Source organism: Cellulomonas pakistanensis (genome assembly GCF_016862755.1).
Classification (GTDB): domain Bacteria; phylum Actinomycetota; class Actinomycetes; order Actinomycetales; family Cellulomonadaceae; genus Cellulomonas; species Cellulomonas pakistanensis.
Genome location: NZ_BONO01000025.1, coordinates 1 through 57,503, shown reverse-complemented (window position 1 = coordinate 57,503; position 57,503 = coordinate 1). Strand labels below are relative to the sequence as shown.

44 protein-coding genes and 1 tRNA gene are annotated in these 57,503 nt (G+C 77.3%); 22 read left to right on the top strand and 23 right to left on the bottom strand.

Features of this window, described 5'->3' with window-relative positions; all coding sequences use genetic code 11:
* Window positions 1-66 precede the first annotated feature (66 nt).
* Window positions 67-1,041 carry a cation diffusion facilitator family transporter gene (locus Cpa01nite_RS15155; RefSeq protein ID WP_203669589.1) on the bottom strand — a complete coding sequence of 325 codons (975 nt, stop codon included), beginning with the start codon at window positions 1,039-1,041 and terminating at the stop codon, window positions 67-69.
* Between the two features lie 120 nt (window positions 1,042-1,161).
* On the opposite strand from Cpa01nite_RS15155, the gene Cpa01nite_RS15150 reads away from it, so the two are divergent.
* The 3 genes from Cpa01nite_RS15150 to Cpa01nite_RS15140 all read left to right on the top strand — a co-directional run bounded on the left by Cpa01nite_RS15150 (window position 1,162) and on the right by Cpa01nite_RS15140 (window position 4,756).
* The gene (locus Cpa01nite_RS15150) at window positions 1,162-2,922 is read left to right on the top strand and encodes a metallophosphoesterase family protein (protein ID WP_203669588.1); all 1,761 of its coding nucleotides are present in this window, start codon (window positions 1,162-1,164) and stop codon (window positions 2,920-2,922) included.
* 206 nt (window positions 2,923-3,128) lie between these two features.
* Window positions 3,129-3,575 (top strand): winged helix-turn-helix domain-containing protein, encoded by a 447-nt coding sequence (locus Cpa01nite_RS15145; protein WP_203669587.1) that lies wholly within the window; start codon window positions 3,129-3,131, stop codon window positions 3,573-3,575.
* A 104-nt stretch (window positions 3,576-3,679) separates the two neighbouring features.
* Window positions 3,680-4,756 carry a YihY/virulence factor BrkB family protein gene (locus Cpa01nite_RS15140; protein ID WP_203669586.1) on the top strand — a complete coding sequence of 359 codons (1,077 nt, stop codon included), beginning with the start codon at window positions 3,680-3,682 and terminating at the stop codon, window positions 4,754-4,756.
* Between the two features lie 66 nt (window positions 4,757-4,822).
* On the opposite strand, the gene Cpa01nite_RS15135 is transcribed toward Cpa01nite_RS15140, so the two are convergent.
* From Cpa01nite_RS15135 to Cpa01nite_RS15125, 3 genes are all read right to left on the bottom strand, one after another.
* The gene (locus Cpa01nite_RS15135) at window positions 4,823-6,457 is read right to left on the bottom strand and encodes a peroxidase family protein (RefSeq protein WP_203669585.1); all 1,635 of its coding nucleotides are present in this window, start codon (window positions 6,455-6,457) and stop codon (window positions 4,823-4,825) included.
* Between the two features lie 252 nt (window positions 6,458-6,709).
* Complete coding sequence (locus Cpa01nite_RS15130) at window positions 6,710-7,879, bottom strand: M15 family metallopeptidase (RefSeq protein WP_203669584.1); 1,170 nt, start codon at window positions 7,877-7,879, stop codon at window positions 6,710-6,712.
* Window positions 7,880-8,317: 438 nt separating this feature from the next.
* Window positions 8,318-9,715 (bottom strand): hypothetical protein, encoded by a 1,398-nt coding sequence (locus Cpa01nite_RS15125; protein WP_203669583.1) that lies wholly within the window; start codon window positions 9,713-9,715, stop codon window positions 8,318-8,320.
* 296 nt (window positions 9,716-10,011) lie between these two features.
* On the opposite strand from Cpa01nite_RS15125, the gene Cpa01nite_RS15120 reads away from it, so the two are divergent.
* Complete coding sequence (locus tag Cpa01nite_RS15120; RefSeq protein WP_203669582.1) at window positions 10,012-10,470, top strand: universal stress protein; 459 nt, start codon at window positions 10,012-10,014, stop codon at window positions 10,468-10,470.
* A 7-nt stretch (window positions 10,471-10,477) separates the two neighbouring features.
* On the opposite strand, the gene Cpa01nite_RS15115 is transcribed toward Cpa01nite_RS15120, so the two are convergent.
* From Cpa01nite_RS15115 to Cpa01nite_RS15105, 3 genes are read right to left on the bottom strand one after another with little or no spacing between them, the layout of a single operon-like run.
* The gene (locus Cpa01nite_RS15115) at window positions 10,478-12,163 is read right to left on the bottom strand and encodes a RecQ family ATP-dependent DNA helicase (RefSeq protein ID WP_203669581.1); all 1,686 of its coding nucleotides are present in this window, start codon (window positions 12,161-12,163) and stop codon (window positions 10,478-10,480) included.
* Window positions 12,160-12,402 carry a hypothetical protein gene (locus Cpa01nite_RS15110; RefSeq protein ID WP_203669604.1) on the bottom strand — a complete coding sequence of 81 codons (243 nt, stop codon included), beginning with the start codon at window positions 12,400-12,402 and terminating at the stop codon, window positions 12,160-12,162. Before Cpa01nite_RS15110 ends, Cpa01nite_RS15115 begins: the two co-directional genes overlap by 4 nt.
* A gap of 25 nt (window positions 12,403-12,427) precedes the next feature.
* A complete protein-coding gene (locus Cpa01nite_RS15105; RefSeq protein ID WP_203669580.1) occupies window positions 12,428-12,778 on the bottom strand; it encodes a DUF8129 domain-containing protein in 351 nt (116 codons plus the stop codon).
* A gap of 146 nt (window positions 12,779-12,924) precedes the next feature.
* On the opposite strand from Cpa01nite_RS15105, the gene Cpa01nite_RS15100 reads away from it, so the two are divergent.
* Entirely contained in the window at window positions 12,925-13,731 is an 807-nt protein-coding gene (locus Cpa01nite_RS15100) for a glycoside hydrolase family 16 protein (RefSeq protein ID WP_203669579.1), read from the top strand.
* Between the two features lie 54 nt (window positions 13,732-13,785).
* Here the strand turns inward: Cpa01nite_RS15100 and Cpa01nite_RS15095 are convergent, their stop codons facing one another.
* Window positions 13,786-14,607 (bottom strand): SDR family NAD(P)-dependent oxidoreductase, encoded by an 822-nt coding sequence (locus Cpa01nite_RS15095; RefSeq protein WP_203669578.1) that lies wholly within the window; start codon window positions 14,605-14,607, stop codon window positions 13,786-13,788.
* A gap of 93 nt (window positions 14,608-14,700) precedes the next feature.
* Window positions 14,701-16,929, bottom strand: coding sequence for a DNA/RNA non-specific endonuclease (locus Cpa01nite_RS15090; RefSeq protein ID WP_203669577.1), 2,229 nt, complete (start codon window positions 16,927-16,929; stop codon window positions 14,701-14,703).
* Between the two features lie 271 nt (window positions 16,930-17,200).
* Here Cpa01nite_RS15090 and Cpa01nite_RS15085 point away from each other — a divergent pair, with 271 nt between their 5' ends.
* From Cpa01nite_RS15085 to Cpa01nite_RS15075, 3 genes are read left to right on the top strand one after another with little or no spacing between them, the layout of a single operon-like run.
* Window positions 17,201-19,300 (top strand): caspase family protein, encoded by a 2,100-nt coding sequence (locus Cpa01nite_RS15085; protein ID WP_203669576.1) that lies wholly within the window; start codon window positions 17,201-17,203, stop codon window positions 19,298-19,300.
* Window positions 19,297-20,175, top strand: coding sequence for a hypothetical protein (locus Cpa01nite_RS15080; RefSeq protein WP_203669575.1), 879 nt, complete (start codon window positions 19,297-19,299; stop codon window positions 20,173-20,175). The genes Cpa01nite_RS15085 and Cpa01nite_RS15080 overlap by 4 nt, the downstream gene beginning before the upstream one ends.
* Before the next feature lie 40 nt (window positions 20,176-20,215).
* Window positions 20,216-21,544, top strand: coding sequence for an MFS transporter (locus Cpa01nite_RS15075; protein ID WP_203669574.1), 1,329 nt, complete (start codon window positions 20,216-20,218; stop codon window positions 21,542-21,544).
* A gap of 544 nt (window positions 21,545-22,088) precedes the next feature.
* Here the strand turns inward: Cpa01nite_RS15075 and Cpa01nite_RS15070 are convergent.
* The 7 genes from Cpa01nite_RS15070 to Cpa01nite_RS15040 all read right to left on the bottom strand — a co-directional run bounded on the left by Cpa01nite_RS15070 (window position 22,089) and on the right by Cpa01nite_RS15040 (window position 30,620).
* Entirely contained in the window at window positions 22,089-22,613 is a 525-nt protein-coding gene (locus Cpa01nite_RS15070; RefSeq protein ID WP_203669573.1) for an adenylyl-sulfate kinase, read from the bottom strand.
* A 26-nt stretch (window positions 22,614-22,639) separates the two neighbouring features.
* Window positions 22,640-26,020 carry an ATP-binding protein gene (locus Cpa01nite_RS15065; protein WP_203669572.1) on the bottom strand — a complete coding sequence of 1,127 codons (3,381 nt, stop codon included), beginning with the start codon at window positions 26,018-26,020 and terminating at the stop codon, window positions 22,640-22,642.
* Entirely contained in the window at window positions 26,017-26,937 is a 921-nt protein-coding gene (locus Cpa01nite_RS18985; protein WP_373307444.1) for a DUF4194 domain-containing protein, read from the bottom strand. Before Cpa01nite_RS18985 ends, Cpa01nite_RS15065 begins: the two co-directional genes overlap by 4 nt.
* A complete protein-coding gene (locus Cpa01nite_RS15055) occupies window positions 26,930-28,405 on the bottom strand; it encodes a DUF3375 domain-containing protein (protein WP_203669571.1) in 1,476 nt (491 codons plus the stop codon). Before Cpa01nite_RS15055 ends, Cpa01nite_RS18985 begins: the two co-directional genes overlap by 8 nt.
* A 52-nt stretch (window positions 28,406-28,457) precedes the next feature.
* On the bottom strand, window positions 28,458-29,678 hold the full coding sequence (locus tag Cpa01nite_RS15050) for a GNAT family N-acetyltransferase (RefSeq protein WP_203669570.1): 1,221 nt from the start codon (window positions 29,676-29,678) through the stop codon (window positions 28,458-28,460).
* 283 nt (window positions 29,679-29,961) lie between these two features.
* Window positions 29,962-30,348 (bottom strand): VOC family protein, encoded by a 387-nt coding sequence (locus Cpa01nite_RS15045; protein ID WP_203669569.1) that lies wholly within the window; start codon window positions 30,346-30,348, stop codon window positions 29,962-29,964.
* Between the two features lie 188 nt (window positions 30,349-30,536).
* Window positions 30,537-30,620 (bottom strand) — tRNA-Leu (locus Cpa01nite_RS15040).
* Between the two features lie 281 nt (window positions 30,621-30,901).
* Between Cpa01nite_RS15040 and Cpa01nite_RS15035 the strand changes: the two genes are divergently transcribed.
* Window positions 30,902-32,035, top strand: a complete 1,134-nt coding sequence (locus Cpa01nite_RS15035) for an AI-2E family transporter (protein ID WP_239068825.1) — start codon at window positions 30,902-30,904, stop codon at window positions 32,033-32,035.
* A 46-nt stretch (window positions 32,036-32,081) separates the two neighbouring features.
* On the opposite strand, the gene Cpa01nite_RS15030 is transcribed toward Cpa01nite_RS15035, so the two are convergent.
* The 4 genes from Cpa01nite_RS15030 to imuA' form a co-directional block, all read right to left on the bottom strand.
* Window positions 32,082-32,990: a dihydrodipicolinate synthase family protein gene (locus tag Cpa01nite_RS15030; protein ID WP_203669567.1), complete on the bottom strand. Its 909-nt coding sequence runs from the start codon at window positions 32,988-32,990 to the stop codon at window positions 32,082-32,084.
* A 170-nt stretch (window positions 32,991-33,160) separates the two neighbouring features.
* Window positions 33,161-37,108, bottom strand: a complete 3,948-nt coding sequence (locus Cpa01nite_RS18725; RefSeq protein WP_239068824.1) for a PHP domain-containing protein — start codon at window positions 37,106-37,108, stop codon at window positions 33,161-33,163.
* Window positions 37,101-38,741, bottom strand: coding sequence for a DNA polymerase Y family protein (locus tag Cpa01nite_RS15015; protein WP_203669566.1), 1,641 nt, complete (start codon window positions 38,739-38,741; stop codon window positions 37,101-37,103). Before Cpa01nite_RS15015 ends, Cpa01nite_RS18725 begins: the two co-directional genes overlap by 8 nt.
* Window positions 38,738-39,604, bottom strand: a complete 867-nt coding sequence (gene imuA' / locus Cpa01nite_RS18720) for a DnaE2-dependent mutagenesis accessory factor ImuA' (protein WP_239068823.1) — start codon at window positions 39,602-39,604, stop codon at window positions 38,738-38,740. The genes Cpa01nite_RS15015 and imuA' overlap by 4 nt, the downstream gene beginning before the upstream one ends.
* A 570-nt stretch (window positions 39,605-40,174) precedes the next feature.
* Here imuA' and Cpa01nite_RS15005 point away from each other — a divergent pair.
* On the top strand, window positions 40,175-40,711 hold the full coding sequence (locus Cpa01nite_RS15005; RefSeq protein WP_203669565.1) for a YbhB/YbcL family Raf kinase inhibitor-like protein: 537 nt from the start codon (window positions 40,175-40,177) through the stop codon (window positions 40,709-40,711).
* Between the two features lie 415 nt (window positions 40,712-41,126).
* Here Cpa01nite_RS15005 and Cpa01nite_RS15000 read toward each other — a convergent pair whose 3' ends face one another.
* Entirely contained in the window at window positions 41,127-41,594 is a 468-nt protein-coding gene (locus Cpa01nite_RS15000; protein ID WP_203669603.1) for a GNAT family N-acetyltransferase, read from the bottom strand.
* A 58-nt stretch (window positions 41,595-41,652) separates the two neighbouring features.
* Here Cpa01nite_RS15000 and Cpa01nite_RS14995 point away from each other — a divergent pair, with 58 nt between their 5' ends.
* The 7 genes from Cpa01nite_RS14995 to Cpa01nite_RS14965 all read left to right on the top strand — a co-directional run bounded on the left by Cpa01nite_RS14995 (window position 41,653) and on the right by Cpa01nite_RS14965 (window position 48,018).
* Complete coding sequence (locus tag Cpa01nite_RS14995) at window positions 41,653-42,153, top strand: DinB family protein (protein WP_203669564.1); 501 nt, start codon at window positions 41,653-41,655, stop codon at window positions 42,151-42,153.
* Between the two features lie 60 nt (window positions 42,154-42,213).
* Window positions 42,214-42,786, top strand: a complete 573-nt coding sequence (locus Cpa01nite_RS14990) for a YbaK/EbsC family protein (RefSeq protein ID WP_203669563.1) — start codon at window positions 42,214-42,216, stop codon at window positions 42,784-42,786.
* Between the two features lie 328 nt (window positions 42,787-43,114).
* Window positions 43,115-44,170 (top strand): iron-containing redox enzyme family protein, encoded by a 1,056-nt coding sequence (locus Cpa01nite_RS14985; RefSeq protein ID WP_203669562.1) that lies wholly within the window; start codon window positions 43,115-43,117, stop codon window positions 44,168-44,170.
* Complete coding sequence (locus Cpa01nite_RS14980; protein ID WP_203669561.1) at window positions 44,167-45,276, top strand: glycosyltransferase; 1,110 nt, start codon at window positions 44,167-44,169, stop codon at window positions 45,274-45,276. Before Cpa01nite_RS14985 ends, Cpa01nite_RS14980 begins: the two co-directional genes overlap by 4 nt.
* Entirely contained in the window at window positions 45,273-45,542 is a 270-nt protein-coding gene (locus tag Cpa01nite_RS14975) for a CDGSH iron-sulfur domain-containing protein (RefSeq protein ID WP_203669560.1), read from the top strand. The genes Cpa01nite_RS14980 and Cpa01nite_RS14975 overlap by 4 nt, the downstream gene beginning before the upstream one ends.
* Window positions 45,539-46,282 carry an MBL fold metallo-hydrolase gene (locus Cpa01nite_RS14970; RefSeq protein WP_203669559.1) on the top strand — a complete coding sequence of 248 codons (744 nt, stop codon included), beginning with the start codon at window positions 45,539-45,541 and terminating at the stop codon, window positions 46,280-46,282. Before Cpa01nite_RS14975 ends, Cpa01nite_RS14970 begins: the two co-directional genes overlap by 4 nt.
* Window positions 46,283-46,419: 137 nt before the next feature.
* Window positions 46,420-48,018: a phytoene desaturase family protein gene (locus tag Cpa01nite_RS14965; protein ID WP_203669558.1), complete on the top strand. Its 1,599-nt coding sequence runs from the start codon at window positions 46,420-46,422 to the stop codon at window positions 48,016-48,018.
* A gap of 82 nt (window positions 48,019-48,100) precedes the next feature.
* On the opposite strand, the gene Cpa01nite_RS14960 is transcribed toward Cpa01nite_RS14965, so the two are convergent.
* Both Cpa01nite_RS14960 and Cpa01nite_RS14955 read right to left on the bottom strand, forming a co-directional pair.
* Window positions 48,101-49,141 carry an App1 family protein phosphatidate phosphatase gene (locus Cpa01nite_RS14960; protein WP_203669557.1) on the bottom strand — a complete coding sequence of 347 codons (1,041 nt, stop codon included), beginning with the start codon at window positions 49,139-49,141 and terminating at the stop codon, window positions 48,101-48,103.
* A 223-nt stretch (window positions 49,142-49,364) separates the two neighbouring features.
* Entirely contained in the window at window positions 49,365-49,790 is a 426-nt protein-coding gene (locus Cpa01nite_RS14955; protein ID WP_203669556.1) for an LbetaH domain-containing protein, read from the bottom strand.
* A 293-nt stretch (window positions 49,791-50,083) separates the two neighbouring features.
* On the opposite strand from Cpa01nite_RS14955, the gene Cpa01nite_RS14950 reads away from it, so the two are divergent.
* The 5 genes from Cpa01nite_RS14950 to Cpa01nite_RS14930 form a co-directional block, all read left to right on the top strand.
* Window positions 50,084-50,845, top strand: coding sequence for a DeoR/GlpR family DNA-binding transcription regulator (locus Cpa01nite_RS14950; RefSeq protein ID WP_203669555.1), 762 nt, complete (start codon window positions 50,084-50,086; stop codon window positions 50,843-50,845).
* 13 nt (window positions 50,846-50,858) lie between these two features.
* Complete coding sequence (locus Cpa01nite_RS14945; RefSeq protein ID WP_203669554.1) at window positions 50,859-51,899, top strand: zinc-dependent dehydrogenase; 1,041 nt, start codon at window positions 50,859-50,861, stop codon at window positions 51,897-51,899.
* Window positions 51,900-52,097: 198 nt separating this feature from the next.
* Window positions 52,098-53,624, top strand: a complete 1,527-nt coding sequence (locus Cpa01nite_RS14940; protein ID WP_203669602.1) for a PTS mannitol transporter subunit IIBC — start codon at window positions 52,098-52,100, stop codon at window positions 53,622-53,624.
* A complete protein-coding gene (locus Cpa01nite_RS14935; RefSeq protein WP_203669553.1) occupies window positions 53,621-54,058 on the top strand; it encodes a PTS mannitol transporter subunit IIA in 438 nt (145 codons plus the stop codon). The genes Cpa01nite_RS14940 and Cpa01nite_RS14935 overlap by 4 nt, the downstream gene beginning before the upstream one ends.
* A gap of 318 nt (window positions 54,059-54,376) precedes the next feature.
* The coding region (locus Cpa01nite_RS14930) for a DEAD/DEAH box helicase (RefSeq protein WP_203669552.1) at window positions 54,377-57,503 on the top strand (3,127 nt) is incomplete at its 3' end.

Here is a 57,503-nt window from a genome sequence, read left to right as displayed (position 1 = left end):
CGGGGCGGGTCGGCCGGCGGGGCGGGTCGGCCGGCGGGGCGGGTCGACCGGCGGGGCGCTGCGCCGTCAGGCGGTGAGCGCGGGCTCCTCGGGCTCGGACAGGGACAGCACCGCGCCGACGATCCCCGGCCGCGCGGCGACCTGGCGCTCCACCGCGGCGAGCACGTGGGACGCCTGGTCCTCCGCGGGGTTGCCGGCCAGGTCGACAGCGGCGATGAGGAACAGCTGCCGCGCGCCCACCACCTCGAGCCGGATCTGGGTCACGCGGGCGACCTCCGGCATCGCGAGCAGCGCGCGGACCGCGGCGCCCTCCAGGGCGGGGTCCGCGGTCTCCCCCACGAGGAACCGGCGGTTCCGGTCGATGAGCAGCACGGCGACCACGGCGAGCAGCACGCCGACCAGGATCGAGCCGATGGCGTCGGGCACCGGCGACCCGGTGACCTGGTGCAGGGCGATGCCCGTGCCCGCGATGACGATGCCGATCAGTGCGGCCGCGTCCTCGAAGAACACGGCGCGCACCGTGGGGTCGGAGGTCGCGAGCACGTGGTCCCACAGGTCCATGTCCCGCCGTGCCGCGGCGGTCCGCGCCTGGCGCCACGCCTGCAGGAACGACGTCCCCTCCAGCAGGAAGGACACGCCGAGGACGACGTAGGCCACGACGTAGGAGCTCGCCGGCTCCGGGTGGACCAGCTCCTGGATCCCGTGCGTGATCGAGACGCCCGCGCCCACGGCGAACAGCCCGATCGCGGCGAACAGCGACCACACGTAGACCTCGCGGCCGTAGCCGAGGGGGTGCGTGCGGTCGGGGGCCCGGGCGGAGCGCCGCTGCGCGACGAGCAGGAACACCTCGTTGCCGGTGTCCGCGCAGGAGTGCGCGGCCTCCGCCAGCATCGACGCCGCGCCGGTGAGCACCGCCGCGACCGTCTTGGCGACGGCGATCAGCGCGTTCGCGGCGAACGCCACCACGACGGTGAGCGTGCTCTCGGCGTGGCCGTCCGCGGCGGCCGGCCGGCCGACCGGGGTCGTGACGGGGCTGGTCATGCTCCCGGAGTAGCACAGCGCCCGGGCGCCCGCACGGCCGGGGCGGCGCCGCACGCGTCGGCCGGGGCTCCGCGCCACCCGGCGCGACGTGCCCCCACCCGCGCCCCTACGCTCGTCGGGATGTCCGCTCCCGACGCCGCCCCCGAGCCCGCCCCCGCCGAGCCCGCCGCGCCGCGCGAGGACCGGCCCCGCCGCCGCGGCCGCTGGCTCCCCCGCGCGGTGCTGGCGCTGATCGCGCTGCTCGCCGCCCTCGTCTTCGGGGTCACCACCGCCACCGCGGAGCTCAGCCTGGGACCGCACGAGGCCCGGTACGACGTGACCACCGACGCGACGGTGACGATCGACCTGGGGCCGTTCGGCACGCTGCAGATCGACTCCCCGCTGCCGGTCGGCCTGGGCGCGCGCGTCACGGTCGAGGAGATCCCGGCGGACGTCGACGCCCTGCACGACGTCGACACCCTCCAGGCGCTGACCGGCGACCTGAACTCGTACCTGCAGTTCTTCACGGGCCCCCAGGCGACGATCGAGGACGCCGCGCGCGCCTTGGCGGCGAACGCGCTGTGGCGGACGCTCGCCGCGCTCGTCGTGCTCGCCGCGCTCTGGTCCGCCGGGCGCTGGCTGCTCGGGCCCGCGCGGCGCCGGGAGCTGGGCGGCCGGCTCGCGCCGCACGCGGCGCAGCTCACCGCGGGCGGCCTGGCCGTCGTCCTGGTCGGCACCCTGGTGACGGCGAGCGAACGCGGCGAGGCGACCGAGCGGACGCCGTCCCAGGCGGCGTCCGCCGTGTTCGACGGCACGCCGCTCGAGGGGGCCCGGATCACCGGCCGGCTCGGCGGCATCGTCGACACCTACGGCGGGCTGGTGGTCACCGCGTTCCGCGAGAACGAGGAGTTCTACGAGCAGGCCGACGACGCGCTGGTCGCGGCGTGGGCCGGCTGGGAGGAGCGACGGGACGCGCGGGCGGACGACGAGGTGGACGACGGCGCGGACGACGACGCGACCGGGGCGACCGCAGGCCCGACCTCGACGCCGAGCCCCACCCCGTCGGAGACGGCGGACGAGGAGGAGCGGCCCGAGCCGGTCACCCTCCTGCTCATCTCCGACCTGCACTGCAACGTCGGCATGGCCCCGCTCATCACGTCGCTGGCCGAGATGTCGGGCGCGCAGGTCGTGCTCGACGCCGGCGACACCACGATGAACGGCACCTCCGTCGAGCAGTACTGCGTGACCACGTTCGCCCGGGCGATCCCCGACGGCGTGGACCTGGTCACGGCGCCCGGCAACCACGACTCCGCCGAGACGACCGCGCAGTACGCGCGCGCGGGCGCGACCGTCCTGGACGGGGGCGTGATCGACGTGCGCGGACTGCGGATCCTCGGCGACCACGACCCGAAGGCCACCCGGCTGATCCAGACGCAGACCCAGGACGAGTCGTACGCCGACGTCGGCGCCCGGTTGTCCGAGGTGGCGTGCGCGGACGACGACGGCGTCGACCTCGTGATGTTCCACAACCCGCGCGCCGCCCCGACGATGCTCGCGGACGGCTGCGTCCCCGCGCTGCTGTCGGGCCACATGCACACCCGCACCGACCCCGAGCAGGTCGGCGAGGGCATCCGGTACATCTCCTCCTCCACCGCGGGCGCGCAGGAGAACGAGCCGCGGATCGGCCCGCTCAAGGGCACCGCCGAGATGACCGTGCTGCGCTGGGACCCCACGACGCGGCGGATCCTCGACTGGCAGCTCGTCGAGATCGGCACCGACGCCGGCGCGACCGTGCACGACCCGGAGCGCTGGCCGGTCGTCGTGCCCGACCCCGACCCGGAGGCGGACGAGGACGCCGCGGCGGCGCCCACGGCGACCCCGTCACCTGCGTCCGGCCCCTGAGACGCCTCCGCCGGGTGCGTGCCGCGCCCGCGTGCCGCGTGCCACACTCGGCGCCATGACCTCCGCGCTCCTCCCGTGCCGCAGCCTGCGGCGCGCCTGCGCGTGTCCGCTCTGTCGGGCCTGACGGCCACCCCAGCGTCAGATCCGCGCGGGACGTCGACGTCCCGCCCCGCCGCCCGCGCGCGGCGGACCCCCGAGGAGCACCCATGAGCGTCCTGAGCCCCGCCCCGCACCCCGTCCTCCCCCGGCACGCCTCCCGCCCGGCGCCGCGCCCCGCGACCGCCCCCGGCGACCTCCCGTCGCAGGCCGACCTGCGGCGGTTCGAGGAGCTGCTGGCGGCCCTGCCGCTGACCCCCGCCGTCGTCGTCGACCTGCCCGGCCGCCGGCTGGTCGTCGACGGCGCGGACGTCGACCTGACCCGCCAGGAGTTCGACCTGGTCGCCTACCTGGCCCGCTCCGCCGGGCGCGTCGTGACCCGCGACGAGCTGTACGCGGGCGCCTGGCGCAGCCAGGACCTGTCCGAGGGCACCCGGACCGTCGACGTGCACGTGCGCCGGGTGCGGGCGAAGTCCGGGCTCGACGGCCTCATCACCACGGTGCGCGGCGTCGGGTACCGGCTGAACGCGCTCGACGGGCTGCGCCTGGACGGCTGACCGGCCGCGCGGCGGCGCGGCCCCGGGCGTTCCTGTGGCGGACCCGGCGCACCCGGGTGACGCTGGCGGACGGAACCACCCCCGCACCGCCCCAGGAGGTCCCCGTGGCCCACGCCGACGACGACCAGACGAGCACCGAGCGCGCCGACGCGCCCGCGCCGGACGACCCGCGCAAGCCGGACTCCCCCGACGACCTCACCAAGCGGTCGTGGACGTACGTGCTGCGGACGACGGTCCGCGAGTTCAACCACGACCAGTGCACGGACCTCGCGGCCGCCCTCACCTACTACGCGGTGCTGGCGATCGCGCCCGGCCTGCTGGCCGTGGTGTCGATCCTCGGCCTGGTCGGCGACGGGCAGCAGCTCGTCGAGGACCTGGTGTCCACCGCGTCGGGGATGATCGGCCAGGCCAGCGCCGACGAGACCCTCCAGCCGATCCTGGAGAACCTCACCAACTCGCCCGGCGCCGGTCTGACGTTCGTCATCTCCCTGGTGGTCGCCCTGTGGTCCGCGTCCGGGTACGTGACCGCGTTCAGCCGCGGGATCAACCGGGTCTACGAGATCGACGAGGGCCGGCCGATCTGGAAGCTGCGCCCGGTGCTGCTGCTGGTGACCCTGGTGCTGGTCCTGTTCGCCGTGGTCGTCGTCGTCGCCGTCGTCCTGTCGGGCGGCATCGCGCAGTCCGTGGGCGACGCGATCGGGCTGGGCCCCGCCGCGGTGACGGCCTGGAACATCGCCAAGTGGCCGGTGGTGCTGCTGCTCGTCATCGTCGCGATCGCGATCCTGTACTACTTCACGCCGAACGTCCGGCAGCCGAAGTTCCGCTGGATGAGCGTGGGCGCCCTGGTCGCCGTCGTGGTCTGGATCCTCGCCTCGCTCGGGTTCGGCTTCTACGTCGCGAACTTCAGCTCGTACGGCAGCACCTACGGCCAGCTCGCCGGCGTGATCATCCTGCTGCTGTGGCTCTGGATCACGAACCTGGCCCTCCTGTTCGGCGCCGAGCTGGACGCCGAGATCGAGCGCGGGCGAGAGCTGCAGGGCGGCATCGAGGCGGAGCGCACGATCCAGCTGCCGCCGCGGGACACCCGCGCGAGCGACAAGAAGCGCGCGAAGGCCGAGGAGGACGTGCGCCGCGGCCGCCAGATCCGCGAGTCGCACCGCCGGACCCGTCCGCCGCGCTGACCGCCGGTCCCCGCGACGAGGCCCTGCCCGGCACGCCGCGCGCGCGCCGGGCAGGGCCTCGTCGCGTCAGGCGGGCATGACGCCCGCGACGTCCAGCAGGTCCGCGAGGCTCGCGACCGTCCGCGCGCCGTTCCCGCCGGGCAGGACCGGCACCGGGCCGGTGCCCCACGCGGGCACGGTCGTGAGGAACGACTCCGGGTCGTGCCGCATCAGGCCGATGACGGTCTCGGCGACCAGGCGGCTGCCGACCGGCCCCAGGGAGTTGCCCGAGGTGAGCACCTCGGCCTCCTTGAGCACGTAGTACCAGAGCGGCGTCCGCCCGGTGAGCTCCGGGCTGGTGAGCGCGCTGCGCACGCCCGCCGGGGCGCCCCGCAGCAGCTCCCCGCGGGTCAAGGGCCGGATCTTCAGCGCGCGGGCCACCGCCTCCCCCGTCGGCACGCCGAGCAGGTAGCCGCGCAGCAGGTTCCGCTTGGCCAGGTGCTCCTGGATGCCGGCCAGGTCGCGCGGCTCGTTGCGCATCACCGACAGGTCGTCCGCGAGCTGGGTGTCGATCGCCCGGGCGAAGTGCCGCGGGTCGGGGTCGGCCTTGTCGACGAACCGGTCCCACTCGATCGCCCAGTTCTCCGGCAGCGACTGCGCGCCCCCGATGAACCCGCCGCGCCCGGTGAACTGGAACAGCTGGTCGAGCGTGGCGCGCGGCGACACGAACCCGGGGTCGCCGAAGTTCCGGTTGTAGTCGTAGGTGTTGCGGATCTGGGAGTGCCCGAACCGGAACGCGGCCACCGAGAACTCGAGCGGCATGACCGGCGGGCGCTTCGCGGGGAACCGCTGCAGGTACAGGCCCTTCAGCTCCTGCAGCACCCAGTCGACCGTGCCGGGCACCGTCACGGTGCGCAGGTAGTCGTGCACGATCAGCCACTGGTGCGTGTGCCGCACGAGCTGCTGGGCCCGGGCCAGCAGCTCGTCGTCCGCGAGGCCGGGCTCCGCCGCGCGGAACGCCGTGACCACCGCGTTGTGGAACCGCAGGTACGCGAGGTGCAGCTGCGCCACGACCAGGTTCTCGTCGTTGCGGGAGTCGCCGATCGCGGCCGGGAACTGGGTGCGGCCGGTCGCGGGGTCGGTCACCGCGGTGCGGCCCGGCAGGTCGCGGGCGTCCGGGTCCGCGGCGGCGGGCACGGGCTGCCCGGGCGCGGGCGACGCCAGCCGGCCCACGCCCAGGAACGGCCCGTCGTAGAACGCCGCCGAGTGCGCCCCGGCGGGCCCGTCCCCGTACAGCGAGTCGAGGTTGAGGTACGGCTGCCGGGCGTTGCCGAGGTTCGTCCGGACGGTCCGCGCGTCGAGGGGGCGCAGCCCCGGGTCCGCGACCGCGGGGCCCTGCAGCCGGGGGTCGGCCGAGTCCTCGAGCGTGAGGTCGTGGTCGATGAACTGGCCCCAGTAGGTGTAGACCGCGGGGATCGTCGACGGCGGCGCCGGGCTGACGGCCGGCTCCGCCATCGCCCCGCCGAGCCGCCGCAGCAGCGCGATCACCTGGGGCGGGTCGGCGGCCGGCAGGTGCGCCGACTCGTCGCCCACCAGGCCGGCGAGCAGGTAGTCGAAGTCCGAGGTGCGGACCCGGCGGTGCAGGACCTCGCCGTGGCCGACGTTCTCGATCACCCGTCCCACGGCGGCGGGCGCGGCGGTGTCGGTCTGGGTGGCGTTCATGGGTGCTTCCCCCTGGGCGTGCTGGGCGGTGGCGCGACGGCGGGCCCGGGCCGCTCCGCGCGGCCGGGCGGGCGGACCGCACCGCCGCCGGGGGGGAGCCGACGGCGCGGGCCGCGAGTCCGGCGCCGGGCCCGGCGACGCCGCCGGGGACCGCGCACGCCGGGTGCACGAGGGGCCATCACACCACCGCCGCCTCGCAGCGCCGGTCTCCCGTAGGCGGCGGTCGGCGCGTGCCCGGTGGTGCTGCCGCCGTCACGGCCCCGGCGGCGCCCCCGGGGCGGACGGGCCGACCGCGGACGGGCCGACGGCGGCCGGCGCGGGCGCGCCCGTGTACTCCCAGTGCCAGGGCTCAGCCGGCCCGGAGCCGCCCGGCCCCGCCCAGGCGGGGTGCTCCCAGCCGTGCCGAGGTCCGTGCTGCACCATCCAGGCGTACAGCGGCGAGTCGTACCGGCCGACGCCCCCGAACCCCGCGAAGTCGACCGCGACGCCCCAGCCGTGGTGCGACAGCCCCGCCGGTGCGGCGAGCCCGCCCTTCGTGCGCTTGAGCGCCGCCTGCTCGGCGTAGCCGCGGTAGGTGCTGCCGACCGGCAGGTCCGTGCCGTGGTCCGCGCGGAAGTCCGCGTTCAGCGCGACCAGCGCGTCGACCGCGTCGCAGCGCAGCCGCGCCCCGGGCGCGAACGGCACCGGGCACAGCAGCGCCGGGTCGATCGTCCCGTCCGGCCGCAGCCCCGCGGGCCGGCCCTCGCCGCCGCCCGTCCGCACCGGGGCGCCGACCACCCGGCCGTCCAGCACCGGCAGGTCCGCCGCCGCCAGGGTCGCCGCGGCCACGGCCTGCTCGACCTGCTGCATCCCCGCCGCGTCGCCCGCCGCGCGGTCCGCGGCGACCGGCACGCTCCGCTCGACCGCCAGCGCGAGCTCGAACACCGCGCCCGCGGCCGCCCGCACCCGCGCGGCCGACGCGACCCGGTCGGGGGCCGTCGCGGCGGGCTCGGCCCACGCCTCGGTCAGGCGCACCACCGCGGCGTCGAGGCCGGGCAGGTCCGCCAGCGGCTGCGGCGACACCCGCAGCGGCTCGACGCCCGAGGCGGCGTCCAGCGCCGCCCGGGCGAGCAGCGCGGACTCCGCCGACACCGCGGCCTCCTCGGCGACCGTCCGGGACGCCCACCGCGCGCCGTCGGCGGCGGCGGTCCGCGCCGGCGAGAAGGCGCGCGACGCGTCACCGGCGCGCGCGGTCTCCGCCGCACCGTCGGGCCCGCCGGACGCCGTGCCGACCGCCGCGGTGCCGGTCAGCGTCGTCCCGAGCGCCACGACCAGCCCGGCCGCCAGCAGGGACCGACCGCCCGCCCGGGCGATCGCCGCGCCGCGACCGAGCCGCGCGCGCCCGGCCGAACGGTGGCGGGGGCGGCGCGGCGCTGACGGCATCGCGGGGGCTCCTGGACGACGGCGGGTCGCTGGTCCGCACGGGCGCGACCGTCGGGAGGGTCCCGACCCCGCGACGTCGTGCCCACGCCCGGGCCGCGTCGCCACCGACGCCCCTCCCGGGGCACCGGTGCCGCGCCACCCGGGAGGTGCGCGCCGGTCGCACCGGGCACGGGGCCCGGCACCGCCACGGGCGCCCCGTTCCTCCGAGGCGTGCCGTCCCGCCAGACTAGGAAGCCCCTCGGGGGGTGTCAACGCGAACGAGTGACGCGGGTCACACCCGCGGCGTGTCGGGGCCGGACGCGCGGGACGCGACCCGTGGGCCTTCCCGCGCGTGGCGGCACGGCCGCGCACGAGGGACCCGCGGTCCGTCCCACGCGGGGCGGCACGGACGCGCGGGGCTCGACCCGCGGTCCGTCCCACGCGAGGCGGCGCCGCGCGTCAGAGCGCGTCCAGCGCCGCCTCGGCCGCGCGCAGCCGCTGCGCCGCCCGCTCCGCCTGCTTCGCCGCCGCGGTCCGCGCCGCCCGCGCGTGCCGCACCTCGAGGCCCACCTCGCGGGACTCCTGCTCCGCGGAGGCCAGGGCGGCACGCAGCCGCTCGATCTCCTCGCGGGCGCGCTCGACGACCTCCGAGAGCTCCCCGGCGCGGGTCTCGGCGGCGCGCAGCCGCTCGTCCGCGGCGTCGCGGGCGCCGGTGCGCTCGTCCGCCTCCGCCCGAGCCAGCGCGACGTCCTGCTCGGCGCTGCGGACCGCGGCTTCGCGGCGGCGCTCCCGGGCCGCGCGCTCCGCCTCGGCCCGGCGCTCCCGCTCCGCACGCGCCGACTCCTCGCGCCGCTCCCGCTCGGCGCGCGCCGCCGCCGCGCGGTCCGCCCGCTCCGCCTCGGCCCGCGTCCTGCCGGCTGCACCGGCGGGGTCACCGCGCGCCTCTGCGCCGTCGCTCCGCGCACTCCCCGCGCGGGCGGGGCGACCGGCGCCGGCGTCGTTGGTGCGCACCCGGCCGCGTCGGCGTGCGGCGGGGGCCGCGTCGTCCGCCGCCCCGCCCGCCCGGTCCGGCGCCTCCGCCGCGCCCGCCGCACCTGCCGCGTCCGCCGCGCCGGCCGCCCCGGAGCCCGCCGCGGCCCCGGCGTCGTCGTCCGCGACCCGCACCCGGCCGCGCCGCCGCCCGGGGACCGCGCGGAGCGGCTGCTCGGGCTCCTCGGCGGTGAGCAGGCGGCCGCGCCGACGCCGGTGGGGCCGCTCCTCGTCCGCGTCCCCCTCGCCGGCCTCGTCGGCGTCGGCCACCCCGGCCGGCACCGCTCGCAGCGGCGTGCGCCGCCCCGGCGCGCCCGCGAGCGGCGGGGCGTCCGGCACGGCGACCGCGCCGTCGACGTCGACCGGCTCGAACCCCGACGAGAACAGGTCCCGGACGAGCAGCCCCGTGGCGACGGCCGCGGCGGCGTCCGGGTCGCCCATCGCCGCCCGCAGGGTCGCCTCCACCTGCCCCCGCACCGCGGCGCTCCCGCCGCCCCCGAGCAGGCCCAGCGCCGCGTCGGCGGCGGCGCCGACCGCGCGCTGCTGCTCGCCGTGCAGCGCCCGGAGGTCCGGCCCGGCGAGCGCCGCCTGCGCCTCCCGGAGCCGCACGCCGAGGTCGAGCAGCGAGCCGAGCTCGTCCGGGCGCTCGCGCACGAGGAGGTTCACGGCGGCCGCGGCCGACGACGGCTTGCGCAGCGCCCCGACGGCCGTGGCCAGCTCTCGGTCGCCCGCCTGCCGGGCCGCGCGCACGGCGGCGGTGCGCGCGGCCGTGAAATCTCCGGGCCGCACGCCGTACAGCCCCGCCGCGACCTCCGCCAGGTCCGCCACCGCCGCACCTCCTCCCGGTGTCGTCGCACGTCGCCGCGCGTGGCGGCGGGTCCAGGGAACCACGACGCCCCCGCGCCCGCGCCCCCGTCGCCGACGGGCCCGTCGCACGCACGCCCGAGCCGCACCCGGGCCCCGCGCCCGCGCCCCGCCTCACCCGGGCGGCGCGACGCGCGCCACGACCCCGGCCGCCGGCACCCCCGGCCCGCGCCGCGGGTGCCGGGAGATCCCGGCCGGCCCCGCCCGGCGGTCGGTACCCTCGGTGCGACCACCGACGAGCGCGAGGAGGACGGTGCCGCGTGACCGGGCACGGGTTCGAGATCGGCCGTGACGGCCCCTCCGCCGTCGTGGTGGGCGTCGACGGGTCCGACCCGTCCCTGCGCGCCGCCGCGTACGCCGTCGGGGTCTGCCGCCGGCAGGGCGGCCGGCTGGTCGTCGTCTACGTGCGCGAGCCCGGCGGCGGCGTCGCCTCGATGCTCGACACGACCGGCGCGTCGAGCGCCGCCGCGGTCCGGCACCAGGACGACGTCGAGCGCGCGCTGCGCGACCCGCGGTCGCTCGCCGACGCGCGCGGCGTCCCGGTGGAGGTCGTGGTGCGCACGGGCGACCCGTACCAGGTGCTGTCGGACGTCGCGCACGAGGTGCGGGCGGACGGCGTCGTGGTCGGGTCCTCGGAGGGGATCGGGCACCGGATCGCCGGTTCGCTCGCGGTCCGGCTGGTCCGCAACGCGCGCTGGCCGGTGACCGTCGTGCCCTGACCGGGCGTCAGGCCGCCGGCGTCGCCGGCTCCCCCGGGGCGCCGCCCGCCGGGCGCAGCAGGCCCGCCTCCAGCGCGACCTCGGTGTCCAGCGTGACGTAGCCCCGCTCGGCGAAGAACACCGTGACGCGGTCCTCCTCGACGACCGACACCTGGCCCGGGCCCCACTCGGCGTGCTCGACGGCCTGCCCCGGGCGCAGCGGCGCGTCCGCGACCTCGACCGACGTGCCGGCTTCGCACGAGTCGCACGCGCCGCACGGCCGCGGGTGCTTCTCGCCCAGCAGCTCGAGCAGCAGCCGGCGCCGGCAGTCCGTGGTGTCGGCGTAGGTGCGCACCACCTCGACGCGCGACCGCTCGACGGTGCGCCGCTCCTCCTGCCGCTCGGAGGCCGTGCGCGCCGCCGCCTGGGCCGACACCCCGGTGGCCACCAGACCCCCGCCGTCCTCGCGGCGGACCGCGCCGGTGTCCAGCAGCACGCCGAGCGCCCCGGACACCGTCCGCGCGGCGAGCCCGCTCCCCTGCGCGAGCGCGCGCTGGTCCCGGGCGCCGTCCTCGGCCCCCGCGACCGCGTCGAGCACGGCCGACAGCGTCGCGCGCTTCGGCACGCCGCCGGACCGCAGGTACTGGTTGAGGCCGAAGTCGTCGGGCCGGCTGACCAGAACCGCCCGCGCGGGCTCCCCGTCGCGGCCCGCGCGCCCGACCTCCTGGTAGTACGCGTCGAGAGACGTGGGCGGTCCCGCGTGCACGACGAACCGGACGTCCGCGCGGTCGACGCCCATCCCGAAGGCGCTGGTCGCGACGACGAGGTCGAGCGCGCCGGACAGGAACGCCCGCTCGACGTCGGCGCGCTCCCGCGCGGGCAGCCCGGCGTGGTAGGCGGTCGCGGGCAGGCCGGCGCGCCCCAGCGCCTCGACGAGCTCCTCGACGTGGGTCCGCGTGCGCGCGTAGACGAGGCCCGCGCCGCCGGGGTCAACCACGAGCTCATGCACGAGCGCGACGACCCGGTCGTCGCGCTCGCGCGGCGTCGAGGCGTGGTGCGCGCCGAGCCAGATGTTGGGCCGGTCGGCGTCGTGCACCAGCACCCGCGCGTCGACCATGCCGAGCCGCTCGACGACCTCGTCGCGCACCTGCGGCGACGCCGTGGCGGTCAGCGCGAGCACGCGGGGGCGGCCGAGCCGCTCGACGGTGCCCGCGACGTGCACGTAGTCGGGCCGGAAGTCGTGACCCCACTCGCTCACGCAGTGCGCCTCGTCCACCACGACCAGCCCGACCGGCGCGCGGTCCAGCGCCTCGGCCACCGGCCGGCGCACCAGCTGCTCCGGGCCGAGCACGAGCACGTCCAGGTCGCCCGAGGCGGCCCGGTCCAGCGCGGCCTGCTGCGCCCGGGCGCCGCGGGCCGAGCTCACCGACTCGGCGCGCAGCCCGGCCTCCCGCAGCCCCGCGACCTGGTCCCGCTGCAGGGCGAGCAGCGGCGAGACCACGACGGTCAACCGCCCGCTCAGCAGCGTGGCGATCGCGTACACAGCGGTCTTGCCCGCGCCCGACCGGGCGACGAGCAGGGTGTCCCGGTCCCGCAGCCCGTCGAGCGCGTCCCGCTGGGCCTCCCGCAGCTCGGCGTCCGGCCCCAGGACCCGGCGCACCGCCGCGGCGAGGTCCGGGCCGTCCGCGCCCGACCACGCGGTCGCGGGCGTCACAGGTGGCGCGCGGTGGTGAGGCCGACGAAGAACGCGCCCCCGCTGGCCAGGATCCCCACCGTGAACAGCCAGATCTCGGCGGTGTCGACGGCGAGCCCCATCAGGTAGAAGCCGGCGAGGAACAGCGCGAAGCAGAGCACGAACATCAGCACGCGCGCGGGCGCGGGCGGCGGGGGCTGCTCCTCGGACGCGCGGACGCGCTCGAGGTAGTCGTCGTCGACGGTGCCGCGGTTGCTCAACGGGGTCTCCTGGGGGGTCGCGCGCTCAGCGGCGCGGCTGGGACGGGTTGGTGGGCACGCCGTGCGACGGCGGGTTCTGGGGCGGGCCGGCCGTGTCCGGGGAGGCGCTGCTGCCGCCGGCCGGCGCGGGGGCGGTCTCGGCCGCGGGCGCCGCGGCGTCGCCGCCGGACGGGCGCTGGCCCTCCGCCAGGTCGAGCAGGCGGTGGTCGAGGATCTGGATCACCGCCACGCGGTTCGCGTGCGCCTCCTCGTACCGGCGCAGCACGTCGATCTCGTCCGCCTCGAGGCTGCGGATGCGATGGCCCAGCGAGCCGATCGGCAGGTGGTCGTAGTCCGGCACGGGCAGGTCCTCGCGACGCACGTCGTCGTCAGTCATCCGTCCTCCCGGGGTCCTCGGCGGTGCGGGGTGCGGCCGCCGCGCTCGACGCTAGGCCGGGCGGCGGGGGCCTGCCACCGGAGGGGTCGGCGGTCCTACGATCGGCGGGCCGGCGCACCTCGGCGCCCCGCCCCGAAGGAGCACCCGTGGCCGCACCCGACCCGGCACCCGTCCCGCCGCCCGGCCCCACCGCGGTCGACGAGCACTTCGCCACCCCGCCCGAGCCGCGCGGCTGGACCCTCGCGTACCTGCCCGCCTGGAGCTCGCGCGCCGCCGCCGCGGCGACCGCCCGCACCGCGGCGGACGGCCTGCACCTGACGATCCCGCCGGACCACCCGGTGTGGTGCCCCGACGACCACCACCCGCCCCTGCGGGTGTCGGCGGCGCAGAGCGGGTCGTGGTCCGGGCCGGTGGGCAGCACCCGGGGGCAGCAGCCGTTCCGCCCGGGGCAGACGGTGCGCGAGGAGCAGCCGGCCCGGTGGGCGTGCACGCCGCACGGCGGGCGGGTCGAGGTGACCTGCCGCGCGACGGTCGGGCCCGGGTCGATGTTCTCCGCGTGGCTGGTCGGGGTCGAGGACGTGCCCGAGCGCAGCGGCGAGCTGTGCCTGGTCGAGGTCTTCGGGGAGACCGTCGGCGCCGACGAGGACGGGACGCCCACCGCGGCGCTCGGCTCCGGGGTGCACCCGTTCCGCGACTCGGCGCTGCGGGAGGATTTCGCCGCGCCGAGGACGGCCCTCGACGTCGGTGCGTGGCACACCTACGCCGTCGCGTGGCGGCCCGGCCGCGCGACGTTCGAGGTGGACGGCGTCGTGACCCGGGTCGTCGCGCAGGCACCCGGCTACCCGATGCAGCTGATGCTGGGCGTGTTCGACTTCCCCGCCTCGCCGCACGGTCCCGGCGCGCCCGCGGTGCCCGAGCTGGTCGTCGGGCGGGTGCGGGTCACGCCGGGCTGACCCGGGCGGGCGGCGACGGTGGCACGGCACCGCGTGCGCGGCGCCGCGGGGGCGTCACCCCTCCGGGGCGTCCGGGCGGCCGCCGTCCAGCGGCTTCGTGAACGCCGCGTGCATCGCGGCCTTCGCCTTGTCGGGCAGCACCGCCGCCGCGGCCGTCTGCAGCCGCGACTTGAGCGACTTCACCTCGACCTTGTCCGTGCCGGCCATCATGCCGTCGAACGCCTGGTCCGCCACGTCGGCCGGGTCGTCCTTCGGGCCGCGGCCGACCGGGGTCTGCTCCATGCCCGCACGCGCGAAGAACTGGGTGTCCGTCGGCCCGGGCAGCAGGGTCGTGACCGTGACCCCGGTCTCCGCGAGCTCGTGCCGGAGCGCCTCGCCGAACGACTGCACGAACGACTTCGACGCGGCGTACGTCGCGTACCAGGGGCCGGGCATCAGCGCGGCGGTCGACGCGGTGAGCAGCACCCGGCCCGCGCCGCGCTGCACCATCGCCGGCACGAGCGCCTTCGCGAGCCGCACGGTCCCCGTGACGTTGAGCGCGATCGTCGCGAGGTCGCCCTCGAGCGGGGTCTCGACGAACGGTCCGCCGGCCGCCGTGCCGGCGTTCAGCGCGAGCGCGTCCACCGGCCGGCCCGTCGCGCGCACGGCGTCGACGAGCTCCGCGACGCCCTCCGCCGTGGCCAGGTCGGCGTGCACCGGGCGCACCGCGACGCCCGCGGCCGTGAGCGCGTCCGCGGCGAGCGCGATCTGCGGTTCGTCCGCCGCCACCACGAGGTCGAAGCCCTCGGCGGCGAACCGCCGGGCGAGCTCCAGCCCGATCCCGCTCGACGCGCCGGTGACGACCGCCAGGGGGCGGGTCGCGGTCTGCTCGGTCATGGGGGGTCCTCTCGTCCGCAGCGCGCGGGCGTGGCACCGCACCCGCCCGTCGGACGCTAGGTCGGGCGGGTGCGGGCCGCCACCGGGCGGCGGTCAGCCGAGGACGATCTCGGCGTACGTGCGCAGCTCGCGCGCGGCACCCGCCGCCTCGACCCCGCCGAGCGGGTCGGCGGGCGCGTACGCCGACAGGTCCAGACCGGTGAGGTCGGCGACCGTCGTCACCGGCACCTGGAACGTCCGGTACGCGCCCAGCGCCTCGGCCGCGAGCACGCCCGGCAGCAGGGCGTCCTGCCCGAGCACGTACCCCGTGACCACGAGCCGCCCGTCCGGCTCGACCACCGCCGCCAGCTTCCAGAACCGCCGGGGCAGCAGCACGCCGCGGTACGGCGGGTCGTCCGGCGCGAGCACCGGCCCCGTCACCACGGAGATCCGCAGCCGGTCCCGCCGCGCCGGGCCCAGCAGGAACTCCTCGAGGCCGAGCCAGAGCGTCGAGCCGGCGTTGAACGCGTGGTGCTGCGGCGCGGAGTTCGTGTAGTGGAACGTGTCGTCGTTCGCCGCGCGCGCCGGCGGACCCCACGCGGGGTCGAGCCGCCGGACGAGGTGGCCCCGGTCGAGGGCGTTGTCCGCGTACACGTCTGCGCCGGTCTGCTCCTCGCGGGGCAGCCGGGGGTCGAGGATCCACCGGTCGTCGGCGCGCGGCGGGGCGTCCGTGCGCGCGCCGTCGATGTTCACGGCCGTGTACAGCGCGAGCCGGCGCACGCGGTGCACGACCACGCTGAAGTGGTGGTACCGCAGCTCCGCCGAGGCGGCGGCGGTGTTCGTCCCCGGTCCGGGCAGCGGGAGCGGGACGCCGAGGAACGCCGGGTCGTAGCCCGCGCGCGCCGAGTAGTCGGGGTCGATCGCGAGCCGCTCGACGGCCGGAGCGGCGGGGGCGGCGAGCGGCGCCGGGACCGGCGGTCCGGCGCCGGGAACCCGGCCGTCGAGGGCCACCGAGACGGTCAGCCGCAGCGGGACCTCCACCGAGGCGACGCCGGCGCCGGTCGGCGCGGTCCCGGCGGGCGGGGTGCCCGCGGCCTGGCTGCCCGCGGGCTGGGCGCCCGCCGGCTGGGTGCCCGCCGGCCAGCTGCCCGCGGGCGCGGCGACCGTCGGCGCGTGAGCGGCCCGGACCGTGCCTGCGGGCGTCGCCCCGGCCGGCGCCCCGCCGAGCGCGGTGCCGGTGTCCCCCGAGCCGGCGGCCGCGAGGCCGGGGCGCGCCGGGGTCGCGGCACGCTCGCGTCCGCCGTGCGGCGTCGCCGGGTCGTCGAGGGCGTCGACGAGCGCGCGCCGGGCCGGGTCGAGCCCGAGGGCGGCGAGGTGACGGAGGATCCGGCTGATCCGGATGCCCTCGTTGAGCGACCCCGTGCCGCCGGGCGACGGGTCCGGGACGCTGGCGTGGTGCAGGGCGACGACCTCCCACTGGTCGTTGAACACCGGCGACCCCGAGGACCCGGGCTCGGTGTCCGTGACGTAGTGCAGGACCTGCTCGGGGATGTCGACGAGCCGGTTCTCCCGCAGCGCGACCTCCTTCCGGCGCCCGGCCGGGTGCTGCACGATCGTCACGGACTCGCCGACGACGACCGTGCCCTGGGCGGCGGTCAGCCGGCACCAGCCGAAGGCCGCGGTCGCCTCAGGGGCGCCCGCGACGGCGACGAGCGCGAAGTCGAGCTCGGCGTCGGCGACGAAGAACGCGTCCGGGTCGAGCGCCAGCTCGACCACCGGCAGCGGGTCGCCGTCGAGCGCGCGCTGGAAGTCCAGCTGCACCACGCTGCCCGCCGCGACGTCCGGCGACGGCAGGACGTGGTGGTTGGTCAGGAGCAGGCGAGCCGACACCAGGAAGCCGGTGCCGTACCCCGCGGCGCGCCCGTCGGCCCCCCGGACCACGATCCGGCCGACGGTGCGCTGGGCGACGAAGCCGCCCTCCAGGTAGCGGGCCTCCAGGAAGTCCGGCTGGTTGACCACCTTCTCCAGCAGCACCTGCGGCCGCTCCGGCAGGTCGAGCCGCTGGGCGGCGTCGGCGACGAGGGCGGGGGCCGGCGCGTCGGCGGGCACCGAGTCCGGGTCCTCGCCGGTGCGGAACCGGCTGACCCGGTCCACGCGGCGCGCGACGCGCAGCGGGTCGTTCGCCGCCGCGATCTCCCCGCGGTCCACGCGCTCGACGGCGGGGTCGCGCACGTCGGTCCGCTCGCGCGCCCGGCGGGCGGCGAGGTCCCGCTGGTGGGCCTCCTGCGCGCGCAGGCGCTCGGCCAGGCCCGTCGGCCCCCCGGGCGTGCTGTCGACGTCCATGGCTCCGGCCCCCTGGTGCGACGCGGCGGTGCCCGGCGGGCCGGGCGGGTGGTGGCCGGACGGGGCGGGCGTCGTTGCCCGGTCCCCGCCCGACGGTCGGGACGCATCGGGGACTCCGACGCTAGCAGTGTGATCCGGGCCACACCAGGCCCGCCGGGCGCCTTGACGCACCCGCGCGCCGGTGCTGCACTCGAAGGGTCCCCCTGGACGACGGAGTCGAGATGGCCGCCCGCCCGTACCCGTCCGCCACCCGACAGGTCGGGTGAGCGCCGTGGCGCGCGCGCTGGTCCTGGTGGGCGTCGCCCGAACCGGGGGCCGGTTCCCCGAGCTCCCCGCCGTGCCCGGAGCGGTCGCCGACGTGCGGTCATGGGCGGCCGAGCAGGGCGTGCCCGACGACCTCGTGCTCACGTTCACCGACGACGACGGCGCGCCGGTCACGTCCGGCGCCGTGCTCGCCGGCGTCCGGGCGCTCGTGGACCGGGGCGACGTCGACCAGCTCGTCGTGTACTTCAGCGGCCACGGCATCAACACCGGCAACGCCGAGTTCTGGCTCCTGACCGGCGCCCCCGAGGACGGCAGCCAGGCCGTGAACGTGTCGCTGACCTCGTGGTTCGCCGAGCGGCTGCCCGTCCGGCACGTCGTGCTGGTGTCCGATGCGTGCCGCACCGCCGCGAGCACCGTGCAGGAGCTGAGCGTGCAGGGCGTGGCGGTCGTGCCGAACCTGCCGCCACGGGGGCCGGCGGCCGCGGTCGACGTGTTCTACGCCTGCGCGCTCGGCGACCCCGCCTACGAGGTGAAGGACCCCGCCGCGTCGGGCGCGGCCTACCGGGCGCTGTTCACCTCGGCGCTCGTCGGGGCGCTGCGGGGCGACCACCCGGCGCTCGTCACGCCGGGGACCGGCGCGGGCTTCGGGCTCGTGCAGCCGTGGCCGCTGAAGCGCGCGCTGCCGCGCCTGGTCGCGGAGCGCCTCACGGCGGCGCACGCGCCGCTCGACCTGGTCCAGACCCCGGACGCCCGGCTGTCGTCCGACCCCGTGGACGCGTGGCTGTCGCGGCTCGAGCCGTGGCCCGCGGGCGTGGCGGGCCCGGCGGCGGGGGTGGCGGACGGGACGGCGGGCGTGGCGGAGGGGGCGGTGGGCGTGGCGGACGGGACGGCGGCCGACGGCGCCGCCGACGGGGACGACTCGGCCGCGACCGCGGCGGCGTCCTCCCCGCCGGAGCCGTCCTCGTCGCCGATCCCTGCCCCGCCGTCCCCCGCGGCACCGCCGCCTGCGCCCCCGTCGCCCGCCCAGCCGTCCCCCGCGGCCGCGTGGCCCAGGCCCCCGTCCCCCGCGGCCGCGTCGTCCGGGCCCTCGTCCCCCGCGGCACCGTCGCCCGGGCCGCCGTCCCCCGCTGCCCCGCCGCCCGTACAGCCGTCGGCCACCCCGACCACGTCCCCCGCACCCGGCTCCGCGACCCCCGTCACCCCGGCCCGCGCCGCCGCCGTCGAGGCCGCCGACCGCCTGGTGCTCGGGCTGGCCGTGGGGCTCGCCGGCGCGGGTGCGGCCGCCGCGGCGCCCCCGTCCGGCGCCTCCGTCGCCGTGCCCCCGCCCGGCGGGCCCCGCGGCGAGCCGCCCACCCCCGGTGGCGGCGTGCCTCTGCCCCTGCCCGCGCCCGAGCCGGAGATCGCGGCCGTCGGTCCCGCCGGGAAGGGCCCGCTCGTGGTGGTCCAGGGCGACCGCGCGCTCGCCGTCGAGCCCGTCACCCCGACCGCGGTGGTGGTGACCTTCGCGTCCGGCGGGTGCGCGGTGCTGCCCACCCTGCCCGGGCGCGTCACCCTCGCGACCGTCGAGGACGGGCGGCTGGTCGACTGCGCCCTCCCCCGGGCCCCCGGCGCTGACGTCCCGCCTCCGCCCGGCATCGACGGCGCCGTGGCGCGCCGCGCGCTGGCAGCCGCGTGGTCGCGGTTCGGCCTGCGCCCGGATGACGACGAGGACGGCGAGGCCGCCTCGGACGCCGACCCGCTCGCCGTCCTCTACCGCGCGTGGGAGCTGCACGACCGGGGTCGCCGGTCCGCCGTGGCCGAGCTCGCGCGGCCCGGGTCCCCGGGGGCGCGGCTGTTCGACGTCGCCCTGCTGGCCTCCGGCCCCGACCCCGCGCGCGACGACCGCCCGGTGGACTGGGCCGGCCTGCTGACCCCCGTGCCGATGCTGTCGCGGGGCTGGCCGCTGCTCGCGGCCGCGCCCCCGGCCGTGCAGGACCGGGCGCTGTCGTTCCCGGCGCGACTGCCGTCGCACTGGACCCTGTTCGCCGCCGAGAACGCGGACCGGGTGGCCGAGGTCGCCGCCGCCGGTCCCGCCGCACCGCCCGCCCGACCCGAGGAGGAGCCATGAGGACGCTCGTGCTGGTGCACGGCCGGGCCCAGGAGCACAAGGACCCGCTGGCCGTGAAGCGGGAGTGGCTCGGCGCGCTGGACGAGGGCGCGCACCACGCCGGTCGCCCGCTGGACCTGCCGGACGACCGGGTGCGGCTGCCGTACTACGGCCAGACGCTGTTCGACCTCGTCTCCGGCGACGCCGACCGGGCGGCCGACGTCGTGGTGCGCGGGGACGACGACGGACCCGACGCGGAGACGCTGTTCGTCCGCGAGGCGCTGCTGGAGGTCGCCGAGCGGGCGGGCGTGACCGAGGACGCCGCGCGGGAGGCCGGCACGGAGGACGTCGTCGAGCGCGGGCCGATGAACTGGGCCTGGGTCCGGGCGACGCTGGCCGCGCTGGACCGGCTGCCGAACGTCAGCGCGTGGTCGATCGCGCTCGCCACCCGGGACGTCTACCAGTACCTGCACAACGTCCGGGTGCGGGACACGATCGAGGACGGGGTGCGGAAAGCCCTGGACGGCACGCAGGGCGCGGTCGTGGTGTCGCACTCGCTCGGCACCGTCGTCGCGTACAACCTGCTGCGCCGCGAGGCCGGGCCGCGGGGCTGGGACGTGCCCCTGCTCGTCACCCTCGGGTCGCCGCTGGGCGTGACGAACATCAGCCGGACGCTGCGCCCGGTGTCCTGGCCGGACCGGGTCGGGACCTGGTTCAACGCCTACGACCCCGACGACCTCGTCGCCCTGCGCCCGCTGACGGCGCCCTGGTTCCCGGTCGACCGGATCGACGACTACGGCAAGGTCGACAACCCGACGTCGAACCAGCACGGGATCTCCGGCTACCTCTCCGACGCGCGGGTCGCCGCCACGATCCTCGAAGCGCTGGAGGAATGAGGTCGGTCGCCGTCCGGGCGCGGGCTAGCATCTCGCCCTTGTGAGCCGCCTCGTCCAGACCGTCCTGCCCGCCCGGCTCGGGGTCCCGTTCCGGTGGCTCATCGCCTCGTCGTGGACCAGCAACCTCGCGGACGGCATCGCGATCGCCGCGGGGCCGCTGCTGGTCGCGTCGCTCACCGACGACGCGCGGCTGGTGGCGCTCGCCGCGACGCTCCAGTGGCTGCCGCCCCTGCTGTTCGGGCTGCTCGCCGGCGCGCTCGCCGACCGGTGGGACCGGCGCCGGATCGTGCTGGTGGTCGACGTGGTCCGGGCGGTCGTCCTGGCAGCGCTGGCGGTCACGCTGGCGTCCGGGCACGTCACGATCGGCCTGGTGCTCGGCGCGCTGTTCCTGCTGGGCACGGCCGAGGTGTTCGCCGACAACGCCGCGCAGACGTTCCTGCCGATGCTGGTCGCGCGCGACGACCTCGCCCTGGCGAACTCGCGGCTCCAGGTCGGCTTCATCACCGTCAACCAGCTCGCGGGGCCGCCGGTCGGTGCCGCTCTGTTCGCCGCCGGCTGGCTGTGGCCGTTCGCGACCCAGGCGGTCGTCGTCGCCGCGGCCGCGCTGCTGGTGGCGAAGATCGCCCTGCCGGCGCACCCGCGCGAGCCCGGGACCCCCGGCCACCTGGGCCGGGACATCGCCGAGGGCTTCCGCTGGACCGTGCGGCACGCCGCCGTCCGCACGCTGGTGCTCACCATCTTCATCTTCAACATCACGTTCGGCGCCGCGTGGTCGGTGCTCGTGCTGTACGCGACCCGGCGGCTCGGGCTCGGCGAGATCGGCTACGGCCTGCTCACGACGGTCAGCGCGTGCGGCGGGCTGGTCGGCGGCCTCGCCTACGGCTGGATCACGCGGCGGGTGTCGCTCGGCAACCTCATGCGCATCGGCCTGGTCCTGGAGACGCTCACCCACCTCGGGCTCGCGCTGACCCGGCAGGCGTGGGTCGCGGTCGTCATCCTCTTCCTGTTCGGCGCGCACGCGTTCGTCTGGGGGACGACGTCGGTCAGCGTGCGGCAGCGGGCCGTCCCGCCGGCGCTGCAGGGGCGGGTCGGCAGCGTGAACACCGTCGGCGTGTTCGGCGGGCTGGTGCTCGGGTCCGCGGCCGGCGGCCTGCTCGCCGAGCGGTGGGGGGTCACCGCGCCGTTCTGGTTCGCGTTCGCGGGCTCGGCGCTGTTCGTCGTCCTGATCTGGGGCCAGCTGCGGCACGTCGCGCACACCGACGAGGCGTCCGAGCCGCTCGCGGCGGACGAGGCCGCGGAGTCCGCGGCGGCCGACCCGGGCGCGGCGCGGGACGTCGCGGGACCGGGCGGCGGGACGCACGCGCACTGACGCGACCGCGCCGCCGGGGCGCGCACGGGCGTCCGCCCGCGCGCCTGCCGCCGCTTCGGTCCGTCCCGCCGAGTTCGGTGCCCGCATCCACCGACGTCGGCACGAGGCACCGAACCCAGAGCGGGGCCGATTCGCGAGCCCCCGGGGGTGACGCGCGCGCCACGACCGCGCCCTCCGGCGGGACCACCCCGTGGGCGACGACCACCGTGCCGGTGACGGGCGCGAGCACCGGCCGCCCGAACCCGACGAACCGCTCCGCCGGCTCGACGCCCAGCGCTGTCCGTCAGTCGGCGACCCGCGCCGACCGGCCGTCCGGGTCGCCGCCCACGAGGTCGATCGCGTACCGCAGCCCGAGCACGCCCGCCCTCGACGCCGAGGTAGGACCGCTCCGCCGAGGTCGGACCGTCCACGGCCCTACCTCGGGCCGATGGTCCTCGCTCGGCGCCATGCTCGGCCGGAGACCGCGCACGAGCCGGAGACGGGCGGGACCGGCCGGCACGGTCGGCGGGACCGGCCACGGCGGCCGACCACTCGTCGGCCCGGCTCAGGCCTCCCAGCCGGAGGCCGCCGCGACCGCGGCCGCGAGGTCCTCGACCGTCCGGCCGTCCGTGCCCACGCGCGTCACCCACGGCCCCGCCGCGCGGTCGAGCAGCTCGGCCGCCGCGGCGGACCGGTCCAGGTGCTCGCGCAGCGCCGACCCGATCTCCCGCGCCCCGAGCCGCTCGCGGATCGTCCGCGCCGACGCGGTGAGCAGCACGCCCGACACCCGCGCCCGGCCGCCGAGCGCGCGGGTCACGAGCTCGCGCTCCAGCACGCTGACCGTGTTGACGTAGACGAGCCGCCGGTAGCCGGCCGCGGCGTACGTGCCCCAGACCGCCCGCAGGTTGGCCTCGGTCAGCGCGGTGCCGTGCGGGTCGGACGCCGGCCTCGGGTACGCGGCCGAGAGGTTGTCACCGTCGACCAGGCAGTGCGCCAGGCCGAACCGCTGCCAGCGCGCCGACAGCTCGAACGCCACCGACGACTTGCCCGAGCCCGACCGTCCGGCCACCAGCAGCACCTCCGGCTCCACCGCCGCGCCTCCCCGACCTGCCCGCGTCAGCCGGCCGCGACGTCAGCTGCGACGCCCGCGACCGGCTTGGTGCGCGACCGGCCCGCGGTGTCCTTGAGCACGACGTACTTGAGATCCACGTGCGGCTCCAGCGCGCTGAACTTGTCGTTAGGCGCACCGATCACCAGCTGGAACCCGAGCCCGCGCCACGCCCCGATCGCCCGGCCGGTGAACCGGGCGTCCGCCTTGATCAGCGCCTCGTCCAGGAACACCGGCGCGTACCGCGGGCGCGGGGCCCCGGCATCGCCGAGCTGGTACCGCAGGGCCGCCCCGACGATGAACGCGACGAGCTCCTGCGACTCGCCGCCGGACTTCTCGCCGATGTGGTCGTACAGCGCCACGTGGTTGCCGTCGAGATCGACCTTCTCGGCGCTCAGCCGGACGTGCCGCCGGACGTCGACCAGGTCGGCGAAGTCCGGGGACGTGCGCCGGATCCGCTCGATGACCTTGGCCATCCGGTGGTAGCGGCGCTCGCGCTCGGCGTCGGACGCCTCGGTGGCCAGCAGCTCCTGGAGGTCCTTGAGCTCCTTGCGGAACCGCGCCACGACCGTCGACTGCGTGTCCCGGGCCTCGATGCGGAGCCGGTGTTCGTCGTCGGCGAACGGGAGGTCGCCGAGGATGTCGTTGACCGGCTGGATGCGCTCCTTGATCTCCCGGACCGACCTGCTGAGACCGTGGTGCAGGTCCGTGAGGTCGTTGCCGGACAGCCGCAGCAGGCTCTTGCGCCACTCGGCCTCGAGCTCGTGCAGCCCCGACGTCTCCAGGGCCCCGAGGATGCGCGCGAAGTCGGCGTACGAGCCGTCGGGGTCGGTGCCGAGGTTCGGGTCGGGCCACCGCTCGACGAACGTCTCGAACGTCCGGCGCAGCGCCTCGCGCGCCGCGCCGATCGTCTGCTGCGCGGCGAGCAGGTCGGTGCGCAGGATCTCGTTCGCCCGCACGACGGTGCTGTCGAACGCGGCGAGCGCGGCGGCGGGCGCCGGGCGCGCCCCGCCCGGCGTCCCGGCCCCCGCCGACCCGCCCAGCAGCGCGTCCAGGTACGCCCGCTGGTCGTCACCGACCGTCACGCCGGCGTCCTGCGCCTCGTCGAGCGCGAGCTGCGCCGCGTCCACCTCGTCGGTGATCGTCGACCAGCGCCCGCCCAGGTCCTCGGCAGAGCCCTTGGTCCGGCCGACCTCCTCGGTCAGGTCGCGGATGGTCTTCTCGAGCTCGACGACCCGCTGCTGCAGCCGGGTCACCTCGGGGTTGCCGGACGTGACGTCCTCGATGACCGTCGCCCAGCGGGCGCGCTCGGCCTCGACGGCGGCGACGTCCACCTGGTCCCAGCTCACCGCGTCCAGCTGCTCGTACGCGCGCAGCTCGACGTCGTGGGCGTCCAGCCGGTCCTCGGCGGCACGCACCTGGCGCTCCGCGTCGTCCAGCCGGGCCTGCGCGGCGGCGATCTGCTCGTCCAGGTGCGCCAGGCGGCGGGTGTTGGTGAAGCCCAGCACGTTGGCGCGGCCCTGGCCGCCGTGCGCGCCCCGGCGCCCCTCGGAGACCTGGCCCGACCGGGTCAGCGCCTTCGGGTGCTGCGACAGCTCGCCGGGGGTGTCGACGCAGACGAACGCGAACCGGCTCGCGAGCTCGCTGCGCAGCCAGCCGGTGAACGGGCCGTTCCGGAAGTCGAGCCGCCCCGGCAGCGTGCGCGGGTCCAGCGCCACGTCGGACCGCAGGTCGGTCGGCACGCCCTCGAACCGGATGCGGCGCGCCGTGGGCACGGCGTCGATCGCGCGCCGGAACGCCGTCACGTGCGCGGCGTCGATCAGCAGCAGCGTGGCGAACCCGCCCAGCGCCAGGTTGAACGCGTCCCGCCACGGCTCGTGCTCGGTGCGGACCTCGACCAGCTCGGCGACGAACGGCAGCTCCTCCGGCGTCAGCCCGGCGGCCTCGGCCAGCGCCGCGCGCGCCCGGTGCAGGTCGCCCGGGATGTTGTCCTGCCGGCGGGCCACGGCCTCGCGGTCGGAGCGCAGCACCGCCAGGTCGACCCCGGCGGCCTTCTTCTCCGACATCGCGGTGCCGAACTCGGCCCGCGCCTCGGACTTGCCGTCGCCGTCCGCCTGCGCCTGGCGTCCGCGCGCGGCCAGCGCGTCGAACTCCTTCTCGCTCGACACCGTGGTGCCGAAGGCCGTGCGCAGCACGTCGTCCAGCCGCCCGCGGGCGCGGGTGACGCGCTCCAGCCGGTCCTCGGTCGCGACGAGCTCACGCTGCGCGGTGGCCAGGCGGTCGCCGCCCGACGACCACAGGGTCTCCCGGACGCCCTCGAGCTCGGACCGCGCGGCGGCGATCCGGCCGGTGGTCTCGGCGGCGCGCTTCTCGGCGTGCTGGTGCTCGCGGCCCAGCTCCTCCTCGACGGCGCGCAGCAGGCCGAGCCGCCGCTCGTGCCGCCAGAGCGCGGCCGTCGACCGCTCGTCGTCGACGGTGCCGACCCGGTCGATGACCCGCAGCCGCTCGGCCGCCTCGTCCAGCGCCGCGCGGTGCGCGCGGATCGGCTCCAGCGCCTTGACCTGCTGACGGGCCGTGATCATCTGCTCGCGGGTGCCGGACAGCTTGTCGAACTGCTCGACCACGGCGTCGGCCGTCGCGAACGTGCTCGGCTCCTCCAGGACCATCGCCTTGTACAGCGCGTCGACCGTGGTGATCTGCTGGCCTGCCTGGATCCGGCCGAGCAGCGCGACCGCCTTCGCGCCGTCGCCGGTCGCGCCGATGCCCAGCGTCGAGTGCAGCCGCGCCGTGAACTCGCGGTCCGTGTCGAAGGGGGTCAGGCCGGCCGCGGTGAGCACGGGGCGCGGGAACCGGTCGGCCGCGGCGGCCTCCAGGTCGCGCAGGTCGAAGGCGCCGTCCGCCGTCGCGCGCAGCGCGATGACGTCCTCGAGCGTCCGGGCGGCCGACGGCACGTACCAGGCGCGCACGCCGGTCAGCTCGCGGCCGGCCTGGTCGACCCAGGTCATCGCGATCGCCGACCAGGTGTCCCGGCCGTCTCCGCGCAGCACGCGCTGCTTCGTGCCGTCCGCGTCCCGCGTCTCGTCGAGCTTGCCGCGCGCGTAGGACAGGATGTTCCGCTGGTCCTTGCCGCGCGGGCGGCCGACGACCCCGCCGTTCGACGCGCCGTTGAACGGCGTCGTGTGCGGCATCAGCAGCGCGATGTACGCGTCCATCAGCGTCGACTTGCCGGAGCCGGACCCGCCGGACAGCAGCGTCGCGGTCGGCGCGAACCGGACCCGGTGGTGGCCGTCGTAGCCGCCCCAGTTGACGAGCTGCAGGTCGCCCGCGACCCACTGCTGGCCCGTCGACGCGGCCGGGATCAAGCCGAACAGGGTGTCGACCATCGTCATCGTGCGACCTCCTCGGAGGCGTCGTCGGTGCGGGGCGCGTCGGCGGCGGGGGCGTCGTCCTCGGGGGCGTCGTCGGGCTCGTCGGCCGCGGCGGCCTCCTCGAGCGTCGGCCCGAGCTCGGCGGTCCCGTCGGCGTCGGCGGGCGGCTGCTCGGCGTCGGCGGAGGGCGCCTCGTCCTCGGGCTCGTCGGCCACCGGCTCCTCGGTCGCAGGCTCCTCGACCGGGACGTCGTCCAGCGCGACCGCGCCGCCGCTCCGGACCTGCTCGCGCAGCCAGACGCTCAGCTCGGACAGCCGCTCGTTGCTCAGCACCACCTCGACCAGTGGCGTGACCCGGTACCGGCCCTCGGACTCCTCCTCGACCACGCCCTCCTTGGCGAGCCGCAGCACCGCGGCGCGGATCTCCCGCTGCCGGGCGGCGACGTTCGTGTCGTCGGGGTCGAAGTAGGTGAGCGCGGTCTGCTCGATCTCCTCGACGTCGACGCGCGCCGAGGTCTCCCCCGCGCCGCGCTCGCGCTGGAACACGGTGCGCAGGTGCACGAGCACCAGCGTCTCGGCGCGCGTGTACGCCTCGTCGCGCAGCAGGACGGGCACGTCGAGCTCGTCGGAGCGGACCTGGCGCTTGTAGGCGATGCCGCGCTGGTGGTCGACGACGAGGTGCACGAACAGGTCGTGCAGCCGGGACTCGATGACCTGCTGGTTGTCGAGCAGCGTGCGCCACTGCTGCCGGTTCTTCTCGGCCAGCAGGAACCGGCGCTGCAGCAGCCGGACGAGGACGCGCCGGACGTCGGCGTCGAGCGTCCCGGAGTCGCCGGGGAACAGCTCGGCCGGGTCCTCCTCCATCGACACCGTGTCGATGAACGGGTCCACGTCGTCGGCGCCCGGGACCGCGGTGTCGGCCGTCGTGGTGTCAGTCATCGTCCTCGTCCTTCGTCAGTGTCGTCACGCCGCCGAACGCGAACCGCCGCCGGGTGCCGTCCGGGCGCACCGCGTCGACGTAGGCGACCTCGTCGGTCTCCGTCATGCCCCGCTGGTGCGCGATCTCGAGCAGGCCGAGCAGGTCGACCGGCCGGCGCAGCGCCTCGGGCGCCGCGTTGAACGCCTGGCCGACGTCGACCGTGCCGGACGCCCCGGCGAACGCCGCCAGGTGCGATCCGAGGTCGGCGTAGTGCGGGCCGCCCCAGGCGAGCGCCTCGGCGGCCGACGAGTCGGAGTCGTCGTCCTCCCACGCGGCGAGCGGGCTCGGCGGCTCGGCGGGGCGGAGGTCGCCGGCGGTCTGGCGCAGGTGCTCGACCTCCGCGACCGGCAGGCGGCGCAGCGGGTCGACCGCCTGGCCGCGGCGGGCGCCGGGCACCCACGTCTGGAGCCCGGTCATCACGTCGCGGAGCAGCTCGTCGACCTGGCGGTCGCGCAGCGGGTCGTGGTTGCGGACCTGCGCGGTGATGACGAACGACGCCTCGCGCTGCGCGGTGAACACCTGGTCGAGGCCCTGCTCGATGCGGCGGCCGATGTCCCGGAGCTCGGCGCGCTGCTGGTGGGGCAGCCGGCGCGTGAACCGGTGGCGGAGCACGGTCGACAGCTGGGTGGCGAGGGCGTCGAGCCGCTGCGGGTCGCCGATCAGGCGCAGGGCGCCGGCGAACGCGCGGCCCTCGGGCGTCGCGTCCATGACGTGCTCGCCGCGCTCCAGGTACTCCCGCAGCACCTCGCCGGTGGGCCGCTCGTCCTGACGCAGCGCCTGCACGACGTCGCGCTGCATGGCCTTGATCGACTCGGCGACCCGGGCGAAGTCGGCCGGCAGCTCCCGCACGAGGTGCAGGACGTTCTCCGCCTCCTCGAGCAGGGTCTCCTCGTCGGTCTGCTCGACCTCGCCGGTCCGCTGGACGCGGTCGAGCTCGGCACGGAGCCGGGCGATCTCGGCGTCGAGCCGCGCGATCCGCATCATCGCGTCGGGGTCGGCGTCCTCGGCCAGCCGCTCGACGGCGTCCAGCAGCGTCCGCACCCGCGACTGCGACACCCGGGCGCGCGTCCCGCCGGCGCGACCCGCCACCTCCAGCGCGCCGACGGCGTGGGCGGACAGGCTGTAGACCTCGACGTCGTCCTCGAGCACCTGGCGGGCGAGCCAGCCGGCGTCGGCCCACTGCCGGCACAGGTCGCGCGCCGACCCGACGGGGAGGTCGTCGCCGTGCCCGGCGGCGCGCAGCTGGTCGAGGGCGTCGCCGACCTCGGTGTGCGCGTCGGCGACCGGCACCTGGGGGCGGTCGGCCGTGAAGACCAGGGACAGCACGGAGACGACGAGGGGGGCGTGCCGCTTGTGGAGCAGGTCCAGCATCGGGTTCTGGAAGGCCCGGACGGCGCCCAGGTACGCCCCTTCGGCACGAGTGATCATCGCCGGACAGCGTAGGTGACCGGCGGGGGTGGTCGGGACGGCGGGGCCGCCGTCAGGCGACGAGCGCCAGCCACTCCGCGAGCGACTCGCCGCCGGCGGGGACGAGCGGCACGCCGACGGCACGCGCGGCGCCGAGGCCGAGCCGCTCGGCGACCGGCGCCGCCCGCACCGCGGTGCGTGCGACCAGCCCGCGCGTCGACACGAGCAGGTCGACGTACTCCCGGCGCTCGGGGTACAGCTGCGTCCCCGTGGCGTACCGGGCGTCGAACGCCGGGTCGAAGGCGGTCGCGTCCGTCGCGGCCAGCACGTACGTCAGCTCGGCGAGCCGGCCGACCGCGCCCGGGCTGAACTTCCCGTGCTGCTCGCCGTACGCGTCGAGGAACCCGAAGTACGCGCCGCCCGAGCGCAGCGCGTAGCTCATGAACAGCGTCTCGCCGCCCGCGGTCAGGCGCAGCACGACGGCGTCGCCGTCGCGCCGGAACCCCGCCGCCACGTCGCGGAACCACTGGTACGCGACCCGGTCGAGCGCCAGGGCCGCGCCGCCGCGCTCGGCGTCGCCCTTCCAGCCGGCTGCCTGGAAGGCCGCGAACTCCTCGTCGACGCCGCAGTCGTCGCTGACGTCGTGCAGCTCGAGCGGGCCGCCGGCGTCCCGCGCGAGGCCGCGCACGCGGCGGCGCAGGTCCTTCCGGCGGCCGGTGCCCATGTGCTCGACGGCGAGCGGCGGGTCGACGAGCGGCGTCCCCGGCGCGGCGCGGGCGATCCGGTCGACCGGGACCGCCGCGCGCCGGGCGAACGCCGACGCGGTCCGCCGCCGCTCGTGCACCAGCATGCCGCCGCGACCCAGCACCCGCGCCAGCGCGTCGGCGAGCGGCCCGTCCGCCGGGAAGTGCTGCAGCTGCACCAGCCCCGGCAGCCCGACCTCCCGCAGCCCGCGCAGCAGCGCGCCCAGCGCCTCCACCTCCCGGCCCGCCCGCACCAGCGGGTGGTGCCGGTCGGAGTGGGTCGTCATGAACGTGCCCCCCGTGGTCACCGCGCGCAGCGGCACGCCGGGGGCGACGGTCGTCGTGGTGACGGCGAGCAGCGCGAGCCACTCCGTGCCCTCCTCCACGACCAGCAGCCGCAGGTCGTGGACGTCGGTGCCGCGGTGCCGCGCCGGCACGAGGAACCGCGGGTCGAGGTACAGGTTCGGCTCGACGGCGGCGTCGGCCAGCCGGCGCCACGCGCGGGCGTCGGCGGCGGTGACACGGGGCAGCGGGACGAGGCGGGCGTGCACGGTGTCCTCCGGGGGCCGGTGCGGCGTCGGTCGCGGCGAGGTTACTGTCCGTTTTGTCGCGTATGAGCCGGTTTCGAGGGTGAAGACCATGCCGACCACCTGGTCGTGGGCGCGTGTCCCGACGGGCGTGCCGCCCCATCCGGGCGGCGTCCGCGCAGGTCAGGGCTGCACCGCGGCCGGCGGCGGGTGCGAACGCCGGCGGGGACGACCCGCCGCCGTGGTGCCGGTTCCCCCGATCTGCCGTCCCCCGGACGGCCCAGTCGTCACCGGCGCGCGAGGCGGTTCAGCCGGCGGTGCCCGCCCAGTGCGGGTTCGTCATCACGCCGAGGACGTTGCCGAACGGGTCGACCACGGCCGCGGTGGTGAAGCCCTCGCCGCGTGGCGTGGGCGGCTCGTGCACCGTCGCGCCGCGCGCCACGAGCCGCGCCACGGCCGCGTCGACGTCCTCGACCGCCCAGTAGACGTACTGCCCGCCCGGCGTGCGGTCCGCCGAGCCCGGCACGAACCGCGCGTCCACGACGCCGAACTCGTCGCCGTCGCGGCCCAGCCGCCACTCGAGGTAGCCGTCCCGCACGAAGTACGGCTCGAGGCCCAACAGCTCGGTGTACCAGGCCCGCGCCGCCGCGAGGTCGGCCGCCTGGAAGTTCGACGTCGCCAGTCCCTGGAGCATGGTGGTCCCCCGTCTCGTCGGCGGGGCCGGTGGTCCGGCCGCTTCGTCCGCCGGGACCGAGCCTGGCGCGGGTAGCGGCCGGATCCTGACCGCTACCCGATCCTGACCGCTACCCGCCGAAACGGGCGGAGCACGACGAAGGCCCCGGTCCTGGGGACCGGGGCCTTCGTCGTCGCTGTCTCAACGAGTGTCCGGAGGGGGACTTGAACCCCCACGCCCTATACGGGCACTAGCACCTCAAGCTAGCGCGTCTGCCATTCCGCCACCCGGACAGGGTGTACGCCCGACCAAGAGAAGAGGCGCTCTCGCGCTTCCCGACCGGTCAGGTGCGGGAGAAAACTTAGCACGGAGTGGCGCCCGGGCACGCATCCGCAGGTGGGGGCACACTGGCGATGGCGTCCGGAGCGGTCTCGCGGCGGGCGCGTCGCACCAGCGGCGTCGGGAGGTGGGACGCAGGATGGCCGAGCAGGGCGGCGTCGACCGGTACGCGACCGGACGACCCGGCGGACCGGCAGGATCCGCGTCACGACGCGTCGCGGGCCAGCGCAGGGCCGTGGCCGGGGCCGCCCCCGACGACGGCGTCCCCCGCTGGCTCCGCACCTCCGCCGGCATCACCTGGCGGCTGCTCGTCCTGCTCGCCGGCATCGCCCTGGTGTTCTTCGCCACATCGCAGGTGCAGCTGCTGTTCGTGGCCGTGTTCATCGGGTTCGTGCTCACCGCGGTGCTCCGGCCGGTCGTCGAGTTCTACTCCCGCGTCATGCCCCGGCCGCTCGCGACGGCGCTCGGACTGCTGTCCGGGTTCCTCGTGCTCGCCGGCATGGTCTTCTACGTCGGCTACTCCGTCGCGAACCAGTGGCAGGCCCTGTCCCGGCAGTTCGGCGACGGCATCGACCAGATCGTCGACTTCCTCGAGCACGGGCCGCTGCCGTTCTCGATCAGCAACGAGCAGATCGCCGAGTGGATCGACAACGGGCGGACCTGGCTGCAGGAGCACGCGGGCGACCTCGCCGGCCAGGTCGCCGCGTCCGCGGGGTCGGTCGTCGAGGTGTTCACCGCGCTCGCGCTCGCCATCTTCTGCGCGGTCTTCTTCCTGGCACGCGGCCAGGAGATGTGGACCTGGTTCGTCAACCAGCTCCCCACCTCCGTGCGCGACCCCTGGAAGACCGCGGGCGGAGCCGGCTGGTACACCTTCTCCGGCTACACCCGCGGCATCGTCATCATCGCCGTGACGGACGGCTTCCTGGCGTTCGTCCTGCTGTCGATCATCGGCGTGCCGCTCGCCGCGCCGCTCGCGGTGCTGGTCCTCATCGGGGCGTTCATCCCCCTCATCGGCGCGCCCGCCGCGATGGTGATCGCGATGATCGTGGCGCTCGCCGCGAACGGGCCGCTGCAGGCCGCGGTCGTCGGCCTGGGGATCGCGCTGATCGGGCAGTTCGAGGGGCACGTGCTGCAGCCGCTCGTCATGGGCAAGCAGGTGTCGCTGCACCCCGTCGTCGTGGCGCTCGCCGTCACCGGCGGCACGCTCACCGCCGGCATCCTGGGCGCGGTGATCGCGGTGCCGCTCGTGTCCGTGGTGTGGGCGATCTGGTCGAAGTTCCGCCAGCCCGACCCGCCGATGGAGCCGGAGGAGGCGGTGGACGACGTCGGGCCGGTCGACGAGGACGACGGCGAGGCGACGACGGGCTGACACGAGGCCCGGGCGCGTCCCGGTCAGCCGTCCCGACGGCGTCGGGTCAGCGCGCGGCGACGGGCGCGTCGCCCAGCGCTCCCACGGCGGCGGCCAGGGCGCGGACGCCGGCGTCGTCCACCGGGCGCAGCGGCGCGGGCAGCTGCCCGAGGTCGGTGCCGAGCACCCGGGCGAGCGCGTGCACGGCCCGCGGGCCGCCGAGCCGCACGACGAGCTCGGCGACCGGCGCGAGCCGCGCCATGAGCGCCCGCGCCTCCTCGGCCCGGCCCGCCGTGGCGGCGTCGGCGACCGCGACGTACCAGGCGGGCAGCACGCTCGCGAGGCCCGAGTGCCAGGTGCGGGCGCCGGCGAGCAGGCCCTCGACACCGAGCACGTCGCCGCTGCAGCCGAGCTCCACGGTGTCCGGCACGGCGGCCGACAGGGCGGCGACCCGCGCGCGGAGCTCGTCGGCGTCGCCCCCCCGGTCCTTGACGCCGCCGACCCCGGGCACCTGCGCGGCGCGGGCGAGGGTCTCGACCGAGTACCGGAACGTCGTGCTGACCGGGTTGTGGTACAGCCAGACCGGCACGCGCGCGGCGCCCGCGACCTCGGTGACCAGGTCCAGGACCTCGTCGTCGGTCAGCGGCAGGTAGGCCAGCGTCGGCAGCAGCACGGCGGCGGCGCCGGCCCGCTCCGCGACGATGGTGTGCACGATGACCTCGTCGGTCGTGAACGCCCCGACGCCGGCGACGACGGGCACGCGCCCGCCCGCGGCGTCGACGGCGGCCTCGACCACCAGCCGCCGCTCGGCCGCCGTCAGGTACGGGTAGCCGCCGGTGCTGCCGAGCACGGCGACACCGGACGCGCCCGCGGCGACGGCCTCGTCGACGAGGCGCTCCAGCGGGTCGATCACCACCTCGCCCTCGTGGCCGCGCGGGGTGGGCAGGTAGGCGACGAGCGATCCGAGGAGGGGCACGGCGGCAGTCTGGCACGGGCGGGGCCGGCGGGTCGGTGTCGTGGGCACGCGGCGCACTGCCCCGGGCTCGGCGTGGTGGGCCCGCGGCCTGCCGCACCGTCTCCGGGCTCGGCGTGGTGGGTCCCGCGGCCTCCCGCACGTCTCGCCCGGCGTCCTCCGGCCGGCGGGCGTCACTGGAAGTCCCGGGACGACGTGGCGATGCCCAGCGACAGCGGGGTCAGGTGCTCGGCGATGAGGTTCGTCGCCCCGTCGGCGCGTTCCAGGCGACCGCGCACGACGAGCGCCCGGGAGGTGCGGGCGATCTTCCGGAACCGCTGCCACAGCCCGGTGCTGCACACGATGTTGAGCAGGCCGGTCTCGTCCTCCAGCGACAGGAAGGTGACGCCGCCGGCCGTGCCAGGCCGCTGCCGGTGGGTGACGACACCCGCCACGGCGACCCGCCGGCCGGCCTCGTGCCGGAAGGCCTGCTCGACGCGGAGCACGCCCTGGGCGTCCAGGCCGTCGCGCACGTACTGGGTCGGGTACGAGTCGACGGTCACCCCGGTGGCCCAGACGTCGGCGACCGCGAGCTCGACGGGGCTCATGCCCGGCAGGGTCGGCGCCTGCACGCCCACCGAGACGCCCGGGAGGGTGTCGGGGCCCTCCTGCGCGAGCGCGCCGGCCGCCCACAGCGCCTCGCGCCGGGTCACGCCCAGCGATTCCAGCGCGCCGCCCGTGGCCAGCGCCTCGAGCTGGGCCGTGCTCAGCTGGACCCGCCGCACGAGGTCCCGCAGGTCGGCGAACGGGCCGTTCGCGTCCCGCTCGGCGACGACGCGCTCGGCGACCTTCTCCCCCACGTTCCGCACGGAGGCGAGGCCGACGCGCACCGCGAGGGAGCGGGCTGGCTCGGTGGACTCGGCGGGCGCGGCGACTCCACCCGACCCGGCGCGGGCGGGCTCGGCGGGCGCGGCAGCTCCACCCGACCCGGCGCGGGCGGGCTGCTCGGCCTCGGGCCCGGCGGCGTCGGCCGCCGGGCCGAAGGGCGGGGGGACCTCGCCGAACCCCGGCGCCCCGCCCGCCCGCAGCGGCGGGACCGGCGCCGTGCCGGACGGCCGCGGGGTCAGGCGCGGCTCGCCGCCGGCGGGCTCGGGCCCGACGCGCTCGACGACGGCCTGCACCCCGGACCGCTGCACGTCCGGCCGCAGCACCGCGATGCCGTGCCGGCGGGCGTCCGCGACGAGCGACTGCGGCGAGTAGAACCCCATCGGCTGGGCGGCCAGCAGGCCGGTGTAGAAGGCGGCGGGGTGGTGCACCTTGAGCCACGAGCTGGCGTAGACGAGGAACGCGAACGAGTACGCGTGCGACTCCGGGAAGCCGAAGTCGGCGAACGCCTTGAGCTTGTCGTACACCTCCTCGCGCACCGGCTCGGGGATGCCGTTGCGGGTCATGCCGTCCATGAGCCGGGCGCGCAGCGCCTCCATCTTCTCGATGCTGCGCTTGGAGCCCATCGCGCGCCGGAGCTGGTCCGCCTCCGCGGGCGTGAAGTCGGCGACGTCGATGGCCATCTGCATGAGCTGCTCCTGGAACAGCGGCACGCCGAGGGTGCGCTGCAGGGACTTCTCGAGCCGCGGGTGCGGGTAGGTGATCGGCTGCCGGCCCTGGTACCGCTCGATGTACGGGTGCACGGACCCGCCCTGGATCGGCCCGGGGCGGATCAGGGCGACCTCGACGACGATCCCGTAGAAGCTCCGCGGCTGCAGGCGCGGCAGGGTGCCCATCTGGGCACGCGACTCCACCTGGAACACCCCGACCGTGTCGGCGGCGCACAGCAGGTCGTAGACCAGCGGGTCCTCGTTCGGCAGCTGGTGCAGGTGCAGGCGCGGCCCGCCGTGCTTCTCGACCTCGTCGAACGCCAGCCGCAGGGCGGTGAGCATGCCGAGGCCGAGCAGGTCGAACTTCACCAGGCCGGCGTCGGCGCAGTCGTCCTTGTCCCACTGCAGGACCGTCCGGCCCTCCATGCGCGCCCACTCCACCGGGCAGACCTCGATGACAGGGCGGTCGCACATGACCATGCCGCCGGAGTGGATGCCGAGGTGCCGCGGCAGGCGGAGGAACCGGTCGGCCAGGTCGATGACGTGCGCGGGGATCTCGTCCAGGTCGCTCGCGGGCGGCGGGCGGTGCGCGGGGACGACGTCGTGGCCGTCGGCGGTCGGCTGGCCGGCCTGGCGGTCGGTGTCGTCGAGCCCGGCGGGCCGGCGCGGCGCGGGCGCGGGTCCGGCGCCGGGCTCGTGGTTCCAGCCCCAGACGACGCCGTCGGGGTCGCGCTGCGCGGCGGCGTACTGCGCGGCGCGGCGGTCCTCGCGGGTCACCGGCGAGCCCGGCGGCGGCGCGGCGGGCGGGCCGGTCGGGACGGGCGGGACGGGCGGGACGGGCGGGACGGGCGGGGTCGGCCGGCTCGACGGGGTCGACGCGGCGCCCGGGCGTGCGGGCGGCGGTCCTGGTCGGGCCGACGGCGGTCCTGGGCGCGTCGACGGCGGGCTCGGGCGGGTCGAGGTGGGCCGGTCGGCGACGTGCTGGGTGGGCGGCGCGACCGCGTCGGCGGAGCGCGCATCCGGCCGGGGCCCGGACCCGTGGTGCAGCCCGGACCACCACGGTCGGGTCGGCTGCGGCCCCCGCAGGGTCCCCCAGCGCTCGATCGACTTGCTCCACGCGTCCTGCTGCCCGACGTCGTACCCGAGCGCGCGGGCGGCGTCGCGCACGGCGGACCGGGCGCGGTAGGAGATGACGTTGGCGACCTGCGCGGCGTGCGTGCGGCCGTGCGTGGCGTAGACGTACTGGATGACCTCCTCGCGGCGGCCGGACTCGATGTCGACGTCGATGTCCGGCGGCCCGTCGCGCTCGGGCGCGAGGAACCGCTCGAACAGCAGGCCGTGCGCCACGGCGTCGACGGCGGTGACCTTGAGCGCGAAGCAGACCGCGGAGTTGGCGGCCGAGCCGCGCCCCTGGGCGAGGATGCCGTTGCGGTGGCAGAAGTCGACGAGGTCGTAGACGACCAGGAAGTAGCCGGGGAACCCGAGGTCCTCGATGACGCGGAGCTCGTGCTCGAGCTGCGCGTACGCGCCGGGCACGCGCTCGGCCTCGGGCGGGCCGTAGCACTCGAGGGCGCCGCGGCGGACGAGCTCGCGCAGCCAGGTCGCCTCGGTGTGCCCAGGCGGGACCGGGTACGGCGGCAGCTGCGGGGCGACGAGGTGCAGGTCGAAGGCGGACTCGGCGCCGAGCGCGGCGGCGGTGGCGACGGCCTGCGGGTACCGGCGGTGCCGGCGCAGCATCTCGGCCGCGGACGCCAGGTGCCCGGTCGGGGCCCCGGGCAGCCAGCCGTCCAGGTCCTCCATCGAGGACCGGGCGCGCACGGCGGCCAGCGCCATCGCCAGGTCGGCGTCCCGCGGGGTGGCGTAGTGCACGTTCCCGGTGGCGACGAGCGGCAGCCGCGCGTCGGCCGCCAGCCCGGCGAGGGCGTCGGCGAGCTCGGAGTCGTACGGCCCGCCGGCCTGGGTGACCTCGACCGCGACGCTGTCCCGGCCGAACAGGGCGACCAGGCGGTCGAGCTCGGTGCGCGCCCGGGCGACGCCCGCCGCGGTGACCGCGGGCTCGCGGCCGCCGTCGGTCAGGGCATGGCGCACCGGGCCCTTGCGGCAGCCGGTGAGCACGAGCCAGCCGCCGGCGGCCTGCTCGGCGAGCTGCTCCAGCCGGTACTCGGCGGCGCCCTTGGTGCCGGTCGCGAGGTGCGCCTCGGCGATCGTGCGGGACAGCGCCCGGTAGCCCTCGGGCCCGCGCGCGAGCACGGGCAGGTGCAGGGCGCGCGGATCGGGCACGCCGGTCGGCAGGTCGAGGACGTCGGGGCCGGCGACGCCCGGGACCGGCAGGTGCAGCTCGGCGCCGAACACGGTGGGCAGCCCGACCTCGCGCGCCGCCTCGGAGAACCGGACGACGCCGTACAGGCCGTCGTGGTCGGTGAGCGCGAGCGCGCTGAGCCCGAGCCGGTGCGCCTCGGCGGCGAGCTCCTCGGGCTGGCTGGCGCCGTCCAGGAAGCTGAAGGCCGAGTGCGCGTGCAGCTCTGCGTAGCGCGGGACGTCAGTCATAGACGGCCTCGCAGGTCCAGCCGTCGGGTCGCCAGGCCAGCAGCAGGGCGCGGCCGTCGCCGAGCGTGACCTGCAGGTGCACCCGCAGGCCGGCCTCGGTCGGCGACCACCAGCGCTCGGCGAGCGGCCACGGGCCCGCCCAGCCGGCCACGTCGTGGTCGACGGCGGGCCGGCGGTCGGTCGCGGGCGTGCGGACGCGCACGGGGGTGCCGCTCATCGCGAACCGCTCGTCGAACCGGAGCGTCCGGCCGGCGCCGTCCAGCACGTCGACGGGCGCGGGGCGCACGGGCACGGTGGCCGGTGCCGGCGGCGGCAGGTGGCCCGGCCACGGCCGGTCGACCGGGCGGGGCGCGGCGGCCTGCGCGCCCCAGGGCTGCAGGTGCACCTGGTCGCGCACGTCCCGCCCGCCCTGCAGCGCGGCGGTGAGCACGCCGTCGCCGCCGAGCAGCCCCTGGACGCGGTCGAGCGCGCGGTGCGCGCGCAGGTCGCCGCCGGAGGCGCCGCCCCACAGCCGGCCCTGCTCGGCACCGGCGGGCGCGACGTCCTCGGCGGTGATGCCGAGCGCGACGAGGCCGATCGGCTCGGCGTGCTCGTCCGGCTCGCCACCGCCCGGGCGGGAGCCGGCGCCGTGCTCGGCGGCCGCGGCGGTCAGCCAGCCCTCGAGCTGCCAGCGGATGCGGTCGGTGATCCGCGCCGCGGACAGGCCGCCGAGGCCGCCCATGTCGGTGCGCCAGGCGCGGGTCAGCTCGGTCCCCTCGTCGGTCCGCGCGGTGATCCGCAGCCGGGCGCAGGTCACGGAGTGCTCGGTGAGCAGGGCGTGCAGCTCCTCCGCGAGCCGGCGGCCGGCGAACGTCGCGACGTCGACGCGGTGCGCGGGCGGGTCGAGCTCGGTGCCGACCTCCAGGTCGGTCTCCGGCCGGCGGCGGGCGGGCGGGCGCAGGTCCTCGCCGCGGACCAGCGTCCACGCCCAGGTGCCCCAGGTGCCGAACCGGGCGTGCACGTCGCCGCCGTCCAGGGCCGCGAGGTCGCCGAGCCGCCGCAGCCCGAGCCGGCGCAGCAGGTCGACGAGCTCGCCGACCGCGCGGCCGGCGTCGTCGGTCACCGCGGCAGGTGCGAGGTCGTCGACGGGGCGCGGAGCCAGGAACTCGCGGGAGCCGCCGGGCGGCACGACGGCGTCGGTGCGGGCGGCGAGGATCGCGGCGAGCAGCCCGTCGGCCGTGCCGACCTGGCACTCGTGGCCGGTCCGCTCGGCCACGACGGACACCAGGCGCTCGGCCAGCGTCTCCTCGGTGCCGTGGAACCGCGCGGCACCGCCCGCGGGCAGCAGGAGCAGGCCGGGCCGGGCCACCTCGATCCCGGCGACCACGGCCTCGGTCGCGACGGCGACCGGCTCGAACAGCCGGGCGTCCCGGTCGTCGTCGGTGGGCAGCAGGACGACCTCGGGGCAGACGCCCTGCGCCTGGCGGCGGCGCATGCCGCGGCGCACGCCCTGGGCGCGGGCGATCGCGGACACGGCGGTGAGGCGGGCGCCGTGCTGCACGGCGGCGGGCAGGTGCGGCGGCACCTCGGCGGCGCGCACGGCGGCGACGACCGGCCAGTCCGGCACCCAGACGACGGTGGTGCGGGTGCTCATCCGACGAGCCTCAGGTCGGGCGCGAGCAGCGCGCCGTCGTCGGCGAGGTCGCGGCCGGCGCCGGCGGGACGATCGGTGGCGGCGGGACGAGCGGTAGCGGCGGCGCGGTCGGCCGTCGCGCGGTCGGCCGTCGCGCGGTCCGCGGGCAGCCCGTACGGGTCGGTGCCCACCTCGAGCGGCAGCACCACGCGCAGGTCCTGGGCGCGCCCGGCGCTGCTCCCCCGGCCGGTGCGGGTGATCTGCACCTCGTGCGCGCGCAGCCGGCCGTCGCCGTCGCCCACCCCGGTCCACCGGCCGCCCTCGACGGTCAGCACGGTGCCCGCGCCCGGCCACGGGGCGGTCGCCAGCAGCACGGATCCCCGGTCGCGGGCGCGGGCCATGAGCCGGCGGCGGTCCGCGTCGGCGAGGTGGGTGCCGGGACCGACCACCACGACGTCGATGCCGTCCAGCAGGGCCGCGACCACGGTCGGCGCGTCCACGCCGGGCTGCGGGACGACGGCGAGCCGCTCCAGCGCCACGCCGGTCTGCGCGGCCGCGAGCAGGCCGAGGCTCGGCTGCCCGACGACGGCCGCCCACGCCTCCCGGGCGGTGCACGCGGCGGCGATCATCGCGAGCACGAGCGAGGTGGAGCCGAGCACCGCCGTGGTGCTGCCGCGGCGCAGGCCGTCAGGCAGCAGCGGGGCGAGCGCGGGCGGCACCGCGAGCGGCGGCCGGTCGGTGAGCAGCAGCGGGCCGCGCGCGGTCGTCGAGCGCGGCTGCGGCCGCCCGGGCAGGTCGGGGACGGCGACCGGGCCGGCCGGCGCGGGCGACGGGTCGCCGGCGGGCCCGGCGGGGACCACCGCGAGCGCCGTGGCGCCGTGCACGGGCGCGTCGGCACCGCGAGGGCGGCGGGCGGACCCGGCACGGGAGTCCGCCGCGCGGTCGGCGCGGACCCCGGGCGCGTCCCCGCGAACCGAGGTCGTCGTGGCCGCACGCCCCGCGTCGGTGCCGGGTGCCACACTGCTCCGCGCAGCACCGCTCGACGCGGCACCGCTCGGCGCACCGCTCGGCGCGGCACCGCTGTGACCGGCTCCCCGGGACCCGGCACCGCCAGGACCGGCCGTCGCCGTCGCGAGGCTGCGGGCGCCGGTCCGGAGCTCCGCGCTGGCCAGGGCGGCCCGGGCCCGGGCGATCCGCTCCTCCTGGCTCACCGCCCCACCCCTTCCTCACCGACCGCGCAACGGACGGGCGTCCGTTCGAACACGTGTTCGATTGTGCCAGTAGACGCTGACACTCGGGCACGCGTCAATCCGGCCTCACCCGACCTGTGGACCACCACCCGGCGGGTCGCGACGACGCGCCGCGCGACCCTGCGGCACCACCCGGGCGAGGGCATGATCGACCGGACAGCACATCCGTCCGGGCGCCTTCGCGCGCCCACCAGGAGGAGGACCATGGCCGTCTCGCTCACCCGTCCCGTCGCCCCCGAGCCCTACGCGCTGCTGCCGTCCGTCCCGGACTTCGACGTCGCCAGCGCGGACGTCACCCACGGCGAGCCGCTGCCTAGCACGCACGCGGCCGACGGCGACGACCTGTCCCCCGCGCTCGAGTGGTCGGGCTTCCCCGAGGGCACGCGCTCGTTCGTCGTCAGCTGCTTCGACCCGGACGCGCCCACCCCGGCGGGCTTCTGGCACTGGACCGTGGTCGACGTCCCGGTCAGCACCACGTCGCTCCCCCGCGGCGCCGGGTCCGCCGGCGGCGAGCTGCTGCCCGCGGGCGCCTTCCAGGTCCGCAACGACGGCGGGACGACCGGCTACACCGGCGCCGCGCCGCCGCCCGGCGACCGCCCGCACCGGTACGTCTTCGCCGTGCACGCGCTCGACGTCGACCACCTCGACGTGCCGCCGGACGCCACGCCGACGGCCGTGGCGTTCACCGCGCTGTTCCACACGATCGGCCGGGCGCTGATCGCGCCGACGTACCAGCGCTGACCCCGGCGGGGCCCGCGGCGGTGAGCGCCGCCGGCCCCGCACCGGGTGCGCGGTGGCGGCGGCACCACGCCGCTGCGAGGAACGTCGGCGTGAGCTCACCGTTCCGCACGCCGCTCTCCGCGACCATGCTCGTGTCCGGCGCCGTGGTCGCCCTCACCTCGGTCACCCTGTGGGCGCACAGCGCCGTGACCGGGGGAGCCCGTCCGACGGCGCGCGGGGTTCCTCCTGCTGGCCGTGGCCGGGCTGGCGCTCGAGCTCGCGGGCGCGTGGGTCCACGACCGCGGGCACCGTCGCCGCGGCGAGCGCCCGCACGCGCTCTGGGGACTCGACGACCGCAACCGCCCCGACCGGCTCCCCCGCCGCGACCGCGGCCCTGGGCGCCGGCGCTGACCGGTCCGACCCGGGACGCCCCGCCTCAGCCCGCGTCGGCCCCCAGCTCCAGCACCATCCCCGTCGCCCCGGGCGCCACGTCCCGGAACCCGAGCGACTCGTACAGCGCGCGCCCCGGCGGGTCGGCGACGAGCGTGACGTACGCGCCCCGCGGCGCCCGCGCCCGCACGTCGTCCAGCAGCCGGGTCAGGACCCGGCGGCCGAGCCCGCGGCCCTGGTGCGCCGGGTCCGTCGCCATGTCGGCGACCAGGAAGTACCACCCGCCGTCGCCGACCACGCGCCCCATCGCGACGACCCGCCCCTCCGCGGTGCGCGCGTGGCACCACGACCAGCTCCCCGTGAGGGCGCCCGCGCCCTGCTCGGGAGTCTTCGGCGTCAGGCCCGACTCGCGCCGCAGCCGCAGGTAGTCGTCGAGCGGCGGGGCCGCGGCCACGAGCACGTAGGGGTCCGCGGCGAACGGGTCGGCGGGCGGGGCGTCGCTCACGCCCGCCATCCTGCCGCACGCGCCCGCCCCCGCGGCGGTGTCGGTGGCCGCCGGTACGGTCCGCGGCATGGACGGAACCCTGGAGCGGGCGCGCCCCGCCGACGACGCCCCCGAGCGCGAGCTGCTCACCGGCATGCTCGACCACCTGCGCGGCAGCGTGGTCGCCAAGGTCGCCGGGCTCGACGACGAGCAGGCCCTGCGGCGGTCCGTCCCCGCGTCCGCGCTCACCGCCGCCGGCCTCGTCAAGCACCTGACCGGGGTCGAGCGGTACTGGTTCAGCATCGACTTCGCCGGCCTCCCCCTGGACCCGCCCTGGGGCGACGACGCGCCCGGCGCGTTCGTCCCGGGGCCCGAGGAGTCGCTCGCCTCGCTCGTCGCCGGGTACGAGGCCGAGTGCGCGCGGTCCGCGGAGGTCGCCGCCGGCGCCGCGCTCGACGACCGGGCGCGCGCCGACGACTGCGCGTTCACGCTGCGCTACGCCCTCGTGCACCTCATCCAGGAGACCGCCCGGCACTGCGGGCACCTCGACCTGCTGCGGGAGAGCATCGACGGGCAGACCGGGGAGTAGCGGCGTCCGGGCCCGCAGCACGGCCCGGCGCCCACCCGACCCGGTCGGTAGCCTGCCGCCATGACCCTCACGCTCGGATCCCTGACCTGGTCGCGCGCCGTCGACCGCCTGGACCTGCTCGCCGAGCCGACCGCCGCCGCCCTGTCCGGCTGGGCCGCCGTGGTCCCCGAGGTCGCCGACGCCGTGCAGGTGACGGAGATCGACCCCGAGCTCGCCGACACGGCCGCGATGACCGAGGCGTACGACCTGCCGCTGGTGGTGTCTGCGAACTGCGTGCTCGTGTCCGGGAGGCGGGCCGGTGACGAGCGCATCGCGGCGGCGGTGGTCCGCGCCACGACCCGCGCGGACGTGAACAACGCCGTGAAGCGGCTGCTGGACGTGCGCAAGGCGTCGTTCCTGCCGATGGACCGCGCCGTCGAGGAGTCCGGCATGGCGTACGGCGGCATCACGCCGATCGGCCTGCCGACCGGCTACCGGGTGCTGCTGGACGCGGGCGTCGCGCAGGACGACCCGGAGTCGGGTGGCACGGTGATCATCGGGTCGGGCCTGCGCCGGTCGAAGCTCGCGCTGCCGGGGTCGCTGCTGGCGTCCGCGCCGGGCGTCGAGGTCGTCGAGGGGCTCGCGCTCGCCTGAGCCGACCGGACCGGGCACGGGGCCGAGGCGCCCGCGCGCCGACTCCTCCCGGGCAGGAACGGTCGGCGCCGCCCCGGCCGAGGTCGGCGCCGCCACCGGTTCCGCCTCCGCGCCACCGGCGCGTGGCCCCGCCCGCGACCCCGCCGCGCGCTGACCTGCGCGGACGCCGCCGCCTCTCGGCGCGCGCGCCACGACCGGCACGGCTAGCGTGACCAGCACGGGAGCGGACCGCCTCACCACGCGGGCGCCCCGGACGGCCCCTCGAGCAGCCGGGTGGCGGACCGGTCGCGCGGCACCCCGCGCGACCCCACGGACGAGGGACACCCCCATGCGCGCACCGATGCCCCGTGGCCCGCTCAGCGAGCGAGTGCTGGCCAGCCTGACCTCGGGGGACGTCGACCCGGCGCTGCCGGACGAGGCCGTCCGCGCGGCCGACGCGTCCGCGGACCTGCTCGTCGACGAGGACGTGCAGATCACCCTCACCGCGCTGTACGAGCTGCACCACCAGGGCCTGGACGGCGTCGACGACCGCCTGGAGTGGGACCCGACGCTGCTGCGCACCCGCGCCGTGCTCGAGGAGCGGTTCGAGGCGCAGCTCCGCCGGGACGTCGCGGTGCCCGACGACCTGCTGGCCGAGCTCGAGGCGAGCACCGCCACCGAGGGGCTCGCCCCGGCGGTCGCCCGCGCGCTGTTCGACCTGACGAGCCGCGACGAAGGCCCGAGCCTGTCCGCGTACGTGGCACGGAAGGCGACCGACGCCCAGCTCCGCGAGATGCTGGTCCAGCGGTCGGTCTACCAGCTCAAGGAGGCCGACCCGCACACGTGGGCGATCCCGCGGCTGCAGGGCGTCCCGAAGGCCGCGCTGGTGGAGATCCAGGCCGACGAGTACGGCGGCGGCCGCCCCGAGCGGATGCACGCGGCGCTGTTCGCCCGGACGATGCGCGGCCTCGGGCTCGACGACACCTACGGCCGGTACGTCGACGACGTCCCGGCGATCACCCTGGCGTCGGTGAACATGATGATGATGTTCGGCCTGAACCGGCGGCTGCGTGGCTGCGTCGTCGGGCACCTGGCGGCGTTCGAGATGACGTCCTCGCAGCCGAACCGGCTGTACGGGAACGGGTTCCGCCGGCACGGGTACGACGCGGACGTCACCTGGTACTTCGACGAGCACGTCGAGGCCGACGCGGTGCACGAGCAGATCGCCGGCCGCGACCTGGCCGGGGGGCTCGTCGAGCAGCAGCCCGCGCTGCGGGACGACGTCCTGTTCGGCGCCGCGGCCTGCCTGGCGGTCGACGGCCGGGTGGGGCGGCACCAGATCGAGTCCTGGACCGCGGGCGAGTCGTCGCTGCGCCGACCGGTGGCTGTGGGGAGCCCCGCATGACCCCCGTCGGCCCGGCGCTCGCGGACGCGGAGTACGTCCTGCCGCTGCGCTGGGCCGACGACCGCGACCTGCCGGACCTGGCGGCCTACCTGGACCGGCTCGTCGCCTGGATGCCGGTCACCGTGGTGGACGGGTCCGACGACGCGCGGTTCGCCGCGCACGCCCGGGCGTTCCCGGCCGCCGTGCGGCACGTGCGCCCCGACCCGCGACCCGGCCGGAACGGCAAGGTCGCCGGCGTCGTCACCGGGCTGCGGCTCGCGCGCGCCGACCGGGTCGTGGTCGCGGACGACGACGTGCGGTACGACGACGCGACGCTCCGCGCGGTGCTCGACCGGCTGGGCGACGCCGACGTCGTGCGCCCGCAGAACGTCTTCGACCCGCTGCCGTGGCACGCCCGCTGGGACACCGCCCGCACGCTCGTGAACCGCGCGCTGGGCGGCGACTACCCCGGCACGCTGGCGATCCGGCGGACAGCGCTGGGGCCCGAGGGGTACGACGGCGACGTGCTGTTCGAGAACCTCGAGCTGCTCCGCACCGTCCGCGCGCGTGGCGGGGTCGTGCGCCGGGCCGACGACCTGTACGTCCCGCGTCGCCCGCCGACCGCCCGGCACTTCCTCGGCCAGCGCCCGCGCCAGGCGTACGACAGCCTCGCCCAGCCCGCGCGGTACGCCGCCGAGCTGGCGGTGCTGCCGGTCGTCCTGCTGGCGGCGCGCCGGGGTCCGCGGGCGCTGCTCGCCCTGGCGCTCGCCGCGTGCGCGCTCGCCGAGGCGGGCCGGCGCCGCGCCGGCGGCGCGCACCGGATCCCCGCGACGGCGAGCCTGCTCGCGCCGGGGTGGCTGCTCGAGCGCGGGGTGTGCGCCTGGCTGGCGCTGGCCCTGCGCGCCACCGGCGGCGCGCGCTACGGCGGGTCGCGCCTGCCCCGCGCCGCCACGCCGCTGCGGGACCTGCGCGCCCGCGCCGCCGCCGCCGACCGCGCGCGCCACCGCGCCGCGCACGCCGCCGACGCCGGCCCGGCCGGCCACGCCGACGCCGGCCCGCCCGGCACCGACCACCCGGACCGGCACGGTCCCTCCCCCGCCCCCCGCCACGCCCTGGAGACCGCATGAGCACCGAGACCGCCCCCGTCGTCCTGACCGCGTGCGCCGACGGCCCGATCCTCGTCCGCGGCGACGTCGAGATCCGCGACGCGGCGGGCCGGGTCGTCCCCCGCCGCCGCGCCACCGTCGCGCTCTGCCGCTGCGGCGCGTCGGGCATCAAGCCGTTCTGCGACGGCTCGCACAAGGCGATCGGCTTCCGCACCGACGACGAGGTGCCGCGCCCGCCGGAGCCCGTCCCGGCGCCCGGCGACGGTCCGCACCGGGACGCGCCGTGAGGATCTCGGTCCCCGCCGCGGGCGTCGCGCGCCTCGAGCACGCGTACGTCAACTGCTACGTGATCGCCGGCGCGCACGGCGCGACGGTCGTCGACGCCGGGCTCCCTCGGATGTGGGGCGCGCTGCCGCGGCTGCTCGCGGCCGTCGACCGCACGCCGGCGGACGTCCGCGCGGTGGTGCTCACGCACGCGCACTTCGACCACGTCGGGTTCGCGCGGCGCGCGCTGCACGAGCTCGACGTCGACGTCTGGGTGCACCCCGCCGACGCGCACCTCGCGGCGCACCCGTACCGCTACGCGCACGAGAACCCGCGCGCGACCTACCCGATCAGGCACCCGCGGGCGCTGCCGATCCTCGGCGCGATGGTCGCGGCCGGCGCCGCGCGGGTCCAGGGCGTGAAGGTCGTCCGTTCCCTCGCGGCCGGGCCGCGCCTCAAGGTCCCCGGCCACCCCGACGTCATCGCCTGCCCCGGGCACACCGACGGGCACGTCGCGCTGCACCTGCCCGACCGCGGCGTCCTGCTCTCGGGCGACGCGCTGGTGACGCTCGACCCCTACACCGGGCGGACCGGGCCGCGGATCGTGGCCGGCGCGGCCACGGCGGACAGCGCGCTCAACCTCGCGTCCCTCGACGCGCTGGCGGCGACAGGCGCCGACGTGGTGCTGCCCGGGCACGGCGAGCCGTGGACCGGCGGGGCGGCGGAGGCAGTCCGCCTGGCCCGCGCCGCCGGCCCCGCCTGAGCCGAGCGCGCACGGCTGCGCGTCGAGTGTCCGGAAACTCGCGGTCATCTCGGGGCACACCGGCCAGGTTCGTGGACAGCCGCCACGGCTCCGCCGCCGGCCTGCGTGCGCGAGGCATCCCGCCTACGGTCGGGGGCGTGACCTCGTCCTCCGCCGACCGCGCCGACCGCCACCGCGACGACCGGGCCCGACCCGCCCGCCACGAGCGCCCGCGCCGCGGCGGCGCGGGGCCGGGCCGGACCGCCGGCGCCCGGCCCGACGCCCGCGGCTCCCGCGAGGTCGACGCCGTCGTCGTGGGCGCCGGCCCGAACGGCCTCGCCGCCGCCGTGACGCTGGCCCGCGCCGGCCTCGAGGTCGTGGTCCTCGAGGCGCAGGACACCGTGGGCGGCGGGTCCCGCACCCTCGACCTCGGCCTCGCGCCGGGCGTGGTGCACGACATCTGCTCGGCGGTGCACCCGATGGCGTGGGCGTCGCCGTTCTTCCGGTCCCTGGGGCTGCACGAGCGGCTCGACCTGCTCACCCCGGTCGCGTCGTTCGCGCAGCCGCTGGACGGCGGCCGGGCCGCGATCGCCTACCGCGACCTGGAGCGGACCGCCGACGGCCTCGGCGTCGACGGCGACGCGTGGCGGCGGCTGTTCGGTCCGCTGGCCGAGCGCTGGGAGGACGTCGTCGCCCTCGCGCTCGGCGACCACCGCAGCCTCCCGGCCGGCGCGACGCCCGCGTCGGTCGTGACGGCGGCCCGGTTCGGGCTCGGGGTGCTGCGCAACGGCCAGTCCCTCGTGCCGTCCGCGCTGCGCACCGAGGAGGGTGCCGCGCTGCTCACCGGCGTGGCGGGGCACGCGATCACGCCGCTGCCGTCGCTCGCGGCGGCCGGCACGGCGGTGCTGCTGACCACGCTGGCGCACGCTGGCCACGGCTGGCCGGTCGTGCGCGGCGGGTCGCAGGCCATCGTCGACGCGCTGCTGGCGGACCTGGTGCGCCTCGGCGGCCGGGTCGTCACGGGGCACCCGGTCGCGCGGCGCGCCGACCTGCCGCCCGCCCGGGCGTACCTGTTCGACACCGGCCCGCGGCTGGTCGCCCAGGTGTTCGGCGACGCCATGCCGCCGCACCTCGTCCGCGCGTACGCGGGCTTCCGGTACGGGAACGCCGCCGCCAAGGTCGACCTCGTCGTGGACGGGCCGATCCCCTGGGCGCACCCGGAGGTGCACCGGGCGGGCACCGTGCACCTGGGCGGCACCCGGGACCAGGTCGTCGAGGCGGAGCGCGCCGTCGGCCGCGGCCGGCACGCCGAGCACCCGCTGACGCTGCTGTCGGACCCCGCGTCGCTCGACCACGGCCGGGTGTCCGGCGGCCTGCGCCCCGTGTGGGCGTACGCGCACGTGCCGGCCCGCTCGGACGTCGACCCCACCGAGACCGTGATCCGGCAGATCGAGCGGTTCGCGCCCGGGTTCCGGGACACCGTCGTCGCGTCGCACGGCATCCCGGCGGCCCGGCTCGCGGATCACGACGCCAACCTCGTCGGCGGCGACATCTCCGGCGGGGCGATCTCGCTGGTCGGCATGTTCACCCGGCCGACGCCGCCGCTGCCGCGGCTCGACCCGTTCTCGGCCGGCGCGCCCGGCGTCTACCTGTGCTCGGCCTCGGCGCCGCCCGGGCCGGGCGTGCACGGCCTGTCGGGCTGGTACGCCGCCCGCCGCGCCCTGCGCCAGGTCTTCGGCCGGTCCGACCGCGCCTGACCCCCGCACGAGACACGCCCGCGGTGCCCTCCGGGAGGGCACCGCGGGCGTGTCTGGTGCACCCCGGCGGGGGGTCTCGGCGTCAGCCGATGACGCCCGCGGCCGCCAGCTGGTCCGCCAGCGCCCGGCCGTCCGGCGCGTGCGCCGTCACGACCTCGGAGCGGTCCAGGTCGTCGACCGCGCGCTGGGTCGCCGGGGTCGGGCCGGGCAGGCCGTTCTGCGCCACCTGCTCGCCGATCGACAGCTCGCGCACGGCGATCGCGGCGACCCGTCCCGGGTGCTCGGCGGCGAACGTCTCGTACACCTGCGGGTCGTGCTGCCCGTTGTCGCCGACCAGGATCCACCGCAGGCCGGGCAGCTCCTCCGCGAGCCGGCGCAGCGTGGCCGCCTTGTGGTCGCGCCCGGACCGCATGAGCGCCACGCCGGTCGGGCCGAGGTCGGTCAGCAGCAGCGAGCCCTGCGGCAGCCCGACGCGGTGCAGGAACCGGGACAGGGCGCTCGCGGTGTTGAACGCGCCCGTCGACAGGTAGAACACCGGGGCGTCCGGGTGCGCGGCGGTGAGCCGCCCGTACAGCTCGGGCATGCCGGGCACCGGCTTGCGCCGGGCCTCGGAGCGGACCAGGAAGTTCCACGCCGCCAGGTGCGGGCGCGGCACCATCGTCACGAGCACCGTGTCATCGATGTCGCTGACGATCCCGTGCGTCGCGGCCGGGTCGACGATCTGCACCGGCGCCGGGACGTCGACATCCCCGTCGACCGACAGGTACAGCGTCTGCCAGCCCGGCTCGAGCGCGACGTCCAGCCACGCGTCCAGGTAGCCGCCGCGGTCCGTGCACCCGACCAGCAGGTCCGGCCCGTCGCCGGGCTGCGCGCGCACGCGGACCTCGGCGCGGGGCAGCTCCGCGGAGAACAGGTTGCGCCAGCCGCGCCGGGCGACGCTCCCGGGTGTCGGGGCGTCCGGCGCGGTCAGCAGCACGCGGGCGCGCACGCGGACCCGGTCGACGGTCCCGTACGACGGGTAGGCGACCACGCGGGCGGTGTACCCGCGTCGGGACAGCACCCGCACGACGGCGGAGTTGAACCGGTCCTCGGCCCGGGCGGCGATCTCGGCGAACGTCGGCATGCCCGCCAGTATCCCGGTGGTCGTGGCGTCGTGCGCGTCATGCGCCGGGGGTCCCGGCGTCGTGCGCCCGGGGGTCGCGGCGTCGTGCGCCAGGGCACCCCGCGCCCCCGCGCCCGGCACCTCCCGCGCGGGCGGTCGGGCGTCGCCGTGCCCGCCGCGCGCCCGGCACGACGACGACCCGGTCCGCCGCAGCGGCCGGGTCGTCGTCAGCGGGTCGGGGTGCTCAGCCCACCAGGTGGCGGTCGAGCCGGCCGGCCTTGCGCGCCGCGGCTCCCGGCACGACCGCGCCCGGCTCCACCCGCGACTCGGCCTCCACGACCGCGCGGGGCTCCAGGCGCGCGTCGGCGCCGATCTCGGCGCGCACGCCCACGGAGGCGCCGGCGCCGACCGTCGCGCCGCGGGCCAGGTGCGTGTGCGACCCGACGGTCGCGGCCACCTCCACGCGGGCGCCGGGCTCCACCCAGCAGTGCTGCCCGATCCGGGCGCGCGCCTCCACGCGGGCGCCCGGGTCCACCCAGGCCGAGTCCGCGACGTACGCCGTGTCGTCCACGACGGCCCCCTTGGCGACGAGCCCGCCGCCGTTGCCGTGACGCTGGTAGCGCACGACCGTGCCGTCCTGCATCTCGAGGTCTTCGTATCGCTTCTTCATCCTGCCCTTCCCAACGCCACAGGGGTCTCGCGTGTTCCCGCGGTCACGAACTCGAGCCTGACCTCCCGGGACGCGCGGCGCACGTCAGGAAGCGCCGGGGAGCACGCGCGGCGGCCACCCGCCCGAGCCCGGTGGACCTGCGTTTCCCCCCGCATCTGTGTTTGGTTTCCTCTGACCTCACCCGTTTGTGTTGACTTCCCGGTGTGTCCTCCGCCACAGTGGGCGCTGTCGGGCACCGAGGCCCGGCGCGGCGCCGCCACGGGCCGCACCTCGGAGGACAGGACGCAGCCGTCGTGTACCCGCCCGAACGCCACACCGTGATCCTCGCCACCGCGCGCGCCGCGGGCCGGGTCGAGGTGCAGCAGCTCGCCGCCGAGCTGGACGTGACGCCCGAGACCGTGCGCCGCGACCTGACGGCACTCGAGCGCATGGGTCTGGTGCGCCGCGTGCACGGCGGGGCCGTCCCCGTCGAGCGGCTCGGCTACGAGCCGGCCCTCACCCAGCGCGAGCACGAGCTCGGCGCCGAGAAGGACCGGATCGCCAAGGCCGCGCTCGACGAGCTGCCCGAGGGCGGGTCGGTGATCCTCGACGCCGGGTCCACCACCGCGCGGCTGGCGGAGATGCTGCCCGCGGACCGCGAGCTCACCGTCGTCACCCACGCGCTGCCGGTCGCCACGGCGCTGGCCGCGCTCCCCCTCATCACGCTGCACCTGGTCGGCGGCACCGTGCGGCCCCGCACGATGGCGGCCGTCGGGTCCTGGGCGGAGCGCGCGCTCGCCGACGTCCGGGTCGACGTGGCGTTCCTCGGCACCAACGGCGTGAGCGTCGACGCCGGGCTGTCCACGCCCGACCTCGCCGAGGCCACCGTGAAGCGCGCGCTCGTGGCCGCCGCGGCCCGCACCGTCGTGCTCGCGGACCACACCAAGGTCGGCCGCACCGAGCTCGCCGTGGTGGCGCCGCTCGGCCGGGTCGACGCCGTCGTCACCGACAGCGGCGTCGCCCCGGAGCTGGCCGACGAGATCGAGTCCGCCGGCCCGCGCGTCGTGCGGGCCTGAGTGAAGGAGAGAGATGAAGGTCTTCCGCTTCTACGCCCCCGGCGACGTGCGGCTCGAGGAGGCGCCCGAGCCGTCGCCGCAGGACGGCGAGGTCAAGATCCGGGTGCGCGCCACGTCGATGTGCGGGACGGACGTCAAGATCTCGACCTCCGGGCACCTGCGCATCCGGCCGCCGCGCGTCATGGGCCACGAGATCGCCGGCGAGGTCGTGGAGGTCGGCGCGGGCGTCGAGGGCTGGACGCCCGGCGACCGGGTCCAGGTCATCGCGGCCATCCCGTGCGGCGAGTGCGAGTTCTGCCGCGCCGGCGCCATGACCATCTGCCCGAACCAGGTGTCGATGGGTTACGACTTCGACGGCGGGTTCGCCCCCTACATGATCGTCCCGCGCGAGGTGCTGAAGGTCGACGGGCTCAACCGGATCCCGGACAACGTCTCGTTCGCCGAGGCCAGCGTCGCCGAGCCGTTCGCCTGCGCGATCAACGCCCAGGAGATCATCGACGTCCACAAGGGCGACACCGTGGTCGTCGTCGGCTCCGGTCCGATCGGCTGCCTGCACGTGCGGCTCGCCCGGGCCCGCGGCGCCGAGAAGGTGATCCTCGTCGAGCTGAGCCGCGAGCGCCTCGACCTCGCCGCCGCGGTCGTGCACCCGGACGTCGCGATCTGCGCCGCCGAGGTCGACCCGGTCGAGGCCGTCCGGGACGCGACAGACGGGCGCGGCCCGTCGGTCGTCATCACCGCCGCCGCGTCGGGCGCCGCGCAGGAGCAGGCGCTGCAGATGCTCGCCCCCCAGGGCCGGCTCAGCCTGTTCGGCGGCCTGCCCAAGGACCGGCCGACCATCACGTTCGACTCCAACCTCGTGCACTACCGCGAGCTGGCGGTGTTCGGGGCGAACGGGTCCAGCCCCGAGCACAACCGCCAGGCGCTGGCGCACATCGCCGACGGGAGCGTCCCCGTCGCCGACCTCATCACCCACCGGCTTCCGCTGGACCAGGTCGCCGAGGGCATCGACGTCGTCCGGACGGGCGCGGGCATCAAGGTCACCATCGAGCCGTGACGGCGCCAGCCGTCACCCACCACGAAGGAGCAGGTCAATGAGGATCCTCTCCGCGCCGGGCCGCAGCGCCCGGCCGACCCCCCGCGACGGGGAGGTGTGAGCCCCGTGTCCACCGCAGCCGCCACCACCGCCCCCGGTCCCTCGCGGGGCAAGCAGGCCCAGGTCCGCGTCCAGCGATTCGGGGCGTTCCTGAGCGCGATGATCATGCCGAACCTCCCGGCGTTCCTCGCCTGGGGCCTGATCACGTCGCTGTTCATCGCCGTCGGCTGGCTGCCGAACGGCATCCTCGGCGGGTTCGGCAACGCCGACGAGCCGGGCAGCTGGCAGGGCGCCGCCACCCAGCTCGCGCTCGCCGACGACGGCACCACGTTCCAGCAGTACGTCGGCCTGGTCGGCCCGATGGTGACCTACCTGCTGCCGATCCTCATCGCCAACGCCGGCGGCCGGATCGTCTACAAGGAGCGCGGCGGCGTGGTCGCGTCGATCGTGGCCGTCGGCATGATCACCGGGTCGACCGTGCCGATGTTCCTCGGCGCGATGATCGTCGGCCCGCTGTCGGCCTGGGTGCTGAAGAAGGTCGACTCGATCTGGGCCGGCAAGATCAAGCCCGGCTTCGAGATGCTCGTCGACATGTTCACCGCGGGCATCCTCGGCGCCGCGATGGCCGTCGGGGCGTTCTTCGGGTTCGCGCCGATCATCACCGGCGTGTCCGACGCGCTCGGCAACGTCGTGTCCTGGATGGCCGACAACCACCTGCTGCCGCTCATGGCCGTCGTGGTCGAGCCGGCGAAGGTGCTGTTCCTCAACAACGCCATCGGCAACGGCGTGCTCGTGCCGCTGGGCGCGCAGGAGGTCGTCGAGCAGGGCCAGTCGCTGCTGTTCCTGGTCGAGTCGAACCCCGGCCCCGGCCTCGGCATCCTGCTCGCGTACACGTTCTTCGGCGTCGGTGCGGCGCGGTCGTCGGCCCCGGGTGCGGCGGTCGTGCAGTTCGTCGGCGGCATCCACGAGGTGTACTTCCCGTTCGTGCTGATGAAGCCGGCGCTGATCATCGCGGCGATCCTCGGCGGCGCGACCGGCATCGCGACCAACGTGGTGTTCGGCAGCGGGCTGCGCGGCCCGGCGGCGCCGGGGTCGATCATCGCGGTGTACGCCGCGACCCCGCGGGACTCGTTCGTCGGCGTCACGCTGTCCGTGCTGCTGGCGTTCGCGGTGACGTTCCTCGTCGCGGCGGTCATCCTGCGGGCCTCGCGGAAGCGCGACCTCGCGGCGGGCGGCGGCGACCTGGCGGCGGCGATCGCGCAGACCGAGGCGAACAAGGGCAGGTCGTCCGCCGCGCTCGGCGCCATGGCCGCCACGGTCGGCGCCGGCACCGCGACCACCGACGGAGCGGGCCCGACCGACGGCGTCGCGGCCGCGACCGCGGCTCCCGTGCGGTCGATCGTGTTCGCGTGCGACGCCGGCATGGGGTCGTCCGCGATGGGCGCGAGCATCCTGCGGGACAAGCTCAAGAAGGCCGGCCGCGGCGACATCACCGTGGTCAACAAGGCGGTCGCCACCCTGGAGGACGACGTCGACCTGGTCATCACGCAGCGCGAGCTGACCGACCGGGCCCGGCGGCACGCCCCCAGCGCGCGGCACGTGTCGGTCGACAACTTCCTGTCCAGCCCCGTGTACGACGACGTCGTCCGCGAGGCCCAGGCGCAGGCGGAGAGGAGCACGTCGTGACAGAGCTGCTGAGCGCGGACCTGATCGTCCCCGCGGGGACCGCGCGGACCAAGGAGGACGCCATCCGCGAGGCCGGCGCGCTGCTGGTCGGGTCGGGGGCGGTCGACCCCGGGTACGTGGACGCGATGTTCGAGCGCGAGCAGACCATCTCCACGTACATGGGCAGCCAGCTGGCCATCCCGCACGGCACGAACGAGGCGAAGGGCGCGATCCACCGGTCCGCCGTCTGCCTGGTGCGGTACGAGCAGCCGGTCGACTGGGACGGCAACCCCGTCCGGGTGGTGGTCGGCATCGCGGGCGTCGGCGACGAGCACCTGTCGCTGCTGTCCCGGATCGCCCTGGTGTTCAGCGACGGCGACCGCGCGCAGCGGGTGCTCGACGCGACCACCCGGGAGGAGCTGACGGCGGTGCTGGCGGAGGTCGAGCCGGCCTGACCGTCACCGCGCGCGCCCGGGGCCACCCCTGACGGCCCCGGGCGCGCTGCTGCGCGGGCGCGCCCGGCGGTGGCGCGCGGCGCCCGGCGCGCGGCGCGCGGCGCGCGGCGCCCGGCGCGGGCGCCCGGCGAGACCGGTCCGCGTCGGCGAACGAGTACGCGACACGTCGAGAGAGCATCCAGTGGATGCTCTCTCGACGTGTCGGATGCTCTCTCGGCGCGGCGGCCGGCGCGGCGGCCGGCGCGGTGGGCGGCGTGGTGGGCGGCGTGGTGCGCGCGCGGTCGGGGGCTGTCGGGGGGCTGTGGCACGATCGGGCGCGTGCCCGCCGCTCCGTCCGCCGCCGACCCCGTGGGGCCGGCCGGCGGGGCCGGCGGGCCGAGCGGGCCGAGCCACCCCGGCGGCCCCGCCGACGCCGGCGACTGGCGCGAGGTGCTCGACGGCCTGCTCGCCTGGGGCGCCGACGCACCCGCCCGGCGCGCCCCGCGGGCCGCGCTGCAGGTCGAGCTCCGCGAGCTGACCCCGCGCACCCGCGAGCGCTGGAACGGCCCCGTCTCCCGCACCGCGGTCCCCCGGGCTCCGGGCGAGCCCCCGGACCCGACGACGGCCGGCTACCGCCTCGGCGTCCGGCCGGTGACCCGGTCCGACCGCGGCTGGACCCGCGGCAGCGTCACGTGGGCGAACATCCCGCACCTGCGCGCCCGGCTCGACCTGGACCCGGAGCAGCACCGCTGGTTCTGCCAGGTCGGGGCGCTGCACCGCGCCGCGGAGGCGCCCGTGCCCGGCCAGGACGCCGCGTGGGTGTACCTCGACGAGTTCGTCAACCCCGTCCTGTGGGACCTGCTGGACCAGGCGCGCGACCTCGGCATCCCGCTGGTCGGCTCCGGCGCGGGGGCGGAGGTCCGGCGCGGCGCGGCCGCGCGGCTCGGCCTGGACGTCGCCCGCGACCCCGCCGGGCTGCGGGTCGCCGCGCACCTGACGGTCGACGGCGAGGAGCACCCGGTCGAGCACGCGCACGCGATCGGGGACCACGGCGTCTACGTCGTCGACCCGGCGCACCCGCGGCGCGTGCTGCTCGCACCGACGCCGGAACCGCTGGGGCCGCAGCAGCTCGCGCTGCTCGGCGGCGCGCCCGGCGGGCGCACGGTGGCCGACGCGCTCCGGGCCGGCGTCGTGGTGCCCGCCGACCAGGCCGACGGCTTCCTCCGCGAGCGGCTGCCCGCCCTGCGCGCCGGGCTCGACGTCGCGAGCGCCGACGGGTCGGTGGTCGTGCCGCCGCCCGCCCCGCCGACGCTGGTGCTGACCGTGCGGTACCTGCCGACCCGGGTCGTCGACCTGGCCTGGTGCTGGGACGGGACCGCGCGCTCGGCGCCGGCGCCCGACCCGCGCGACCTGGTGCCCGCCGAGCTCGTGCCGGGCGGCTGGCCGCCCGCGGCGGAGGACGCGCCCGGACCGCACCCGCCGCTGCCCGACCCCACCACGCTGCGCGACGCCGACGCGGCCGACTTCGCCACCGCCGCGCTCCCCCGGATCGCCGCCCTGCCCGGCGTGCGCGTCGACACGGTCGGCACCGCCCCGGACTACCGCGTGCTGCACGACGCCCCGGTCCTCGCCGTCACCGCGCAGCAGAGCGACCGCACCGACTGGTTCGACCTCGGCGTCACCGTGACCATCGCCGGCCGCACCGTGCCGTTCGGGCCCCTGTTCACGGCGCTCGCGAAGGGCCGACGACGCCTGCGGCTGGTCGACCACACCTACCTGTCGCTCGACCACCCGGCGCTCGAGCCGCTCGCCGCGCTGGTCGCCGAGGCGCGCGAGCTCGCCGAGTGGGAGACCGGGCTGCGCGTCAGCCGGCACCAGACGAGCCTGTGGGCCGACCTGGCGGAGCTGGCCGACGAGGCGGAGGCGCCGGACGCGTGGCGCGGGCTGCTCGCCGAGGCCGCGGGCGACGGGCCCGTCGCCGTCCCGGTGCCCCGGGGCCTGCGCGCCGACCTCCGGCCGTACCAGGCCGAGGGGTTCGCCTGGCTGGCGTTCCTGTGGCGGCACCGGCTGGGCGGGATCCTGGCCGACGACATGGGCCTCGGCAAGACGCTGCAGACCCTCGCGCTGCTGCAGCACGCCGTCGAGGAGCGCCCGGCCGACGGCCCGCCGGAGGACCGCCGCCCCTTCCTCGTCGTCGCCCCGACCTCCGTCACGCCGAACTGGGTCGCCGAGGCCGCCCGGTTCACCCCGGACCTGACCGTGCGCCGGGTCGAGGCGACCGAGGGCGCGCGCACCACGCCGCTCGCCGACGTCGCCGCCGGCGCCGACGTCGTCGTCACGTCGTACGCCCTGCTCCGCCTGGACGCCGACGCCTACCGCGCCGTCGGCTGGGCGGGCCTCGTGCTCGACGAGGCGCAGCAGGTGAAGAACCCGGCCGCCCGCGTGCACCGGGCCGCGAAGGACCTCGACGTGCCGTTCGCCGTCGCCCTCACCGGCACGCCGGTCGAGAACTCGCTGACCGAGCTGCACGCCCTGCTCGACCTGGTCGCGCCGGGCCTGCTTCCGCCGGCCGCGGCGTTCGCGCTGCAGTACGTGCGGCCGATCGAGGACGCGCACGCCGGCATCGCATCCGGCCCGGGCGCCGGGGACCTGCCGGAGTCGGCCGCGCGGCTGCGCGCCGGGCGCCTGGAGCGGCTGCGCCGCCGGATCCGCCCGTTCCTGCTGCGGCGCACCAAAGACCTGGTCGCCGCCGACCTCCCCGAGAAGCAGGAGCAGACGCTCACGGTCGACCTCGACCCCGCGCACCGCGAGGTCTACGACCGGTACCTGCAGCGCGAGCGGCAGAAGGTGCTCGGCCTGATCGAGGACCTGGACCGGCAGCGGTTCATCGTCTACCGCTCGCTGACCCTGCTGCGGATGCTCGCGCTCGACGCCTCGCTCATCGACCCGGCGCTCGCCGGCACGCCGTCGGCGAAGCTCGACGCCCTGCTGGAGCAGCTGGCGGACGTCGCCGCGGAGGGGCACCGCGCACTGGTGTTCAGCCAGTTCACGTCGTACCTGTCCCGTGCGGCGGACCGCCTGGACGCGGCCGGGATCGCGTACGTCTACCTCGACGGGTCGACGACGCGCCGCGGCGAGGTCGTCGAGGAGTTCCGCACCGGCGACGCCCCGGTGTTCCTGCTCAGCCTCAAGGCCGGCGGCACCGGGCTGAACCTCACCGAGGCCGACTACGTGTTCCTGCTCGACCCGTGGTGGAACCCGGCGGCCGAGCAGCAGGCGGTCGACCGGGCGCACCGGATCGGGCAGGACCGGCCGGTGATGGTCTACCGGCTGATCGCGGAGGGCACGATCGAGGAGAAGGTGGTCGCCCTGCAGGCGCGCAAGGCCGCCCTGGTCGACGCGGTGCTGGACGACGGCGACCTGTTCGGCACCGCGCTGACCGCCGACGACCTGCGCGACCTGCTGA

Bases quoted from the DNA above. Each gene is read 5' to 3' on its own strand.
- Cpa01nite_RS15155 (WP_203669589.1), bottom strand. From the start codon at position 1,041: ATGACCAGCCCCGTCACGACCCCGGTCGGCCGGCCGGCCGCCGCGGAC.
- Cpa01nite_RS15150 (WP_203669588.1), top strand. From the start codon at position 1,162: ATGTCCGCTCCCGACGCCGCCCCCGAGCCCGCCCCCGCCGAGCCCGCC.
- Cpa01nite_RS15145 (WP_203669587.1), top strand. From the start codon at position 3,129: ATGAGCGTCCTGAGCCCCGCCCCGCACCCCGTCCTCCCCCGGCACGCC.
- Cpa01nite_RS15135 (WP_203669585.1), bottom strand. From the start codon at position 6,457: ATGAACGCCACCCAGACCGACACCGCCGCGCCCGCCGCCGTGGGACGG.
- Cpa01nite_RS15130 (WP_203669584.1), bottom strand. From the start codon at position 7,879: ATGCCGTCAGCGCCGCGCCGCCCCCGCCACCGTTCGGCCGGGCGCGCG.
- Cpa01nite_RS15105 (WP_203669580.1), bottom strand. From the start codon at position 12,778: ATGACTGACGACGACGTGCGTCGCGAGGACCTGCCCGTGCCGGACTAC.
- Cpa01nite_RS15095 (WP_203669578.1), bottom strand. From the start codon at position 14,607: ATGACCGAGCAGACCGCGACCCGCCCCCTGGCGGTCGTCACCGGCGCG.
- Cpa01nite_RS15090 (WP_203669577.1), bottom strand. From the start codon at position 16,929: ATGGACGTCGACAGCACGCCCGGGGGGCCGACGGGCCTGGCCGAGCGC.
- Cpa01nite_RS15080 (WP_203669575.1), top strand. From the start codon at position 19,297: ATGAGGACGCTCGTGCTGGTGCACGGCCGGGCCCAGGAGCACAAGGAC.
- Cpa01nite_RS15065 (WP_203669572.1), bottom strand. From the start codon at position 26,020: ATGACGATGGTCGACACCCTGTTCGGCTTGATCCCGGCCGCGTCGACG.
- Cpa01nite_RS18985 (WP_373307444.1), bottom strand. From the start codon at position 26,937: ATGACTGACACCACGACGGCCGACACCGCGGTCCCGGGCGCCGACGAC.
- Cpa01nite_RS15055 (WP_203669571.1), bottom strand. From the start codon at position 28,405: ATGATCACTCGTGCCGAAGGGGCGTACCTGGGCGCCGTCCGGGCCTTC.
- Cpa01nite_RS15045 (WP_203669569.1), bottom strand. From the start codon at position 30,348: ATGCTCCAGGGACTGGCGACGTCGAACTTCCAGGCGGCCGACCTCGCG.
- Cpa01nite_RS18725 (WP_239068824.1), bottom strand. From the start codon at position 37,108: ATGACTGACGTCCCGCGCTACGCAGAGCTGCACGCGCACTCGGCCTTC.
- Cpa01nite_RS15015 (WP_203669566.1), bottom strand. From the start codon at position 38,741: ATGAGCACCCGCACCACCGTCGTCTGGGTGCCGGACTGGCCGGTCGTC.
- Cpa01nite_RS15005 (WP_203669565.1), top strand. From the start codon at position 40,175: ATGGCCGTCTCGCTCACCCGTCCCGTCGCCCCCGAGCCCTACGCGCTG.
- Cpa01nite_RS15000 (WP_203669603.1), bottom strand. From the start codon at position 41,594: ATGGCGGGCGTGAGCGACGCCCCGCCCGCCGACCCGTTCGCCGCGGAC.
- Cpa01nite_RS14995 (WP_203669564.1), top strand. From the start codon at position 41,653: ATGGACGGAACCCTGGAGCGGGCGCGCCCCGCCGACGACGCCCCCGAG.
- Cpa01nite_RS14990 (WP_203669563.1), top strand. From the start codon at position 42,214: ATGACCCTCACGCTCGGATCCCTGACCTGGTCGCGCGCCGTCGACCGC.
- Cpa01nite_RS14985 (WP_203669562.1), top strand. From the start codon at position 43,115: ATGCGCGCACCGATGCCCCGTGGCCCGCTCAGCGAGCGAGTGCTGGCC.
- Cpa01nite_RS14980 (WP_203669561.1), top strand. From the start codon at position 44,167: ATGACCCCCGTCGGCCCGGCGCTCGCGGACGCGGAGTACGTCCTGCCG.
- Cpa01nite_RS14975 (WP_203669560.1), top strand. From the start codon at position 45,273: ATGAGCACCGAGACCGCCCCCGTCGTCCTGACCGCGTGCGCCGACGGC.
- Cpa01nite_RS14960 (WP_203669557.1), bottom strand. From the start codon at position 49,141: ATGCCGACGTTCGCCGAGATCGCCGCCCGGGCCGAGGACCGGTTCAAC.
- Cpa01nite_RS14955 (WP_203669556.1), bottom strand. From the start codon at position 49,790: ATGAAGAAGCGATACGAAGACCTCGAGATGCAGGACGGCACGGTCGTG.
- Cpa01nite_RS14945 (WP_203669554.1), top strand. From the start codon at position 50,859: ATGAAGGTCTTCCGCTTCTACGCCCCCGGCGACGTGCGGCTCGAGGAG.
- Cpa01nite_RS14940 (WP_203669602.1), top strand. From the start codon at position 52,098: ATGATCATGCCGAACCTCCCGGCGTTCCTCGCCTGGGGCCTGATCACG.